Genomic DNA, 46,515 nt, shown 5'->3' with positions numbered 1-46,515 from the left:
CGTGCACCGACCAGGGTGAGATGGCGCTGGGCAAGAACCTGCTCGTGGCGTTCATGCCGTGGGAGGGTCACAACTACGAAGACGCGATCATCCTGTCCCAGCGGCTGGTCCAGGACGACGTCCTTTCCTCGATCCACATCGAGGAGCACGAGGTCGACGCCCGTGACACCAAGCTGGGCCCGGAGGAGATCACCCGCGACATCCCCAACGTCTCCGAAGAGGTCCTGGCCGACCTCGACGAGCGGGGCATCATCCGGATCGGCGCCGAGGTGGTTCCCGGCGACATCCTGGTCGGCAAGGTCACGCCCAAGGGCGAGACCGAGCTGACCCCGGAGGAGCGGCTGCTGCGCGCGATCTTCGGTGAGAAGGCCCGTGAGGTGCGTGACACCTCGTTGAAGGTGCCGCACGGCGAGCAGGGCAAGGTCATCGGGGTCCGCGTGTTCTCCCGTGAGGAGGGCGACGAGCTTCCGCCGGGTGTCAACGAGCTGGTCCGTGTCTACGTGGCCCAGAAGCGTAAGATCACCGACGGTGACAAGCTCGCCGGCCGCCACGGCAACAAGGGCGTCATCTCCAAGATCCTGCCGGTCGAGGACATGCCGTTCCTGGACGACGGCACCCCCGTCGACATCATCCTCAACCCGCTGGGCGTGCCCGGCCGGATGAACGTCGGCCAGGTGCTGGAGACCCACCTAGGGTGGATCGCCGCCAGAGGGTGGGACATCTCCGGCATCCAGGAGGCGTGGGCCGAGCGGCTGCGCGACAAGGGCTTCGAACAGGTCGCCCCGCGTACCAACATGGCCACGCCGGTCTTCGACGGTGCTCACGAGGAAGAGATCGTCGGCCTGCTCGACGCCACCATCCCCAACCGTGACGGTGACCGGATGGTGCAGCAGAGCGGCAAGGCCCAGCTGTTCGACGGCCGCTCCGGCGAGCCGTTCCCGTATCCGATCTCGGTCGGTTACATCTACATCCTCAAGCTGCTCCACCTGGTCGACGACAAGATCCACGCGCGTTCGACCGGCCCGTACTCCATGATCACCCAGCAGCCGCTCGGCGGCAAGGCCCAGTTCGGTGGGCAGCGCTTCGGTGAGATGGAGGTGTGGGCGCTGGAGGCGTATGGCGCCGCCTACGCCCTGCAGGAGCTGCTGACCATCAAGTCCGACGACGTTCTCGGCCGGGTGAAGGTCTACGAGGCCATCGTCAAGGGCGAGAACATTCCCGAGCCGGGCATCCCGGAGTCCTTCAAGGTCCTCATCAAGGAAATGCAGTCGCTGTGCCTGAACGTCGAGGTGCTCTCCAGCGACGGCATGTCCATCGAGATGCGTGACACCGACGAGGACGTCTTCCGCGCCGCGGAGGAGCTCGGTATCGATCTGTCCCGGCGTGAGCCGAGCAGCGTGGAAGAAGTCTGAGGGGGAGATCGCACAAATGTTGGACGTCAACTTCTTCGACGAGCTCAGGATCGGTCTTGCGACCGCCGACGACATCCGTCAGTGGTCGCACGGCGAGGTCAAGAAGCCCGAGACCATCAACTACCGAACCCTCAAGCCGGAAAAGGACGGGCTCTTCTGCGAGAAGATCTTCGGTCCGACCCGCGACTGGGAGTGCTACTGCGGTAAGTACAAGCGCGTCCGGTTCAAGGGCATCATCTGTGAGCGCTGTGGCGTCGAGGTGACTCGCGCCAAGGTGCGTCGTGAGCGGATGGGCCACATCGAGCTGGCCGCGCCCGTCACGCACATCTGGTACTTCAAGGGCGTCCCGTCGCGCCTCGGCTACCTGCTCGACCTGGCCCCGAAGGACCTGGAGAAGGTCATCTACTTCGCGGCCTACATGATCACGCATGTCGACACCGAGATGCGTGAGCGTGACCTGCCGTCGCTGGAGGCGAAGATCTCCGTCGAGCGGCAGCACATCGAGCAGCGCCGCGACGCCGACGTCGAGGCCAGGCAGAAGAAGCTCGAGAGCGACCTGGGCGAGCTCGAGGCCGCCGGCGCCAAGGGCGACCAGCGCCGCAAGGTCCGCGAGGGCGCCGAGCGCGAGATGCGCCAGCTCCGCGACCGGGCCCAGCGTGAGCTGGACCGGCTCGACGAGGTCTGGAGCCGCTTCAAGAACCTCAAGGTCCAGGACCTCGAGGGCGACGAGCTGCTCTACCGCGAGATGCGTGACCGCTTCGGCCGCTACTTCAAGGGCGGCATGGGCGCGCAGGCCATCCAGGACCGTCTGATCAACTTCGATCTCGACGTCGAGTCCGAGAACCTGCGCGAGACCATCCGCAGCGGCAAGGGCCAGAAGAAGGCCCGTGCGCTCAAGCGGCTCAAGGTCGTGTCGGCGTTCCTCAACACGACCAACTCGCCGCGCGGCATGGTGCTCGACTGCATCCCGGTCATCCCGCCGGACCTGCGCCCGATGGTGCAGCTCGACGGTGGCCGGTTCGCGACCTCCGACCTCAACGACCTGTACCGCCGGGTCATCAACCGGAACAACCGCCTCAAGCGTCTGCTCGACCTCGGCGCGCCCGAGATCATCGTGAACAACGAGAAGCGGATGCTCCAGGAGGCCGTCGACGCGCTGTTCGACAACGGCCGTCGCGGTCGCCCGGTCACCGGTCCCGGCAACCGGCCGCTGAAGTCCCTCAGCGACATGCTGAAGGGTAAGCAGGGTCGTTTCCGCCAGAACCTGCTGGGCAAGCGAGTCGACTACTCCGGCCGTTCGGTCATCGTCGTCGGTCCGCAGCTCAAGCTGCACCAGTGCGGTCTGCCCAAGCAGATGGCGCTGGAGCTGTTCAAGCCGTTCGTGATGAAGAGGCTCGTGGACCTCAACCACGCGCAGAACATCAAGTCGGCCAAGCGGATGGTCGAGCGCGCCCGCCCCGTGGTGTGGGACGTGCTCGAAGAGGTCATCACCGAGCACCCCGTGCTGCTCAACCGTGCTCCGACGCTCCACCGCCTGGGCATCCAGGCGTTCGAGCCGCAGCTGGTCGAGGGCAAGGCCATCCAGATCCACCCGCTCGTCTGCACCGCGTTCAACGCGGACTTCGACGGCGACCAGATGGCCGTGCACCTGCCGCTGTCGGCTGAGGCCCAGGCCGAGGCACGCATCCTGATGCTCTCGACCAACAACATCCTCAAGCCGGCCGACGGCAAGCCCGTGACGATGCCCACCCAGGACATGGTCATCGGCCTCTACTGGCTGACCACCCAGAAGGAAGGCGCGCTGGGCGAGGGCCGCGTGTTCGGCTCCATCGCCGAGGCGCAGATGGCCTTCGACCGCCGCGAGCTGGAGATTCAGGCGAAGATCCAGATCCGGCTCAAGGACGTCCTGCCGCCGCGCGAGTGGGTCGCTCCCGAGGGCTGGGAGCAGGGCGACCCGCTCCGGCTCGAGACGACGTTCGGGCGGTGCCTGTTCAACCAGACGCTGCCGGCCAGCTACCCCTTCGTCGACTTCCAGGTCGGCAAGAAGCAGCTGTCGACCATCGTGAACGAGCTGGCGGAGACCTACCCCAAGATCGAGGTCGCCAACTCGCTCGACGCGCTCAAGGACGCCGGCTTCCGCTGGGCGACCCGTTCCGGTGTCACCATCTCGATCGAGGACGTCGTCGCGCCCCCGAACAAGACCGACATCATGGAGAACTACGAGCGCCGGGCCGACAAGGTCCAGCGCGAGTACGAGCGCGGTCTGATCACCGACGAAGAGCGCCGTCAGGAGCTCATCGAGATCTGGACGCACGCGACGGCCGACGTCGAGACCGACATGGTCAACGCCTTCCCGGCGACCAACCCGGTCTGGATGATGGTCAACTCCGGCGCCCGTGGTAACAAGATGCAGGTCCGGCAGATCGCCGGCATCCGTGGCCTGGTGTCCAACACCAAGGGTGAGACGATCCCGCGGCCGATCAAGGCCTCGTTCCGCGAGGGCCTGTCGGTGCTGGAATACTTCATCTCCACCCACGGACAGCGGAAGGGTCTGGCCGACACCGCCCTGCGTACCGCCGACTCGGGTTACCTGACCCGTCGTCTGGTGGACGTCGCGCAGGACGTCATCGTGCGTGAGATCGACTGCGGCACCGACCGCGCGGTCCCGCTGCACGTCGGCGAGCGCGACTCCACGGGCACCCTGGTCAAGGCGGAGAACGCCGAGTCCAACGTGCACGGTCGCATCCTGGCCGAGGACGTCGAGGTGGACGGCAAGATCATCGCTCCGGCGGGTGTCGACATCAACGACAACCACGTCAACGCGCTGGTCGAGGCCGGCATCGAGACCGTCCGGACGCGCAGCGCGCTCGTCTGCGAGGCGAAGATCGGTGTCTGCGCGACCTGCTACGGCCGCTCGCTGGCCACCGGCAAGCTCGTGGACGTCGGCGAGGCGGTCGGCATCATCGCCGCCCAGTCGATCGGTGAGCCCGGCACGCAGCTGACCATGCGTACGTTCCACACCGGTGGTGTGGCCGGCGCCGACATCACCCACGGTCTGCCCCGTGTCACGGAGCTGTTCGAGGCGCGCATCCCCAAGGGTGTCGCCCCGATCTCCGAGGCCGAGGGCCGGGTCCGGATCGACGAGACCGACAAGACCAGGAAGATCGTCATCACCCCCGACGACGGGTCGGAGGAGATCGCCTACCCGGTCTCGATGCGTTCGCGCCTGCTCATCCAGGAAGGCCAGCGCGTCACGGTCGGCCAGCAGCTCGTCGCCGGTGCGGTCAACCCCAACGAGGTGCTGCGCATCCTCGGCCCGCGGGCCGTGCAGCTGCACCTGGTGGCGGAGGTCCAGCAGGTCTACCGCTCGCAGGGTGTGTCGATCCACGACAAGCACATCGAGATCATCGTGCGGCAGATGCTCAAGCGCGTGAACGTGCTCGAGTCCGGTGACACCGACCTGCTGCCCGGCGAGCTCGTGGAGCGGCCGCGCTTCGAGCAGATGAACCGCGAGACCGTGGCGGAGAGCGGCTCCCCGGCCGCCGGCCGTCCGGTGCTCATGGGCATCACGAAGGCGTCGCTGGCCACCGAGTCGTGGCTGTCGGCGGCCTCCTTCCAGGAGACGACCAGGGTCCTGACGGACGCGGCGATCCACGCCAAGTCCGACTCGCTCCTGGGCCTGAAGGAGAACGTCATCATCGGTAAGCTCATCCCGGCCGGCACGGGCATGCCGCAATACCGCAACATCCGGGTGGAGCCCACCGAGGAGGCCAAGGCCGCCATGTACACCGTGGGTGGCTACGACGGCTCCGCCGCCGACTACACCTTCGGCACCGGCAGCGGTGAGGCCGTCCCGCTGGAGGAGTACGACTTCGGCCAGTACAACCGGTGATTTCTTAGTCGCCGCCAGGTGACGCGCCCGGGTCTCTCGCAGGAGGGGCCCGGGCGCGCTGCTTTTGTGCCGTACGACAACCCCACCCATCTCGTACGCGCTGCCGTGGCCGCCCCAGACGCCGTCCGTGGCTGAGGGCCTTCCAGGGGAGACGGTGGCTGAGCCCTTCAGTGGCAGAGCGCCGTTACGGCGCTCTGTGGGCCCACTTCGGGGTCTTGGAGACGGCACACCCGAGGGGGCTATATCATTAGCGGTGGAGCTGTAGATGGGCTGGATGAAATAGGCCCCGGCGATCCGGAGTGGCAAGGCTTGTCCGCTTTGCCGCGCCGTTTTGACGTGTCGCACGGGCCTGGGTAGTCTTGAGCATCGTGCCCGTCTTCTTGCGGGCTCTCGACCGTGCGCTCATTGCGACACGGGACGGCTTCCTGGCTCGTAATCCTCGCGGATGTGTCTGTGTGAATAGCGCGACACGCCCGAGCGCGGGGGCGCCGAGACAAGATAAACCAGCAGGTCATGACACCGGCAGAACCTGCGAATCGCTTCACCCAACAACGTAAACCGGCCAAGCACGAACGGAGTGGCAGTGCCCACTATTCAGCAGTTGGTCCGTAAGGGCCGGCAGGACAAGGTCTCAAAGACCAAGACTCCTGCCCTCAAGGGGAGTCCGCAGCGGCGCGGCGTGTGCCAGCGCGTTTACACGACGACTCCGAAGAAGCCCAACTCGGCACTGCGCAAGGTGGCCCGCGTTCGGCTCACGAACGGCATCGAGGTCACGGCCTACATCCCCGGTGTTGGTCACAACCTGCAGGAGCACTCCATCGTGCTCGTGCGTGGCGGTCGTGTGAAGGACCTGCCTGGTGTTCGCTACAAGATCATCCGCGGCTCGCTGGACACCCAGGGTGTCCGCAACCGCAAGCAGGCCCGCAGCCGCTACGGCGCGAAGAGGGAGAAGAGCTAACAATGCCTCGTAAGGGTTCTCCTGGCCGTCGTCAGCTCATGGCTGACCCGGTCTACAGCTCGCCGCTGGTGACCGCACTGATCAACAAGGTGCTCCTGGACGGCAAGCGCTCCATCGCGCAGTCGATCGTCTACGGCGCCCTCGAGGGCTGCAGGGACAAGACGGGCAACGACCCGGTCGTCACCCTGAAGCGCGCGCTTGACAACGTCAAGCCGACCCTCGAGGTCCGCAGCCGCCGCGTCGGTGGCGCGACGTACCAGGTGCCGGTCGAGGTGCGCGCCGCGCGCAGCACCACCCTGGCCCTGCGCTGGCTGGTGCAGTACTCCCGCGCCCGCCGCGAGAAGACCATGACCGAGCGCCTCATGAACGAGCTCCTCGACGCCAGCAACGGCCTCGGGGCGAGCGTGAAGAAGCGCGAGGACACCCACAAGATGGCCGAGTCCAACAAGGCCTTCGCCCACTACCGCTGGTAACAGCGGGTTCGACGAGACGACGAGGACGCGAGAGAAGTGGCCACCCAGACCGCTCTTGACCTGGCCAAGGTCCGAAACATCGGGATCATGGCCCATATCGACGCGGGCAAGACCACCACGACCGAACGCATCCTGTTCTACACCGGTATCAACTACAAGATCGGTGAAGTCCACGAGGGCGCTGCCACGATGGACTGGATGGAGCAGGAGCAGGAGCGCGGCATCACGATCACGTCGGCCGCGACCACCTGTGAGTGGACCGGTCACACGATCAACATCATCGACACCCCGGGTCACGTCGACTTCACCATCGAGGTGGAGCGTTCGCTCCGCGTCCTCGACGGTGCCGTCGCCGTGTTCGACGGCGTCGCCGGTGTCGAGCCGCAGTCGGAGACGGTGTGGCGGCAGGCTGACCGGTATGACGTCCCCCGGATCTGCTTCGTCAACAAGATGGACCGGGTCGGCGCGGAGTTCCACCGCTGCGTCGACATGATGATCAGCCGCCTTGGGGCGACCCCGGCTGTCATCCAGCTTCCGTGGGGCGTTGAGGCCGACTTCAAGGGCGTCATCGACCTCATCAAGATGCAGGGCCTCATCTGGAGCGCCGAGGCGGCCAAGGGCGAGATGTACGACGTCGTCGACATCCCGGCCGACCACGCCGAGGCCGCTCGTGAGTGGCGTGACCGCCTCATCGAGACGGTCGCCGAGAACGACGACGAGCTGATGGAGCTCTACCTCGAGGGCACCGAGCCCACCGAGGAGCAGCTGGTCGCGGCCCTGCGCCGCGCCACGCTGGCCAGCGCCATCAACCCGGTGCTCTGCGGCACCGCGTTCAAGAACAAGGGCGTTCAGCCCCTGCTCGACGCGATCGTCGCCTACCTCCCCGCGCCGACCGACATCCCGGCCTTCAAGGGCCACGCGGTCGGCAACGAGGAGAAGGAGATCGAGCGTCACGCGGACCCGACCGAGCCGTTCTCCGCTCTGGCCTTCAAGATCGCCAGCGACCCGCACCTGGGCAAGCTGACCTACATCCGCATCTACTCGGGCACGCTCGAGACCGGTTCACAGGTCGTCAACTCTGTGAAGGGGAAGAAGGAGCGGATCGGCAAGATCTACCAGATGCACGCCAACAAGCGCGAAGAGCGCCCCACGGCGATCGCTGGTCAGATCGTGGCGGTCATGGGCCTGAAGGACACCACCACTGGTGACACCCTCTCCGACCCGTCCAACCCGGTCGTGCTCGAGTCGATGACGTTCCCGGCTCCGGTCATCAACGTCGCCATCGAGCCCAAGACCAAGGGTGACCAGGAGAAGCTGTCGACCGCCATCCAGCGGCTGGCCGAGGAGGACCCGTCCTTCCAGGTCCGCCGTGACGAGGAGACCGGTCAGACGGTCATCTGGGGCATGGGCGAGCTTCACCTGGAGATCCTCGTCGACCGTATGCGTCGCGAGTTCAAGGTCGAGGCCAACGTCGGCCGTCCGCAGGTGGCCTACCGCGAGACGATCCGCCGCAAGGTGGAGAAGCTCGACTACACCCACAAGAAGCAGACCGGTGGTTCCGGTCAGTTCGCGCGGGTGATCATCAACCTTGAGCCGCTGGGCGAGGGCAACGACGGCTACGAGTTCGAGAACAAGGTCACGGGTGGCCGTGTCCCGAGGGAATACATCCCCTCGGTCGACGCGGGTGCCCAGGAGGCCGCCGAGTTCGGCGTGCTGGCCGGTTACCCGATGGTGGGCGTGAAGGTTACGCTGACCGACGGTGCGGCCCACGACGTCGACTCCTCGGAAATGGCCTTCAAGATCGCCGGCTCGATGGCCTTCAAGGAGGCCGCGCGCAAGGCGGACGCTGTGCTCCTCGAGCCGATGATGGCCGTCGAGGTCACCACGCCCGAGGACTACATGGGTGACGTCATCGGTGACCTCAACGGTCGCCGCGGGCAGATCCAGGCGATGAACGAGCGGGCCGGCGCCCGCGTCGTCGAGGCGCTCGTGCCGCTGTCTGAGATGTTCGGCTACGTGGGTGACCTGCGTAGCAAGACGCAGGGGCGCGCGAGCTACAGCATGCAGTTCGACTCCTACGCGGAGGTGCCCCCGGGCATCGCCAAGGAGATCGTCGCGAAGGCCCGGGGCGAGTAGTAACCAGTCCGATCCCGCGAGGGATCGGGCCGGGACTACTGTCCTGGTCCCTGGTGGGGTGGTGCGAGCCATCCCACCGCCAAGGGGTTCGGGAGTTCCCGGGCCCGAGTGTGTAGACAAAGTCAGTCAGATTCTCAAGGAGAGAACCAGTGGGCAAGGCCAAGTTCGAGCGGACTAAGCCGCACATGAACATCGGCACCATTGGACACATCGACCACGGCAAGACCACGCTGACCGCGGCGATCACCAAGGTGCTTCACGACCGTTTCCCCGAGCTCAACAAGGCGACCCCGTTCGACAAGATCGACAAGGCGCCCGAGGAGAAGGCTCGCGGCATTACGATCTCGATCGCGCACGTCGAGTACCAGACCGAGAAGCGTCACTACGCTCACGTTGACTGCCCCGGTCACGCCGACTACGTGAAGAACATGATCACCGGTGCCGCTCAGATGGACGGCGCCATCCTCGTGGTCGCCGCCACTGACGGCCCGATGCCGCAGACGAAGGAGCACGTCCTCCTGGCCCGCCAGGTCGGCGTCCCCTACATCGTCGTGGCGCTCAACAAGTCCGACATGGTGGACGACGAGGAGATCCTGGAGCTCGTCGAGCTCGAGGTTCGTGAGCTCCTGTCCGCTCAGGAGTTCCCCGGCGACGACCTGCCGGTCATCCGCGTCTCCGCGCTCAAGGCTCTTGAGGGCGACGAGAAGTGGGCCGACAGCATCATCGAGCTGATGAACGCCGTCGACGAGAACGTTCCCGAGCCTCCCCGTGAGACGGAGAAGCCGTTCCTCATGCCGGTCGAGGACGTCTTCTCGATCACCGGTCGTGGCACGGTCGTCACCGGTCGTATCGAGCGCGGCATCGTCAAGGTCAACGAGCAGGTCGACATCATCGGCATCAAGGATGAGAAGACCACCACCACCGTCACCAGCATCGAGATGTTCAACAAGATGCTCGACGAGGGTCAGGCCGGCGACAACGCCGCCCTGCTGCTCCGTGGCATCAAGCGTGACGACGTCGAGCGCGGCCAGTGCATCATCAAGCCGGGCACGACGACCCCGCACACCGAGTTCACGGGCCAGGTCTACATCCTGTCCAAGGACGAGGGCGGCCGCCACACGCCGTTCTTCAACAACTACCGCCCGCAGTTCTACTTCCGTACGACTGACGTGACCGGTGTGGTGAACCTCCCCGAGGGCACCGAGATGGTCATGCCGGGCGACAACACCGAAATGCGCGTTGAGCTGATCCAGCCCATCGCCATGGAGGAAGGCCTCAAGTTCGCGATCCGTGAGGGTGGCCGCACCGTCGGCGCCGGCCGGGTCGTGAAGATCCTCAAGTAGCCAGACCGTCGGGGCGGCGGTCGGCCCCCTCACCGGGACCGACCGCCGCAACGATGAGAGCTCCACGTAAAGCGCCGTGATCCAGCAGTCGCTTCGGCCCAGGTGACCGAAGTCACTGCCGGATCACGGAAGAAAAGGCAGATCGACTACGTCTGTCTCGTGGGGTAACGCAGGCTTCGACCTGCGTGAACATAGCGGCAACAGGCCGCACGATACTTTTTCAGACGACAGCGAAGGACACCGAGGCCACTATGGCGGGACAGAAGATCCGCATTCGGCTCAAGGCCTATGACCACGAGGTCATCGATAGCTCGGCCAAGAAGATCGTCGAGACGGTGACGCGGACTGGCGCGAAGGTCGCGGGCCCGGTGCCGCTGCCGACCGAGAAGAACGTGTACTGCGTCATCCGCTCGCCGCACAAGTACAAGGACAGCCGCGAGCACTTCGAGATGCGCACGCACAAGCGGCTGATTGACATCATCGACCCGACCCCCAAGACGGTTGACTCGCTCATGCGGCTCGACCTCCCCGCGGGTGTCGACATTTCGATCAAGCTCTGAGGGAACGCACTGACATGGCTAAGACGATCAAGGGCGTCCTGGGCAAGAAGCTCGGCATGACCCAGGTCTTCGACGCGGACAACCGGATGGTCCCGGTGACCGTGGTCGAGGCCGGTCCGTGCGTGGTGACCCGCGTCCGCACCGCCGAGAAGGACGGCTACGCCGCCGTTCAGCTCGGTTTCGGGCAGGTCGACCCCAGGAAGGTCAACAAGCCGCTCGGCGACTACCTGCGTAAGCACGACATCACCCCGCGCCGTTACTTCGCGGAGATCCGCACCGACGACGCGAGCGACTACACCCTGGGCCAGGAACTGCTGGCCGACACTTTCGAAGCGGGCCAGTTCGTCGATGTGACGGGCAAGAGCAAGGGCAAGGGCTTCGCCGGTGTCATGAAGCGTCACGGCTTCAAGGGCTTGGGCGCGTCGCACGGTACGCAGCGCAAGCACCGCTCGCCGGGTTCCATCGGTGGCTGCGCCACCCCGGGCCGCGTTTTCAAGGGTCTGCGCATGGCTGGCCGGATGGGTAACGTCCGCACCACCGTGCAGAGCCTGAAGGTTCACTCCGTGGACGCCGAGAACGGTCTCATCCTGATCAAGGGTGCGATTCCCGGCGCCAACGGGAGCCTGGTCCTCGTCCGTACCGCTGCCAAGAAGGGGGCTGCCAAGTGAGCACCACTATTGACGTCCTCGACGCCAGCGGCGCGAAGACGGGCACGGTTGACCTCCCCGAGGACATCTTCGGGGCCAAGGTCAACGTTCCGCTGATCCACCAGGTGGTCGTCGCCCAGCTTGCCGCTCGCCGGCAGGGCACCCACAAGGCCAAGAGCCGTGGTGAGGTCTCCGGCGGTGGCAAGAAGCCGTACCGCCAGAAGGGCACCGGCCGCGCCCGTCAGGGTTCGACCCGTGCGCCGCAGTTCACCGGCGGTGGCGTCGTCCACGGTCCGGTGCCGCGCGACTACTCGCAGCGTACGCCCAAGAAGATGAAGTCCGCCGCTCTGCGCGGCGCGCTCTCCGACAGGGCCGGCGGCGGTCGCGTCCACGTGGTCAGCAAGCTGGTCACGGGCGAGACCCCCAAGACCAAGGCCGCCCTGGAGGCCCTGCGTAAGATCACCCAGTCTCCTCGCGTGCTCGTCGTCGTCGACGAGGCCGACGAGCTGAGCTGGCTGAGCCTGCGCAACGCCCCCGAGGTCCACCTGCTGGACGCCGGGCAGCTCAACACGTACGACGTGCTCGTGCACGACGACGTGGTCTTCACGCAGGAGGCGTACGACCAGGTCGTCGCCCGCCTGAGCAACAGCGGGAAGGAAGAGGCCTGATGGAGAAGATCGCCGACCCGCGCGACGTCATCATCAAGCCGGTCGTCTCTGAGAAGAGCTACGGCCTGATCGATGAGAACAACAAGTACACGTTCCTGGTGAAGAAGAACGCCAACAAGACCCAGATCAAGATCGCTGTAGAGCAGATCTTCGGGGTCAAGGTCACCAGCGTGAACACGATCAACCGGCAGGGCAAGCGCAAGCGCACCCGCACCGGTTTCGGCAAGCGTCCCGACACCAAGCGCGCGATCGTGAGCCTGGTGGGAGACGATCGGATCGACATCTTCGGTCAGATCGGCTAGCAGCCATAGAAGTGAGTGCAGGCCGCATGGCTTGCGCGGGGCTGAGACCGTCGCACTTCGGTGCGGCGGGCTCACCCATGTAACCGACGAAGGATGAACGAAAAAGATGGGCATCCGTAAGTACAAGCCGACGACTCCAGGTCGCCGCGGATCGAGTGTCTCGGACTTCTCCGAGATCACCCGCAGCACCCCCGAGAAGTCGTTGCTTGCGCCCCTTCACAGCAAGGGCGGCCGCAACGTACACGGCCGAGTCACCGCTCGCCACCAGGGCGGCGGTCACAAGCGCGCCTACCGGATCATTGACTTCCGTAGGCATGACAAGGACGGCATTCCGGCCAAGGTCGCTCACATCGAGTACGACCCCAACCGCACCGCCAACATCGCTCTGCTCCACTATGCCGATGGCGAGAAGCGCTACATCATCGCGCCGACGGGCCTCAAGCAGGGTGACCGCATCGAGAACGGCCCCGGTGCCGACATCAAGCCGGGCAACTGCCTGCCGCTGCGCAACATCCCGACCGGTACCTTCATCCACGCGGTGGAGCTCCGTCCGGGCGGTGGCGCCAAGCTCGGCCGTTCCGCCGGTGCCCAGATCCAGCTGCTCGCCAAGGAGGGCACCTACGCCACGCTGCGTATGCCGTCCGGCGAAATGCGCATGGTCGACGTGCGCTGCCGCGCCACGGTGGGTCAGGTCGGCAACGCCGAGCAGGCCAACATCAACTGGGGCAAGGCCGGCCGTATGCGGTGGAAGGGCAAGCGCCCGACCGTCCGTGGTGTCGCGATGAACCCCGTCGACCACCCGCACGGTGGTGGTGAGGGTAAGACCTCCGGTGGTCGTCACCCGGTGAACCCCAAGGGCAAGCCCGAGGGCCGTACCCGTCAGGCGAACAAGGCCAGCGACAGGCTGATCATCCGCCGTCGGTCCAAGAGGAAGAAGCGGTAGGAGCAGCCGAAATGCCACGTAGCCTTAAGAAGGGTCCCTTCGTGGACGGTCACCTTCAGAAGAAGGTCGACGTCCAGAACGAGAAGGGCACCAAGACCGTCATCAAGACGTGGTCGCGGCGCTCCATGATCGTTCCCGACATGCTCGGGCACACGATCGCCGTGCACGACGGCCGCAAGCACGTCCCGGTGTTCGTGACCGAGTCGATGATCGGCCACAAGCTCGGAGAGTTCGCTCCCACGCGGACCTTCCGCAGCCACGTCAAGGACGACCGGCGCAGCCGGCGATAGACGCCTTCAGAAGCAGTTAAGAGGAGTAAGCGATGGAAGCCAGGGCTCAGGCGCGGTTCGTCCGTGTCACGCCCCTCAAGGCCCGCCGCGTGGTGGACCTTATTCGCGGGCTGCCCGCTTCGGAGGCGCAGGCCGTGCTGCAGTTCGCTCCCCAGTCGGCGAGCGAGCCGATCTACAAGGTGCTCAGCAGCGCCATGGCGAATGCCGAGCACAACTTCGATCTCGACCCCAGCACGCTCGTCGTGAGCCGCGCGTGGGTCGACGAGGGCCCGACGCTGAAGCGGTTCCGTCCGCGTGCACAGGGTCGCGCCTATCGGATCAACAAGCGGACGAGCCACATCACCGTGATCGTGGAGTCCCGCGAGCCGAAGGGAAGGACCCGATAGTGGGCCAGAAGGTTAACCCGCACGGGTTCCGCCTCGGCATCACGACCGACTTCAAGAGCCGGTGGTACGCCGACAAGCTGTACAAGTCGTACGTCGCCGAGGACGTGTCGATCCGTCGCATGCTGCAGAAGGGCATGGAGCGGGCCGGCATCTCCAAGGTCGAGATCGAGCGCACGACGGACCGCGTGCAGGTGGACATCCACACCGCGCGTCCCGGCATCGTGATCGGCCGCCGCGGCGCCGAGGCGGACCGTATCCGTGGCGACCTCGAGAAGCTGACCAAGAAGCAGGTCCAGCTCAACATCCTCGAGGTCAAGAACCCGGAGATCGACGCTCAGCTCGTCGCTCAGGGTGTTGCCGAGCAGCTTTCGAGCCGTGTCTCGTTCCGCCGCGCCATGCGCAAGGCGATGCAGTCCGCCATGAAGTCCGGCGCCAAGGGCATCCGTGTCCAGTGCTCCGGTCGTCTCGGCGGCGCTGAGATGTCGCGGTCGGAGTTCTACCGTGAGGGTCGCGTGCCGCTGCACACCCTTCGCGCGGACATCGACTACGGCTTCTACGAGGCCCGTACGACCTTCGGCCGCATCGGCGTGAAGGTCTGGATCTACAAGGGCGAGGCTCCCACCAGCCGCGCCGAGCGCGAGGCGGCTGCCGCCGGTGCTCGCGCCGGCCAGCGTCGTGACCGCGACGACCGTCGTGGTGGCGGCGGCGGCGGTGGCGACCGTCCGCGTCGTGGTGGCGGCGACCGCCCCCGTCGTGGCGGCGGCCGTGGTGACCGCGCCCCCCGCACTGAGTCCAACACTGGGGCGGCCTCTGGTGCCGCCCCCGAGACCGGCCCGGCTGCGCAGCCGGGTGCTGAAGGGAGCTGACCATGCTGATCCCGCGCAGGGTCAAGCACCGCAAGCAGCACCGGCCTGACCGCAGCGGAGCCGCCAAGGGCGGCACCAGGGTCGTGTTCGGCGAGTTCGGCATTCAGGCGATTGAGCACTCCTACGTGACCAACCGCCAGATCGAGTCCGCTCGTATCGCCATGACCCGTCACATCCGCCGTGGCGGCAAGGTGTGGATCAACATCTACCCCGACCGTCCCCTCACGAAGAAGCCCGCCGAGACCCGCATGGGTTCCGGTAAGGGTTCACCGGAGTGGTGGATCGCCAACGTCAAGCCCGGACGCGTGATGTTCGAGCTGTCCGGCGTTGCGGAGCCGATCGCTCGCGAAGCGCTTCAGCGCGCGATCCACAAGCTGCCGATGAAGTGCAAGATCGTTAAGCGTGAAGTGGGTGAGGCGTGATGGCTAAGGGCCTGACCGCCGGCGAGCTGCGAGTCGAGGACCAGGACACCCTGGTCCAGAAGCTCAAGGAGGCCAAGGAGGAGCTGTTCAACCTCCGCTTCCAGGCGGCGACCGGTCAGTTGGAGAGCCACGGGCGGCTGCGTGCCGTCCGCCGCGAGATCGCCCGTATCTACACCGTGATGCGCGAGCGCGAGCTGGGCATCGTCACGGTCGAGAAGGAGACGAGCGATGGCTGAGACCGAGACCAACGAGACGACCGAGACCACTGAGTCCCGGCACTTCCGCAAGGTCCGCGAGGGCCTCGTCGTCAGCGACAAGATGGACAAGACCGTCGTCGTCGCCGTCGAGGACCGCGTGAAGCACCGTCTGTACGGCAAGGTCATCCGCCGTACGACCAAGTACAAGGCACACGACGAGGCCAACGCCTGTGGCGTCGGCGACCGCGTGCTGCTCATGGAGACCCGCCCCCTCTCCGCCACCAAGCGGTGGAGGGTCGTGGAGATCCTCGAGAAGGCCAAGTAACACTCCTTCTCGGATATACCGCGCCTCGTGGGAGCTCCCAGAGCTCCCATGACGGCGTCCAAGGACGCGGGGCCCACCGGCCTCGCGTCGCCTGCGGTGCGGCGCCCCCAGGGGCGCTGTGGCCGGAGGAACAAGACAATGACAGTTCCGCCAGGCTCAAGCAGAAGTTCTGTTCTGTGACCTCGTCGAACAGTGGCGTGCGAAGCACATCGCAAAGCGAGCTTTGCGATGAGTAAGAAAGTGCGAAGCACGCTGCAGTCTCGGGGGTCCGCGGGGGCAGAGCCCCCGCGTGAGGACCAGCGCGACTAACCCAGGAGCTCAACGTGATCCAGCAGGAGTCGCGGCTCAAGATCGCCGACAACACGGGCGCGAAGGAAATCCTTTGCATCCGTGTTCTCGGCGGCTCGGGCCGACGCTACGCCGGTATCGGCGACATCATCGTCGCCACTGTCAAGGACGCGCTGCCGGGCAGCACGGGCGTCAAAAAGGGCGACGTGGTCAAGGCCGTCATCGTCCGCACGGTCAAGGAGCGCCGCCGGCCCGACGGCTCCTACATCCGCTTCGACGAGAACGCCGCCGTCATCATCAAGGACAGCGGTGACCCTCGTGGCACTCGTATCTTCGGCCCGGTGGGCCGCGAGCTGCGCGACAAGAAGTTCATGCGCATCATCTCGCTCGCCCCGGAGGTGTTGTAAATGCCGAAGCTGCATGTGAAGAAGGGTGACCTGGTCCAGGTCATCGCCGGCAAGGACAAGGGTGCCAAGGGTCACGTCATCGCGACGTACCCGAGCGAGGACCGCGTGGTCGTCGAGGGCATCAACATGATCAAGAAGCACACCAAGGAGACCCACCAGGGTCCGCGCGGCGCCAAGACCGGCGGCGTGCAGTCCATGGAGGCTCCCATCCACGTCTCGAACGTGAAGAAGCTCAAGGACGACAAGCCCGCCGAGAAGAAGGCCGACGAGAAGAAGGCCGACGAGACGACGGGTGAGGACAGCTGATGACCGCCACCACCACTGAGACCGAGCGTCCGACGCCGCGACTCAAGACGAAGTACCGCGAGGAGATCGCGGCCCAGCTTCGCGAGCAGTTCGGCATCGAGAACGTCATGCAGATCCCCGGCCTGACCAAGATCAAGGTCAACATGGGCGTCGGCGAGGCGGCTCGCGACTCGAAGCTGATCGAGGGCGCCGTGCGCGACCTCACCGTGATCACCGGTCAGAAGCCGGCCGTCGTCCGGGCCCGTAAGTCCATCGCGCAGTTCAAGCTGCGTGAGGGCATGCCGATCGGCGCGCACGTCACGCTGCGCGGTGACCGCATGTGGGAGTTCCTCGACCGCCTGCTGGCGCTGGCCCTGCCCCGTATCCGGGACTTCCGCGGCCTGTCGCCGAAGCAGTTCGACGGCAACGGCAACTACACCTTCGGTCTGACCGAGCAGGTCATGTTCCACGAGGTCGACCAGGACAAGGTCGACCGGCCGCGGGGCATGGACATCACGATCGTGACCACCGCGAAGAACGACGACCAGGGCCGGGCGCTGCTGAAGCTCCTCGGCTTCCCGTTCAAGGAGGCCTGATCCAATGGCGAAGAAGTCGCTGATCGCCAAGGCGGGGCGCAAGCAGAAGTTCGAGGTCCGGGCGTACACCCGTTGCACGCGCTGTGGGCGTCCGCGCGCCGTCTACAGGAAGTTCGGGCTCTGCCGCGTGTGCTTCCGCGAGATGGCGCACCGGGGCGAGCTGCCCGGCATCACCAAGTCGAGCTGGTAGGTAACCTGAGGGGTCGGCTCTGCGCCGTCCCGCAGGTATGTACCCTGAGGGGCGGCCTGGTGCCGCCCCCCAGGCCCATATATCCAGTATCAAACAGGACGCATCCGCGTCCGTGACCGCGCCGAAGGTCCACCGGCAGAGCATTGCTTGGCCGACTGGAAACCGCGGCGAGGAAGGCCACTGGCCATGACGATGACCGACCCGATCGCAGACATGCTCACACGTCTGCGTAACGCGAATTCGGCGTACCACGACAGCGTGTCGATGCCGTACTCGAAGATCAAGGCGCACATCGCCGAGATCCTCCAGCAGGAGGGTTACATCCAGGCTTGGACCGTCGAGGACGCCAAGGTTGGAAAGAACCTCGTGGTGGAGCTCAAGTTCGGGCCTACCCGTGAGCGTTCGCTCGCGGGCCTGCGCCGGGTTTCCAAGCCCGGTCTGCGGGTTTATGCGAAGAAGGACAACCTGCCTCGAGTCCTGGGCGGACTGGGCGTCGCGATCATCTCGACGTCCCACGGCCTCATGACCGACAAGCAGGCCGGCAAGCGTGGCGTGGGCGGGGAAGTCCTCGCCTACGTCTGGTAGAGGGGAGGTACACAGCATGTCGAGAATCGGACGGCTGCCCATCCCTGTGCCGAGCGGCGTAGACATCACGATCGACGGCCGGGATGTCCAGGTAAAGGGCCCGAAGGGCACGCTTTCTCACAAGGTCGCCGAGCCCATCGCGGTGGCTCGGGACGATGACGGCGCCATCGCCGTCAGCCGGCCCAACGACGAGAACAAGGTCCGTGCGCTGCACGGCCTGTCCCGGACGCTCATCGCCAACATGGTGCAGGGCGTCACCCAGGGTTACTCGAAGACCCTGGAGATCGTCGGCGTCGGTTACCGCGTCCAGGCCAAGGGCCCGACGCAGCTGGAGTTCGCACTGGGCTTCAGTCACCCGGTCATCGTCGACGCCCCCGAGGGCGTCACCTTCCGTGTCGAGAAGCCGACCCTGTTCCACGTGGACGGCATCGACAAGCAGAAGGTCGGCGAGGTCGCGGCCAACATCCGCAAGTTGCGCAAGCCTGACCCGTATAAGGGCAAGGGCGTGCGTTACCAGGGCGAACAGATCCGCCGCAAGGTCGGAAAGGCTGGTAAGTAGGCATGGCTCCGAAGACTGCGTTCAGCAAGCACACGGCTGCCCGCACCGTCTCGCGGGCCCGCCGTCACCGCCGCGTCCGCAAGAACGTCGTCGGCACGACCGCGCGCCCGCGCCTGGTCGTCAACCGTTCGACCCGTCACATGTTCGTCCAGATCGTGGACGACACCGTCGGCCACACGCTGGTGAGCGCGTCCACCATGGACCCCTCGCTGCGCACGCTGGAGGCGGACAAGACGGAGAAGGCCAAGAAGGTCGGCGAGCTCCTCGCTCAGCGGGCCAAGGAAGCCGGGATCACGGCGGTCGTCTTCGACCGCGGTGGCAACCGGTATGCAGGTCGGATCGCGGCGCTGGCTGACAGCGCTCGCGAGGGCGGGCTCGAGTTCTGATGCCAGCCCGAGGATCGCAAATGATGGCAACTGAGAAGAGGAACCACTGATGGCTGCAGCTCCGCGTCGCGGTGGCGGCACCGGTGGCGAGCGGCGGGACCGTCGTGACGATCGCCGCGGTGGCGCCGCCGACAAGGGCGTCTCGTACATCGAGCGCGTAGTGAAGATCAACCGAGTGGCCAAGGTCGTGAAGGGTGGTCGTCGCTTCAGCTTCACCGCCCTCGTCGTCGTCGGTGACGGCAACGGCTTGGTCGGCGTCGGCTATGGCAAGGCCAAGGAAGTCCCCGCGGCCATCGCCAAGGGTGTCGAAGAGGCGAAGAAGCACTTCTTCAAGGTGCCTCGGATCCAGGGCACGATTCCGCACACCGTGCAGGGCGAGGAGGCGGCCGGTGTCGTCTTCCTGCGTCCGGCCTCGGCCGGTACCGGCGTCATCGCCGGTGGCCCCGTGCGCGCGGTCCTGGAGTGCGCCGGCATCCACGACGTGCTGTCCAAGTCGCTCGGCTCGGACAACCCGATCAACATCGTGCACGCCACCGTGGCGGCTCTGAAGGGCCTTTCCCGGCCCGAGGAGATCGCCGCCCGCCGTGGCCTGCCGATCGAGGACGTTGCCCCGGCCGCCATGCTGAAGGCTCAGCGTGAGGGTCTCGCCGAGGCGGCGGCCGCGAAGGCGGTGAGCTAGTCATGGCACGCCTGAAGATCACTCAGGTTCGCTCGAAGATCGGTGGCAAGCAGAACCAGCGTGACTCGCTGCGTTCGCTTGGCCTGAAGCGAATCGGCGATGTCGTCGTCAAGGAGGACCGGCCCGAGATTCGCGGGATGGTCTCCGTGGTGACGCACCTCGTCGAGGTGGAAGAGGTCGACTAGTCATGACTGACAAGGCTCCGCTGAAGATTCACGACCTGCGTCCGGCCCCTGGCGCCAACAAGGCCAAGATCCGTAAGGGTCGTGGCGAGGCGTCCAAGGGTAAGACGTCGGGTCGCGGCACCAAGGGCAGCCACGCCCGCACCACGGTTCCCCTCGGCTTCGAGGGTGGCCAGGTGCCGCTGCAGAGGCGTCTGCCGAAGCTCAAGGGCTTCTCCAACGCCCTGTTCAAGACGACCTACCAGGTCGTCAACCTCGACAGGCTGGGCGAGCTGTTCCCCGAGGGTGGCGAGGTCACCGTCGAGGCCCTGGTCGCCAAGGGTGCTGTTCGCAAGAACCAGCTGGTGAAGGTGCTCGGCACGGGTGAGATCTCGGTCGCGGTGAACGTGCAGGCTCACGCCTTCTCGTCCTCCGCGAAGGAGAAGATCGCCGCCGCCGGTGGTTCCGTTACCGAGCTGTAGTAACGCTATGACGAGGCGTGGGGGCTTTGACAATGGGCCCCCACGCCCGTAGTGCGTTAGAGTTCGCGAGACGGCAGGATTCTGTCGGGCTCGTTTGACAATGAGACTTCAGATGGCAGATCCCCGCACCATCGCATACTCACAACGCCGTAAAGGCGCGCAGGAGGGACCGTGCTGACCGCGTTTACCCGGGCGTTCCGGACACCGGACCTGCGCAAGAAGTTGCTCTTCACCCTGGGCATCATCGCGCTTTTCCGTCTCGGCTCGGTTCTGCCGACCCCGGGAGTCCACGTCCAGAACCTCGCCGCGTGTTTCGACCAGGCCCGTGAAGGCGCAGCCGGCAACATCTACGGGATGGTTCAGCTGTTCAGCGGCGGCGCGCTGCTGAAGCTGTCGGTGTTCGCGCTGGGCATCATGCCGTACATCACCGCGAGCATCATTCTGCAATTGCTCGTCGTGGTCATTCCACGCCTCGAGGCGCTCAAGAAGGAAGGCCAGGCCGGCCAGACGAAGATCACGCAGTATACGCGTTATCTCACTATCGGTCTCGCCGTTCTCCAGTCGACCGCCTTCATCGCGCTGGCCCGTACCGGTCAGCTTTTCCCGAACTGCCAGCAGGACGTTCTGCAGAACCCCGACGACATCTTCGGCATCGTCACGATGGTGGTCATCATGACGGCCGGCACGTCGGTGATCATGTGGCTCGGTGAGCTCATCACCGACCGCGGCGTCGGCAACGGCATGTCGATTCTGATCTTCACCCAGGTCGTCGCGGTCTTCCCGTCCGAGCTGGCCAACATCTTCCAGGCGAACAAGTTCACCTTCGCGGTCGTCATGGTCGTCGGTATCTTCATGATCGCCGCGGTGGTCTTCGTCGAGCAGGCGCAGCGCCGCATTCCGGTCCAGTACGCCAAGCGCATGGTGGGCCGCAGGATGTACGGCGGCACGTCCACCTACATCCCGCTGAAGGTCAACCAGGCCGGCATCATCCCGGTGATCTTCGCGTCCTCGCTGCTCTACCTGCCGCAGCTCATCACCTCGCTCTTCCAGACGAGCGACAACGTGGTGATCCGCTGGATCTCGCAGAACCTGGCCACGGGCGACACGCCCATCTACATGGCCACGTTCTTCCTGCTGATCATTTTCTTCACGTACTTCTACGTGTCCATCACGTTCAACCCCGCTGAAGTCGCCGACAACATGAAGAAGTACGGTGGTTTCATTCCGGGCATCCGTCCCGGCCGTCCGACGGCTGAATACCTGAACTTCGTGCTCACCCGTCTGACCGCGCCTGGCGCGCTCTATCTGGGTCTGATCTCCATGGTCCCGATCGTCGCCCTCGCGGTGGCCGGTGCGAGCCAGAACTTCCCGTTCGGAGGGACGAGCATTCTGATCATGGTAGGCGTCGGCCTGGACACGGTGAAGCAGATCGAGAGCCAGCTGCAGCAGCGCAACTACGAAGGTTTCCTGCGGTAGTGCGTCTCGTTCTGGTCGGGCCCCCCGGAGCGGGTAAGGGGACACAGGCCCAGTACATCGCATCGAACCTGTCCATCCCGAAGATCTCGACAGGTGACATCTTCCGTGCCAACGTCTCCGGCGGCACGGACCTTGGCAAGCTGGCCAAGACGTTCATGGACCGTGGCGACCTGGTGCCCGACGAGGTCACCATCGCCATGGTCCGCGACCGTCTGTCCGAAGACGACGCGCAGGACGGGTTCCTGCTCGACGGCTTCCCGAGGAACGTCGCGCAGGCGGAGATCCTGCGCGACATGCTCAAGGACTGGGGCCAGGCGCTCGACCTCGTTCTCGAACTCGTCGTCGATGACGACGAGGTGGTCAGGCGGCTGGCCGGCCGGCGCACCTGCAGCCAGTGCGGCCGCATCTGGCACGTCGAGTTCGATGACAAGAAGGACGACAAGTGCGACGCGTGCGGGGGCGCGCTCTTCCAGCGTGACGACGACAAGGAGCAGACCGTCAGGCACCGCCTGGAGGTCTACCAGGAGCAGACGGCGCCGCTGGTCTCCTACTACGCCGACGAGGGCATCCTGGTGGGTGTTGACGCGACGGGCCCGGTCGAAGAGGTCACCCAGCGGGCCATGGACGCTATCCGGCCGTTCATGGGCTAGCGGCTCTCCAGCACGACCGATTGCGGAGGTGGCACGGTGTTCCGTGCCACCTCGCGGTTATTGTGGGGGGAATTGGGCCCCCACAGTGGCCCGTTGAGACCCAGGGGGGCAGAAGATGTTCAAACGCAACAGGCACGGCATCCAGATCAAGTCGCCGGAGCAGCTCGAGAAGATGCGCGCGGCGGGCCTGGTGGTCGGGCGCACGCTCGACCTGCTGAAGCGCTCGGTGCGGCCCGGCATGACGCCGCTCGACCTCGACGTCATCGCCGAGAAGGCGATCAGGGACGAGGGCGCGATCCCGTCGTTCAAGGGCTACCAGGGCTTCCCCGCGACCATCTGTGCGTCGGTGAACGACGAGGTGGTGCACGGCATCCCGAGCGACGCCCGCAAGCTGCGCGAGGGCGACATCATCTCCATCGACTGCGGCGCGATCCTGGAGGGCTGGCACGGCGACTCGGCCGTCACGGTCCCGGTCGGTGAGGTGGATCCCAAGCTGACCGAGCTGATGCGGATCACGGAGGAGTCGATGTGGCGCGGCATCGCCGCGCTGACGCCCGGCCGCCACCTGTCCGACATCGGCTACGAGGTGGAGCGGTACGTCAAGTCGCAGGGCCGCTTCGGCATCCCGCCCGAGTACGGTGGCCACGGCATCGGCACCGAGATGCACATGGACCCGTGGATCGCCAACCACGGCAAGCCCGGCAGGGGCCCGGTGCTCGAAGAGGGCATGTGCCTGGCCATCGAGCCCATGGTGAACCTCGGCACGGAGCGCACCCGCGTGCTGCCCGACGAGTGGACCGTGGTAACGATCGACGGCAAGCAGTCCGCACACTTCGAACACAGCGTCGCCGTGACACATAATGGTCCTTGGGTGCTCACCGCCCTCGATGGGGGCAAAGAGCGCCTGGCCCAACTGCAGAACTAGCCGGGAGTTGGTGGGATGGCGAACAGCCCCGAGATGCGTGCCTCCGACGCCGACCGCGATCGTGTCGCCGCCATCCTCCGCGAGCACACCGCGCAGGGCCGCATCACGATGGACGAGTTCAACGAGCGGCTGGAGCAGCTCTACAAGAGCAAGACCTACGGCGAGCTGGCCAAGTTAACGACCGACCTGCCCGACGTCGACCTGCGCAACCTGCCGGTCAAGGCGTCGGCCGCGGCTCCCGCCCAGCGGGGCATGCACTCCGGGATGAAGGCGGCCTGGAGCGCCTGGGCCGTGGCCAGCGGCATCAACTGGGTGATCTGGCTGATCGTGAGCCTCACCTCGGGCGACCTGATCTATCCCTGGCCGCTGTGGGTCATGGGCCCGTGGGGTGTGATTCTGCTGCTCAGCAGCATCTTCGGGAACGATCACTCTAAGCGATCGTAGATGTGTGTGCAGTAGTGCACTGTGTGCATTCGTGCGCAGAACGGATACGCCCGGATTCCTAACGTGAGTCGTGTCGGGAACACGAATCACGGAGGAAACCACATGCGCAAGGTCCTTGCAGCCGCCGCCCTCGCCGGCTCGTTCGCCCTCACCGGTCTCGCCGTGGCCCCGGCCGCGCAGGCGGCCACCAGCGCCACCAGCGCGACGCAGGCCACGAGCTCCATGGGGAACTGGGGCAAGTACTACTCGAGCAACAAGAAGGCCTACACCTACGGCAAGACCTGGAGCAAGGGCGGCAAGGTCTACACCCACTGGTACGGCAAGGAGTTCACGCCGAAGAAGGGCTACGTCTGGTTCCGCTACACGTTCAAGAACGGCGGCTCCGGCAAGCACTTCTACGCCTGGAACGGCTCGTACCACCACCAGTGGAGCCTCAAGGGGATCAAGAAGCTCTACACGTACACCTGCTGGGGCGGCAAGTTCAAGTACTGCGGTGGGCAGCACCGCATCTACTAGGAGCCCTCTCCACAGGAAGACCCGCCGGGACTCTCTCCCTTGGCGGGTCTTCCGCTGTGTGTCAGAGGATTGGTGGTGGGGGTGTAGACTCTTACGTGGTTGTGTCAGGACACCTGGCACGCGTTTCGCGTTTTTGGCTCAGGTGTCGTACACTCCTTAGTCGGCTCACTATGACTTGTCACGCGTCGGCGATCCTTATTGATCGTCGCTCTCTTCGAAGCGTGATGGTCGCGGCTGCGTAGTGAACCGGAGCCTCAGACGATCGATCAGTGAAACGCGAGGAATTTTGGCCAAAAAAGACGGCGCCATCGAGATCGAGGGCACTGTGGTCGAATCGCTCCCGAACGCCATGTTCCGGGTGCAGCTCGACAACGGCCATAAGGTCCTGGCCCACATCAGCGGACGGATGCGGATGCACTACATCCGAATTCTTCCTGACGACCGGGTAGTCGTTGAACTGAGCCCCTACGACCTCAGTCGTGGGCGGATCGTCTACCGATACAAGTAACGGCGAAATCCGCAGCGTAGCGAGGACATCGCGCCGTTAGGCAAGAGCTTCGCCCGCAAGGAAGCACGTCTGAGGAACACGAAGGACAATGAAGGTTAAGCCGAGCGTCAAGAAGATCTGCGACAAGTGCAAGGTGATCCGCCGGCACGGTCGCGTCATGGTGATCTGCGACAACCTGCGCCACAAGCAGCGCCAGGGCTAGTCGCCGCAAGGCCCTCCGAGTCCGCCCCGATCAGGGAGCGGGCTCGACGTATGAGGAGCCTGCACAAGTAGTCGCGTCTCACACTTGAGAAGGCGGGCCTCCGGGCCCGAACCACTTGGGAGACCCCCGGTCGGAGGCCGGGGCCCTCACCCCGGGCATTGGGGAGGGGTAGTGAGTCGCAAGACCTCCGCCACAACGAAGGAGAATGCCCGACCATGGCTCGCCTGGTTGGCGTCGACCTCCCCCGCGACAAGCGGCTGGAGATCGCTCTCACCTACATTTTCGGAATCGGCCGCACCCGCGCCCAGGAGGTCCTCGAGGCCACCGGCGTGAGCGGCGACCTCCGCGTGCACCAGCTCTCCGACACCGAGCTCGTCCCGATGCGTGACTACATCGAGGCGAACTTCAAGATCGAGGGTGACCTGCGCCGCGAGGTCCAGGCCGACATCCGTCGCAAGATCGAAATCGGTTGCTACCAGGGCATCAGGCACCGCAAGGGCCTGCCGGTCCACGGTCAGCGCACGCAGACCAACGCGCGCACCCGTAAGGGCAAGAAGAAGACCGTCGCCGGCAAGAAGAAGCCCGGTAAGAAGTAGTCCACGCAGCCGCGGGACCGAAGACCTCAGGAGTGAAGGCAAAGGATGCCTCCTAAGAGCCGCCAGGGCGCGCCCAAGAAGGTGCGCCGCAAGGAAAAGAAGAACGTCGCTCACGGGCACGCCCACATCAAGAGCACGTTCAACAACACGATCGTTTCGATCACCGACCCCAACGGGAACGTGATCTCCTGGGCCAGCGCCGGCCACGTGGGTTTCAAGGGCTCCCGTAAGTCCACCCCGTTCGCCGCTCAGATGGCCGCCGAGAATGCCGCGCGTCGCGCCATGGAGCACGGCATGCGCAAGGTCGACGTCTTCGTCAAGGGTCCCGGCTCCGGCCGTGAGACCGCGATCCGCTCGCTGCAGGCCACCGGCCTCGAAGTGGGTTCGATCCAGGACGTCACCCCGGTGCCGCACAACGGCTGCCGTCCGCCCAAGCGCCGCCGCGTCTGACCAGGAGATATTGAGAAATGGCTCGTTACACGGGCGCGGACTGCAAGCTCTGCCGTCGTGAGAAGACCAAGCTCTTCCTCAAGGGCAGCAAGTGCGAGTCCGCCAAGTGCCCCATCGAGATCCGTCCTTACCCCCCGGGTGAGCACGGCCGCGGACGTCCCAAGGAGTCCGAGTACCAGCTTCAGCTTCGTGAGAAGCAGAAGACCCGTCGCATCTACGGTGTCCTCGAGAAGCAGTTCCGCAACTACTACGAGGAGGCCGCGGGCAAGAGCGGCAAGTCGGGCGAGGTGCTGCTCCAGATCCTGGAGACCCGTCTCGACAACGTCGTCTTCCGCGCCGGTCTCGCTCAGTCGCGTGACGCCGCTCGCCAGCAGGTCCGCCACGGTCACATCACCGTGAACGGCCGCAAGGTCGACATCCCGTCGTACCGCGTTCGCGAGCACGACATCATCGAGGTCCGCGAGTCCAAGCGGAACCTCCTGCCCTACGAGGTGGCTCGCGCCACCGCCGGCGACCGCACCGTGCCCGCGTGGCTCGGCGTCGTGCCGGAGAAGCTCCGCGTCCTGGTTCACCAGCTGCCGGTTCGCCAGCAGATTGACACCCAGGTCCAGGAGCAGCTCATCGTCGAGTACTACTCGAAGTAAGTAGTAGCTCGTCCGGTCCGGGTGCGGAATGCCGTACCCGGACTAGGCTGTTTATCGGAGTGGCGTCATATAGCGGGCGTCACACGACAAGGGGAGACCCACACATGCTGATCGCTCAGCGTCCGACTCTTCTCGAAGAGTCGATCGACGACACCCGGTCCCGATTCGTCATCGAGCCGCTGGAGCCGGGCTTCGGCTACACCATCGGCAACTCGCTGCGCCGCACGCTGCTGTCGTCCATTCCGGGCGCGGCCGTGACGAGCATTCGCATCGAGGGCGTGCTGCACGAGTTCTCGACCGTTCCCGGGGTCAAGGAAGACGTCACCGACATCATCCTCAACCTCAAGGAACTGGTCGTCTCCTCCGAGCACGACGAGCCGGTCGTGATGTACCTGCGCAAGCAGGGCCCGGGTGAGGTCACCGCCGCCGACATCGCGCCGCCGGCCGGTGTCGAGGTGCACAACCCCGAGCTGCGCATCGCCACGCTCAACGGCAAGGCGAAGCTGGAGATGGAGCTGACCGTCGAGCGCGGTCGCGGTTACGTCTCCGCCGCGCAGAACAAGCAGCCCGGCCAGGAGATCGGTCGCATTCCGATCGACTCGATCTACTCCCCGGTGCTCAAGGTCACCTACAAGGTCGAGGCGACCCGAGTCGAGCAGCGCACCGACTTCGACCGTCTCATCCTCGATGTCGAGACCAAGCCGGCGATGAAGCCCCGCGACGCGGTGGCCTCCGCCGGTAAGACCCTCGTCGAGCTCTTCGGCCTGGCCCGCGAGCTCAACGTCGAGGCCGAGGGCATCGACATCGGCCCGTCGCCGACCGACGCCGCCCTGGCCGCCGATCTGGCGCTGCCGATCGAGGAGCTGAACCTGACCGTTCGCTCCTACAACTGCCTCAAGCGCGAGGGCATCCACACCGTGGGTGAGCTCGTGGCCCGCAGCGAGCAGGACCTTCTCGATATAAGGAATTTCGGCGCCAAGTCGATCGAAGAGGTCAAGCAGAAGCTGCACGAGATGTCGCTGGCGCTCAAGGACTCCCCGCCCGGGTTCGACCCGAGCGCGGTGGCCGGCGGCGGCTACGACGACGACGACAGCGCGTACGTCGAGACCGAGCAGTACTAATCCAGATAGCGCGGGCCCCCTTCCCGGGGGCCTGGCGGCCCGACCCCGGTACCTGGTACGGCCGGGGCGGGTGAACCTCCAAGGAGAGATGAAATGCCCAAGCCCACCAAGGGTGCACGTCTTGGCGGCAGCCCGGCGCACGAGCGGCTGATCCTGGCGAACCTCGCCACCGATCTGTTCCGCCACGGCAAGATCCGCACGACGGTCACGAAGGCCAAGCGCCTCCGTCCGCTGGCGGAGCGCCTGATCACCAAGGCGAAGAAGGGCGACATCCACAACCGTCGCCAGGTCCTGACCGTCGTTCGGGACAAGGGCGTCGTTCACCACCTCTTCACCGAGATCGCGGTGACGTTCGCCGAGCGTCCGGGTGGCTACACCCGCATCACCAAGATCGGCGCGCGTAAGGGTGACAACGCCCCCATGGCCGTCATCGAGCTGGTGACCGAGCCGCTGAACGCCGTCACGACCCGCCGCACCGAGGCTCCCGCCGCTGCCGCCGCTCCGGCGCCGGCCGCCGCTGAGGAGACCGAGGCGCCCGCGGCTTCCGCGGCTGAGGAGACCGAGGTGGAGGCCCCCGAGGCCGCCGCCGAGGAGACCCCCGCCGCTGAGGCGAAGAAGGACGAGGCCTGATCTTTCAGGCCGGCTGACGGGCCCGGATCCCCTGACGGGGGTCCGGGCCCGTTTCCATATCCAGGGAGGATCATCGTGGTACGGCTCCGCCTCGACCTCGGGTACGACGGCACCGACTTCTCCGGCTGGGCCAGGCAGCCTGGGCTGCGTACGGTCCAGGGCGAGATCGAGCAGGCGCTCGGGCGGATTCTGCGGCTCGGGGAGCCGGTCATGCTGACCGTGGCCGGGCGTACCGATGCCGGGGTGCACGCGCGGGGGCAGGTGGCTCACGTGGACGTGCCGGAGGAGTCGCTGGGGGAGCTCGACGGGAACCGGGGGCCTCTGGGCGTCGATGAGCGGCTCGCTGCGCTCGTGCGGCGGCTTGGGGGTGTCCTGCCCCTCGACGTACGGATTTATCGGGTTACGGTGGCTCCTGAGGGCTTTGACGCGCGATTCTCGGCGATGTTCCGGCGGTACGCGTACCGGGTGGGCGACGCGGCGGGAGGCGTCGACCCGCTGCGGCGGCGTGACGTGGTCTGGCACAACCGGCCCCTCGATCTGGGCGCGCTCAACGCGGCCGCCGCGCGGCTGCTCGGGGAGCACGACTTCGCGGCCTTCTGCAAGAAGCGCGAAGGGGCCACGACGATCAGGGAGTTGCAGCGGCTGGAGTGGGTACGTTCGCCGGACGGGGTGCTGGTGGCCACCGTTGTGGCGGACGCGTTCTGCCACTCGATGGTGCGCGCGCTGGTCGGCTCGCTGCTGGCCGCCGGTGATGGGCGGCGGCCGGTGGAGTGGCCCGGGGAGGTGCTGGCCAGGGCCGTACGCGACTCCGGTGTGCACGTGGCGCCCGCGCACGGGCTGTGCCTGGAAGAGGTGGGTTACCCGCCGGAGGCGGAACTCGCCGCGCGGGCCGTGGCCACGCGGCGAGTGCGTACCGCTGCGTCAGCCCTTGGTGATGCGGCGTTCGAGAACGAGTGAGGTCTGGTCCCGGAACGCGCCGCTGACCTTGGGCAACGTCTTGTCCTCCGCCTTCGGGGTGTGGCCGTCGGTGTGGGTGGCGTAGCTGAAGACGATGTAGCGGCCCCACACCAGGCCGGCCGCGTACCCGCCCGCAATGTGCACCCGCTCGCCACCCGAGCCGGCGGCGCCGGGGAGCGGGCGGAACCACACGTTGCGCGCCAGGTCCTTGGCCTGGTCGGCGGTGGCGGCGGCGTCCTTGTCGGGAAGCACGGCGATGCCCGTGGTGACGGCGTAGCGGCGCTTGGCGTCCACGTAGGTGGCGCGCAGGACACGGCTGCACTTCTGCGCCTTCAGCGCGTCGGCGAACGCGCCCATGGCGGCCTTGTCGCAGGTCGTCTCCATGTGGGCCTTGACCCGGGTGAACGTCGTGCCCTCCGCCGTCACCTTCTTCTTCGGGAACGCCTCCGACAGCGACAACTTCTGCGGGTCGGTCTGCTCGGAGTTGAGCATCGACGTTCCCGCCCCGTCTGTGGACGGAAGGGTGCTCGGCGCCTCCGTTCGCGCGGGGGCGGACGGGCGGGCGGCGGCCGTGGTGGGCTTGTTCACGGCCTGGTAGGCGAAGAAGCCACCGGTCGCCACGCCGGCCAGGGCCAGCGCGCCCAGCGTCACGAACAGAGCCCGTTTGCTCTTGCCCGGGGGGGCTGGGGGCGGGGGTGGGGTCTGGAACGGGGGTTGTTTGAACGCTCCAGGTGGGAAGGCCGGGCTACCTCCGGGGGGTGTGGGCAGGTTGAGCGAGGTCGTTGGCTTCTGGCCCCAAGTCTCTCTGGGGAACGGCAGCTCGGGCAGTTTGTCACCGGTCGGGGGGATGGGGGGCCAGACGGGTACGTCGCCTGGCTCCGGGGGGTGGGCGGATGGGTTGTGGTGCGGGTTCGCCGTGGCGTCCTGCTTGGCGTCGTGCTTGGCGGCGTCGGGGTCGAAGTAGTGGGCCGGTTGGGTGGCGTCTGGGGACTTCGCCGCTGGGCGGGTGATGTCCTCGTGGGTGAACGACTGGGGGTCGGCCTGATCGGGTACGGCGTGATCGGCCGCCACGGGGGCTGACAGGTGAGGGCCCTTGTGGTGCTCTGGGGCCTTCGGGGTTGGGGCGCCGCCAGTATCCCTTGGCTGGGTGTCTTTTGGCCGGATATCTCCCGGCAGGGTGTCTCCGGATTGGGCGTCACCGGGGTGGAAATCGCTGGGATGGGCGTTTCCTGGCTGGGGCGGACTTGACGCTGGGCCGCCGGACGCAGGGGCGCCGGACGGGAGGGCGTTGGGCTGGGACGGGTCCGACTGGGACCGGCCAGACAGGGCGGCGGCTATCGACGACGTGGTGCCTGACTGGGACGGAGCAGATGGGGCGGCGCTTGACGGCGTGGCGCCCGACTGCGGCGGACCTGACGTGGGCGCTCCGGGTGGGGGAGTGCCGGGAGCGGGTGAGCCCGGGGAGTCGCCGGCCGGGGTGGTGCCGGGTGCGGGCGGGCCTGAGAAGGCGCCGGCCGCATGAACTCCGGACGCGGGTGCGTTCGAGGAGATGGCGCCGGGAGGGAGTGTCCCGGGCGCGGCCTGCTGGGGGGCGCCGGCGTGGGGAGGGAGCGCGCCGGGTATGGCCTGCTGGGGGGCGTCGGCGTCGGGTGTGCCGGGTTGCGGCGCTTCGGGGCGGGTCAGTGCCCGGTTGGTGGCGTCGGCGTCGAAATGGTTGGTGGCGTCGGGGTTGAAGAAGGGCGCCGGGAGGGTGAAGCCCTCCGGGTTGGTGGCGTTCGGATCGAAGGGCGGGGGGAGGCTCGGCTCGTCGCTGTCCGGCTCGGCCTCCAGCTCACCCGTGGCGGCGGGCCAGGGCGGCATGGCATGCGGATCGGTGAGGGGCGCCGGCCACACGGGCATGCCTGCGGCGGCGGCAGTGAACGCCGGCGGCGGCTCCCACGACGGCGCACCAGGCACCACAGGCTCAACCGGCCACCGCCCCGGCTCCTCAGCCCCAGCCGACCAGCGACCGGGCTGGGACTCAGCCGACTGCTCGGACTCGGCTGACCAGGGGCCCGGCTCCTGGGGTGCAGCCGACCGCTCGGACTCAACCGGCCAACGACCTGGCTCCCCTTGTTCGGCCGGCCAGTGGGCTGGCTTCCCGGGCTCGATCGGCAAGCGGCTCGGCTCCCCTTGTTCGGCCGGCCAGTGGCCCGGCTCCCCGGGCTCGATCGGCAAGCGGCTCGGCTCCTCGCGTTCGGCCGACCAGCGGCTCGGCTCCCCGGGCTCGGCCGGCCAGCGGCCCGGCTCCTCGGAGTTGGCCGACCAGCGGTCCTGCTCCTGGGGGCCGGTCGGCCAGTGGCTTGGCTCGTCGGTCCCGGCGGACCAGTGACTCGGCTGTTCGGGGCCGACCGGCCAGCGGCCTGAGGACTGTTCGGGGTCGGTTGGCCGACGGCCGGGGGTCTCGGGCTGGTCCCAGGGGCTTGGGCCGTGAGTTCGTCCGGGCAGCGGACCGGGCTCGAACGGCCCCGGTTGCTCGTTCTGGGCGCGCCCCGACTGCGGTGGCAGGGCGTCGTGGAGGCGGCCGGGGCGGGTCTGGTCGGGCTGTGACGGGTCGGCGTCGCCGGGAGCGCCGGGCCGGGTTCGGTCGGGGTGCCAGGGGTTGGCCTCGTGGAGGTGACCGGGCCGGGTTTGGTCGGCGTGCGATGGCCCGGTGTCGTGGAGACCTGGTCGTGGTAGCTCGGGCCGCGATGGGTCGGTGAGGCCGGGACCGTCGGCCTGAGTTCGGTCGCGGAGCCATGGGCTGGCGTCGTGGAGGTGGCCCGGCCGGGTTGCGTCCGGTTCGGGGGAGCCGGCGCCGTGGAGGTCGGCCGGTCGGGGGGAGTCGACGGCGTGGAGGTCGGCGGCGTGGAGGTGGGCCGGGCGGGTTTGGTCGGGCTGTGACAGGCCCGGGGTGTTGCGGATGGGGTGGGGGTTGTTGCTGTGGGGGTGGGTTGAGGGGGTGTGGGGTGGGTTGGTGCTGGGGGAATGGCCGGGGTCCGTGTGGGCGTCGTCGGCGAACCAGTCGTAGGGGGCGGCCTCGTCGGCCGGGACCTCCCATGGCTGGGCGCCGGGCGGCTCCGTCGGGTCGGGGAGATCGGGTGGCGATCCCTGGAAAATGGGAATGGCAGGGCGCGGCTCGGCGTCCGCTGCCTCATCGGAAAGGGGGTACGCCGGTGGAACGTCTCGCCCGCTGGTCTGGCCGAAGCTCGGCGGTGGCGTCGCGGGAGTAGCCGAGCGGTCGGCTTCCCTGCGATCGTGCTCAGACCCGGGTTCCTGGCCACGCATAGCTGGAGCCTAGCGAGAGTAGCGAGATCGTTATGTCGGTATGGGCGTTCCCAGAGGCAACAGCCGAGCTCTTTGGCCCCATAAGCCACACAAAGCCGTTTTAGCTCGCGGGGTTTCCGGTGAGCGAACGGTTGTCCAGAGCCGTGAACACGGTCGCCTTGGTGATGTCGTTGATGGCTTCGGCGATCCGCTTCGAGCCCTTCGAGTCGGGTTTCGTGCCGTCCTTGTTCTGGAACCAGACCAAGATGGCGAAGTGGCCATACGTGGACACCCTGGCGCCACCACTGCCCGAGCCGAGGAACTTGGTGACGGTGTCCTTGCCCGCCAGCGGCTTGACGTAGTTCTTGGTGTTGCCCGCCTTGGCCACCTTGCTGGCGTTCTTGCCGGTGCTGAGGTTGGCCACGCCGACCGTACCGATGACCTTGCCGGCCTTGTCACGGAAGCTGGCGCGCAGGAACTGGTTGCACTTGGCGGACTTGAGCGCCTTCTGCAGGGTGTCCCCGAGGGCGCCGTCGTTGCACTTCTTGTCCTTGCTGGTGATCGTCATCTCGTACGAGCGGCCCGACACCGTGAACTTCTTCTTCTTGCCGAAGACCTCCTTGACCGTGATCGGTTCGGGGTCGGTGCTGCGGTTGGTGGCGAAGCCGAACTTGCCGGGCGGGACCGACGGCAGCGGGGCCGAGGTCTGGCGCGGGGTCTCGGTCTCGGCGGTGACGGGCGGGTCGGCGTTCCACATCAGGGCCAGACCGCCGCCGAGCAGGCCGAGCACCAGGACACCGCCGAGCGCGAACCACAGCGGGGCGCGCGAGCGGGAATCCTCGTCGTAGGGGCTCCAGCCGACTCTGCTCTGGGGGGCGGCCGTCTTCTGTGACTCCGCCTTTTCCGCCTTCTTGGCCTTCCGGCCTCCGGACTTCTCGCCGCCCGGCTGGTCGGCATCCGACTTGTCGGCGCCCGCCTTCTTGCCGTCCGGCTTCAGGGGGTCGTCGTCGGCGTCCCGGTCCTTGCGGCCACGGCGGCCCTTACGGCCCGAGGGAGGCTCGTCACCGGACGGTCCACCACCGGGTCCTCCGGGTCCGCCGGGTGGCGGTCCGCTGCCGGGCGCGTTGCCGAAAGATCCACCTGCGAAGGGGTCACCCCTGAAGGGATCGCCGCCGGAGGGACCTGGGCCACCGGAAGGACCTCGGCCGCCCGAGGGGCCTCCGCCGGCTCGGCCTCCGCCGGACGGGCCGCCAAAGGGGTCGTCACCGCCGGACCGCCTTCTGCCAGGTCGCCCTCCATCGGACGGGCCACCGCCGAAGAAGCCGCCGCCATCGGAGGGACCTCCCCCGGATGGGCCGCCGCTGGAGGGGCCACCGGGGCCACCACCGGAAGGGCCTCCGCCGGAGGGGCCGCCGGGGCCGCCGCCTGGTCGGCCTCTGCCGGGTGGGCCGCCAAAGGGGTCGTCTCCGCCAGGTCGCCCTCCGCCGGACGGGCCGCCGAAGAAGTTGCCGCCACCGGAGTTGTCACCGGAAGGGCCTTCACCGGACCGACGTCCGCCGGATGGACCGCTGAAGGGGTCGCCCCCGTCGGACGGGCCACCGCCTGGTCGTCCTCTGCCAGCCGGGCCGCCGCCGTTGGGTGGGCCACCGAAAGAGTCGCCCCGGGGCGCGCCGCCGCCGAAGAAGTCGCCGCCGTTGGGCGGCCCGTCGAAGGGGTCGCGTCCGCCAGGTCGGCCGTCGCCGATCGGAGCGCCTAGGGGGATGCTTCCGCCAGGCCGGTTTCTGCCGGCCGGGCTGCCGAGGGGGTCGTTGAGCGGGTCGCCGCCGGAGGGGCTGCCGCCGTTGGATGGGCCGCTCAGGGGGTCGCCTCCGCCGCGTCGGTTTCCGCCGGTGGGGCCGCCGAGTGGGTCGCTGCCGAAGGAGCCGCCGTCGTTGGGCGGGTCGTTGAAGGGGTCGCTCCCGCCAGGTCGGTTTCCGCCGATCGGGGCGCCGCCGCTGGGCGTGCCGCCAAAGGGATCGCTCCCACCGCGTCGGTTTCCGCGGGTCGGGCTGCCGAGGGGGTCGTTGAGCGGGTCGCCGCCGGAGGGGCTGCCGAAGGAGCCGCCGTCGTTGGATGGGCCGCTCAGGGGGTCGCTTCCGCCGCGTCGGCCTCTGCCGGTTGGGCCGCCGAGTGGGTCGGTGAGCGGGTCGCTACCGAAGGAGCCGCCGTTGTTGGGCGAGTCATCGAAGGGGTTGCTCCCGCCGCGTCGGCTTCCGCCGGTCGGGCCGCCGAGGGGGTCGGTGAGCGGGTCGCCGCCGGAGAGACCTCTGCCGGAGGGGCCGTCGAAGGGGTCGCCGCCAGACGGGTCGCCAGATGGGCCGTCAGACGGGTCGCCGAACGGGCCGCTGGGCGGGTCGTCGGCAGGGGTGTTGAAGGAGTCGCCGCTGAAGAAGCCGCCCCCGTTAGGAGTGCCTCCCGCGGCAGGTGAGGGCCCTGCGGGCCGGAAAGCGCTGCCTGGCTCCCGCGGGCCGCCGCCCATCCCATAGGGAGCGCCGCCCGTACCTGGTGGGGCGCCGCCCTTGCCGTTCTCGCGTTCGTCATGGCCGTTGGAAACCATGCGGCGACATTACCGTGATGTTCGTCATTGGGTTCCGAAGTCCTGTGTCCACCATGGTCCGCCGGGGCCGGACGCGACGCCCACGCCGATGGCCTTCAGGCGGCAGTTCAGGATGTTCTTGCGGTGGTCGCGGCTGTCCATCCAGCCGCGTACGGCCTCTTCAGGCGTGTTGTACCCGGCACCGATGTTCTCGGCGGCGCCGAAGAGGTAGCCGGCCCGTTCCATGCGATCCCAAGGAGAAGAGCCGTCTGGGGAGTTGTGGGCGAGTTGCCCGGTACGGGCCATCTCCAGCGAATGTGTACGAGCCGACCGCGTAAGCCCATCGTTCACCCTCAGCGGCCCGCACCCGTACCTGGCCCGCGCGGCGTTGGTCAGCGAGACGACCCGGGACCCCAGCCCCGCGAGCACCTGCACCCCGGAGTCGACGCCCTGCTCGTCGCCGAGCACCACCGAAGGGTCGTCCTGCGTGTTGAAGCCGGGAATCTGGTCCCGCGGCGTCTTGGACGGCGTGGGCGCGGCCGAGCCGTGCGGCACCTTCCTGGTGGTGATCCCCCGCGGAATCCGCTCGGCCTGCGGCTGCACCCGCTGCTTGGTGGTCGGCGCGGGGTTGGCCGTGGCGGCCGCCGGTGGGGCCGTTTCGTTGAGGTAGACGTGGCGGGCGGGTTCGGCGTCGCCGGCGAGCCGGCCGATCAGTACGCCGGTGAACAGCACCGCCATGAGGCAGGTCAGCACACCCAGGCGACTCCGGCGCCGAGGGCCACGCTGGTTTTGCCGGGTGTGAGAGTTCTGCCACATACCGACACCAACGATAGGGATGTCTGGTCCTGAGAAAGAAGGGGTCCCAGGGAAACGAAACCGAACCGTTCTGAGGTCAGGTAGACTCCTGGTTGGTTACCGGTCTTTTGACCAGCACGCCTCCGGGCGGGTAGCTTAGGTTCGTTGTGTGCACGGGTCCAACGTGACCATTGCGCGGCGCGTCCGGCGTCATCTCCCATGCTGAGGAGACGGAAGGTCCGGGCCGTCGTGTGCCCGCACCGACCGACCAATGTAGCTGTCGCATCCGACAGCGCCGAAGACGCGAGCATAAAGAAGGCTACGACCGTGCGCACGTACTCACCGAAGCCCGCCGACGTCCAGCGTCAGTGGTACGTCATCGACGCGACCGATGTCGTGCTGGGCCGGCTGGCCAGCCACGTCGCGATCCTGCTCCGCGGCAAGCACAAGCCGATCTTTGCCAACCACGTCGACACTGGTGACTTCGTCATCGTCATCAACGCCGGCAAGATCGCGCTGAGTGGCAACAAGCGTGAGCAGAAGAAGGCGTACCGCCACTCCGGTTACCCGGGCGGTCTGCGTTCCGTCAGCTATGGCGAGCTCATGGACAAGCGTCCCGACAAGGCAGTCGAGAAGGCCGTCAAGGGCATGCTGCCGAAGAACTCCCTCGGCCGGCAGATGGCCAAGAAGCTGAAGGTCTACGCGGGTTCTGATCACCCGCACCAGGCCCAGCAGCCGGTGCCGTTCGAGATCACCCAGATCGCCCAGTAGTAGTTCGAAAGATTTAGAGGAGAACCGTGGCTGAGCCCACTGGTGTCGAGACGGTCGTCGAGACGGCCGAGGTGGAGGACTTCTCCGGCGAGGAGTTCCCGTCCGAATACACCACCGAGTCCACCGCCAGCGCTGACGCTCCCGTGCGTAAGCCCGTCACCACGGGCAACTCGTACGGCACCGGCCGCCGCAAGGAGGCGATCGCCCGCGTGCGCATCGTCCCCGGCACCGGTAAGTGGACGATCAACGGTCGTTCGCTGGACGCCTACTTCCCGAACAAGGTCCACCAGCAGATCGTCAACGAGCCCTTCGTGGTGCTCGGTGCCGAAGAGGCGTTCGACATCATCGCGCGCATCGACGGCGGCGGCGTGACCGGTCAGGCCGGCGCGCTGCGCATGGGCCTGTCCCGCGCCCTGGCGATCCTGGACGTCGAGGTCAACCGCCCGCCGCTGAAGAAGGCCGGCTTCCTCACCCGTGACGCTCGCGCCACGGAGCGGAAGAAGTACGGTCTCAAGAAGGCCCGTAAGGCTCCGCAGTACAGCAAGCGCTAAATTGGCGCGCCTTTTCGGCACCGACGGGGTACGTGGGGTCGCTGGTCGCGACCTCACGGCGCAGCTCGCCATGGACCTGTCCGTGGCGGCGGCGCACATCCTCGGCGATGCGGGCGCGTTCGCCGCTACCGGACGCCGTCCGGTAGCGGTCGTAGGCCGGGACCCGCGTGCCTCGGGAGAATTTCTCGAGGCCGCAGTGGTCGCCGGCCTCGCGGCGTCTGGAGTGGACGTGCTGCGCCTCGGCGTGCTGCCCACCCCGGCCGTCGCCCACCTCACCGCCGCGCTCGGCGCCGACCTCGGCGTCATGTTGTCGGCCTCGCACAACGCGGCGCCCGACAACGGCATCAAGTTCCTGGCCCGCGGCGGCTTCAAGCTGTCCGACGTGGTCGAGGACGAGATCGAGCGACGGCTGGGCGAGAAGTGGAGCTTCCCCGTCGGCTCCGGCGTGGGCCGGGTGCGCGACGCGTACGGGGAGGCCGACCGCTACATCTCCCACGTGCTGACCACGCTCAACGGGGCCCTCGACGGTCTCAACATCGTGGTCGACTGTGCCCACGGGGCCGCCCACATGGTGGCGCCCGAGGCGCTGGTCCGGGCGGGAGCGCGGGTCGAGGCCATCGGTGCCAGGCCGGACGGCCTGAACATCAACGCCGGCCACGGCTCCACCCACATGGACAAGCTCCGGCAGGTGGTCGTGTCGCGCGGGGCCGACCTGGGCGTGGCCTACGACGGCGACGCCGACCGCTGCCTGGCCGTCGACCACACGGGCGCGATCATCGACGGTGACCACATCATGGCCATCCTGGCCGCCGCCATGCACGGCGAGGGCCTGCTGTCCAAGGACACCGTGGTCGCGACCGTGATGTCCAACCTGGGCTTCAAGCTGGCCATGCGCGAGGCGGGCATCACCGTGGTGGAGACCGCGGTGGGCGACCGCTACGTGCTGGAGCGGATGAAGTCCGACGGCTTCAACCTGGGCGGCGAGCAGTCGGGGCACGTCATCATGCTCGACCACGCCACCACGGGCGACGGCCTGCTCACCTCGCTCCATCTGCTGGGCGTGGTGGCCAAGTCGGGCGTGCCGCTGAAGGAGCTGGCCGCGGTGATGACGCCGCTGCCGCAGATCCTGATCAACGTCAAGGACGTGGACCGGGGCAAGTCGTCCGTGCCCGAGCTCGTGGCCGCCGTCGCGCAGGCGGAGGCGGAGCTGGGGGAGACGGGCCGGGTCCTGATCAGGCCGAGCGGGACCGAGCCGATGATCCGGGTCATGGTCGAGGCCGCGTCGGAGGAGCACGCCACGCAGGTCGCGGGGCGGCTGGCCGACGTGGTGCGTACAGCCTGCGTCTGAACACGAACACGAACGGCGGCCCGCGGGTGATCCCGCGGGCCGCCGTTTTGGTTTATTCGTCGCCCGTGAGGGAGAACGAGCGCAGCCGCTGACCGGCCAGGAAGACCGCGCCCACAGTGACGATGATCAGCGCCGGTACGGCGAAGCTCAGCGTGACGTCCGACTGGAAGAACGGCGAGCCGGAGATCTGGTCGGCGATCGACTGCCCCCATCGCTGGATCGAGAACTTGCGGGCACCGACGAGCAGGTTGCCCACCAGGCTCTCCCAGACCAGCGCGTAGATGACGCCGATCGTGACCGCGTGCCGGGTGACGACGCCGAGCAGCAGGAAGACGGCGGCGTACGCGATGCCGGCCACCAGCGAGCCCACGGCGAACCCGGTGGCGATGCCGTCCTCGTTGCCGAGCAGGATCCAGGCCGCCACGTAGGTCGGGACGGCCGCGAAGATCGCCAGCAGCGAGGCCGCCACCAGGAACTTCGTCTGGGCGATGACCGGGCGCGAGATCGGCTTGGACATCAGGTGCAGGATCGTCCCGTCGTCGATCTCCGGGGCGATGACGCCCGTGCCCGCGATCAGGCCCAGCAACGGGAGCATGGTGCCGATGGCGAAGCTCGTCATCAGCTCCACGGCCGTGCGCTGGTCGGTGGCGCCGAACACGCGCAGCAGCACGGCCAGGCCGATCAGGGCGAGCGGGAGCAGCAGGAGCAGGACGATGCGCCGGCGGCCCAGCAGGGCACGGTAGGTGATGCCCGCTACCACGGTGTTCATCAGGTGCTCCTGTTGATCAGGTAGGAGAAGACGCTCTCCAGGTCTTCGTCCGCCGGGGAGACCTGGTGCAGGCGTACGCCCTCGGCCTTGGCGACCCGGGGGAGCAGCTTGGCGAACCGGCGGAACTCGGTGGCCTGGACCTCCAGCCCGTCGGGGCGCAGCGTGATGCCGCCGGTCGACTCGTCGCGGACGAGCGCGGCGGCCAGCCGCCGGTCGTCACTGGATCGGATCATGAACAGGTGCGGCCGGTCGGTCATCAGCCGGCGGATCTCGCGGAAGTTGCCGGACGCCGCGTGCCGCCCCGCCACGAGCACCTCGATGTGCTGGGCGACCCGTTCGACCTCCTCCAGGATGTGGGAGCTGAACAGGATGGTCCTGCCGTCCGCGCCCATGCGCTGGATCAGGTCCATGAGGTGCAGGCGCTGGCGGGGGTCCATGCCGTTGAACGGCTCGTCGAGCAGCAGCACGGCCGGGTCGTGGACGAGCGCCGCCGCCACCTTGACGCGCTGGCGCATGCCCTTCGAGTACGTCTCCACCCGGCGGTCCTTCGGCTCCTCCATCTCCACCGTGGCCAGGGCCTTGCGGGCGGCCTGTTCGGGGTCGGAGAGGTTGTGGAGGCGGGCGGCGGAGAGCACGAACTGCCAGCCGGTCAGGAAGCCGTACACGCCCTCCCGTTCCGGAACTAAGCCGATATTTCGGTAAATCTGGTGGTTCTTCCACACCGTCGTGCCGTCCAGCGTGACCGAGCCGCCCGACGGGGCCAGGAAGCCGGCCATCATGTGCAGGAGCGTCGACTTGCCCGCGCCGTTGGGGCCGAGCAGGCCGGTGACGCCCGGGCCGATCGTCATCGTCACGTCGTTGACGGCGACCACGTTGCCGTACCAGCGGGACACCTGCGAGAGCTCGATCTTCACCGCGCGGCCGCCTTCCTGTAGCGCAGCGCCAGGGCGGCGAGACCGGCGCCGATCAGCAGCACCAGGACCAGCGCGGAGGCCGGGCCGCTGGGATAGGCGCCGCCCTCGATGGAGTGTGGCGGGGTGTTGAACAACCACACCTGTACGGAGTCCGTCAGCCAGAACGGGTTGATCAGCCACGCCCAGGCGGCGGCGCTCTCGTTGCCCGTCGAGGACAGCGTGGCGTAGATCAGCGGCACCGAGGCGGACGCCAGCAGGTAGACGGTGATCACCGACGCCACGCCGAGCCCGCGCCGCGGCGTGAGCGAGGCCAGCGCCAGCCCGAACGACGACAGCAGCACCGCCAGCAGCGCGGCCGTGAGCATGGCACCGGCGTATTCGCCGGTGGCCGGCGGGCCGGGCATGTCCACGACCAGCTCACCCACGTAGGTGAGTGTGAGCGGCACCGCGATCAGCGCGAACACCGCCACGGCCATCGCCGTCACCTTGGCGCCCACGTACTCGGTGATCGAGACGGGCCGTGACAGGTAGAGGGGCAGGGTGCGGTAGCGCAGGTCGGGGGCGACCACCGTGGGCGCCTGCGCGGCCAGGAAGATCGCCACCACGGCCTGCATGACGACGGCGAACCCGCTGTAGGGGATGCCGATCTGCTTGATCAGGGCCATCATGGCGATGCTCACGACGGCGGGCAGGATCATGATGCCGACCAGGGCGAACGGGATGATCTTGCTGCGCGCCGGGCGGCCCAGGCCGAAGATGCCGCGCAGGGTGTGCACGAGCAGCGCCCTGGTGGAGTGGCCGCGGCCGAGCCGGGGGCCGTCGTAGTGGCGATAGCCGATGTCGTAGATCTCAGACATGGGCCACCTCGTCCCTGAAGACGTCCTCGATGCGGTGGCGTCCCTCTTCGAGGCGGATCAGGCAGAGGTCGAGGTCGACGGCGGCGTCGCGGATCGCGTCGAACGTCTCAGGGCCGAGCACCTTGACCACCAGCATGCGTCCCTGCTGGGAGACGGTCTGGCCGTCGGCGGCCAGCCGGGCGGACAGGCCGTCGAGGCCCTCGTCGACCTCCACCGTCACGGTCTGCGTGCCCTGGGTGAACTCGCCGATCGCCGACGAGCGCAGCAGCCGCCCGGCGTCGATGACGATCACGTGGTCGCAGATGCGCTCCAGCTCACCCAGCAGGTGGGAGGTGACGAGCACGCTGATGCCGAACTCGGTGCCGATGCGCCTGATCAGCGTCAGCATCTCGTCGCGGCCGCGGGGGTCGAGCCCGTTGGTGGGCTCGTCGAGGAAGATCAGTTTGGGGTCGTGCACGAGGGCCTGGGCCAGCTTGACGCGCTGCTTCATGCCGGTGGAGTAGCCGCCGATCGCGCGGTAGCGCTCTTCGGCCAGGCCGACATGGCGCAGGACGTCGGCGGCGCGCTCACGCGCGGCGGTTCGGGGCAGCCCGGACATGCGCGCGAAGTGGACGACCAACTCGGTGGCGGAGACGTCGGGGGGAAGGCATTCGTGCTCGGGCATGTAGCCGACGAGCCTGCGGATCTCGGCGCCCTGGCCGGCGATGTCCAGGTCGAGGACCCGGGCGGTGCCGCCGCTCGGCGGCAACAGGCCGAGCAGGATCTTGATCAGCGTCGACTTTCCCGCGCCGTTCGCTCCGACCAGACCGGTCACGCCGGGCCCCACGGTGACCGTGAGCTCATCGATCGCGGTGACGGTGGGGAAGCGCTTGGTCAGGCCCTCGGTGGCGAGGATGTGCATGTGCCGGACCCTACCGGGCGGGTCAGGCCCGTGGCCTCGTTCAGATGGATGAACGGTGTCCTACTTGAGGCCAGAATTTCTTCTGGACCAGCAAGGTGAGGGTGCCCGCGATGATCATTCCCACGATGTTGAGCCCGAGCTGGGAGACCGACGCCGTGACCTCGTCCCAGGCGCCGAGCGCGAGCGCCACGGCCGCGTAGCCGGCCGCGGGCACCGTGGTGACCGAGATGAAGACGCCGATCAGCGCCGACGACTTGCCCGCCGTCACCGAGAGCACCCCGGCCGCGCCCGCCAGCAGCGCCACGATGAACGACCAGCGGTCGGGTTTGACGATGAACTGCACCTCCTGGTTGGTGTCCAGGTTGTGGATGTCGATCCAGCCGAGCCAGGTGGAGACGAGCGCGCAGGCGAACGTGATCGCGATCGCCACCGTGAATCCGACGACCAGCGTCCTGAACGCGGCCACGATCAGCCGCCACCTGCGCCGCAGCAGGCCGAAGCAGATGGCCGCGACCGCGCCGAACTCCGGCCCGAGCACCATCGCGCCGACCATCAGGATGATCGAGTTCTGGAGCACGCCGATGCCGGACAACTGTGTGGCGATGGCGAAGAAGGCCAGGTACGCCCACGTGATCCGGGACTCGGCGGAGACCCGGTGCTCCAGCTCCTCCCAGATCACCGCGTCGTCGGGCTCGCCCGGCGCCTCCTCGACGGCCTCGGCCGCGGCCGCGGACAGCGACAGGTCCACCTGCTCGACGGCGATGGAGCCCTCCGTCTCCAGCCATTTGAGCTTGCCGAACACCTCGTTCGCCGACTCGCGCGCCGCGTCGCAGAAGATCACGTCGCCTTTCGGCGAGCGGGCGGCCCCCGGCAGGACGACGATGTTGGTGACGCCCGGGCACTCCTCCAGCACCGCCGTCGCCTCGGGGGTTCGTGCGGCCGGGCAGATCAGTCGCAGATGTAGCACGGGTGTCATTGTCGTCGATCGGACGTTGACGATGCGTTGACCGCGCTACGCGAGGCTTTCTCACATGATCCGGTTCATGTGCCACGACGACGGTGCGGAGTGCTGGTTCGCCGGTATCGACGACCAGGAGTGCGGGGGCAGGTTCGGGCGCTATCTGTTCGAGGAGGCGTTCAGTTCTGGCGCAGCCGTACGCGCCGTACCGAGTGGTCCGCGCCCTTCTTGAGCACCAGGTCGGCCCGGCCCCTGGTGGGCGCGATGTTCTCGACCAGGTTACGTTCGTTGATGTCGCGCCAGACGTTGACGGCGAAGTCGGTGGCCTCGTCGTAGGACAGTTCGGCGATGTGCCGGAAGTACGACTTCGGGTCCTCGAAGGCGGTGCGGCGGAGTTTGTGGAAGCGCTCGACGTACCAGGTGCGGATGTCCTCGATCTTGGCGTCCACGTAGATGGAGAAGTCGAAGTAGTCGTTGACCGCGAGGGACGTGGGCGGGGCCGGCTGGAGGACGTTGAGGCCCTCGATGATCAAGATGTCAGGATTTTTCACCACCTGGGTGGCGTCGGGGACGATGTCGTACTCCAAGTGGCTGTAGATCGGGGCGTGCACCTCCGCCGCCCCCGCCTTCACCTCGGCCACGAACCTGACCAGCGCCCGCCGGTCGTAGCTCTCGGGGAAGCCCTTGCGGTGCATGATCCCCTTGGCCTCCAGCACCGCGTTGGGGTAGAGGAAGCTGTCGGTGGTGATCAGCTCCACGTGCGGATGCTCGGGCCAGCGGGCCAGGAGGGTGTGCAGGAGCCGGGCCGTCGTCGACTTGCCGACGGCGACGCTGCCCGCGATGCCCAGGATGTAGGGGACGCGCCGGTCGGAGTGCCCGAGGAACGCGCTCAGCACGCTGCTGCGCTGCTTGGACCCGGTGAAGTGCAGGTTGAGCAGCCTGGTCAGAGGGAGGTAGATGTCCGTGACCTCGGTGAGGTCGATGGGGTCGTCGACGCCGCGTAGCTCTTCCAGCTCGTCTGCGGTGAGAGTCAAGGGCGTGTTCTTGCGGAGCTCGCTCCACCGCTCCCTGCTCAGTTCCACGTAGCCGTTATTCACCTAGGCAGCGTAGCGATGCGCGGCAAACCGGATCTTGGCGGGGGCGCTCTGTGGATCCACAGCCTGTGGATAAAGACGTGGGATTACCGAGACTCAGTTCGGGGAAGGAACATGGGTCTTGGCGAATCAGGTATGTGAGGGTTTGTCGGCGGCTACTGTTCGGACCGGGAGGTTCCGTGGACCGTCGTCGCTTCATCACCAGTGTGGTCGCCGCCGCCGGGGTCGCCGGGCCCTTCGCCGGGGTCGCGTGTGCCGCGGCGCAGGGCGGCGTCAAGCCGGTGCGAGGCTATGGCCCGCTGCGGCCCGTACGCGATCTGCGTGACGGGAAGGTGCGGCTGCACCTGCCCGACGGGTTCAAATATCGCTCGTTCAGCGTGGCCGGCGACAAGTTCACCGACGGATCCATCGTGCCGGGCCGCCACGACGGCATGGCCGCCTTCGCAGGCCCCAAGGGCAGCGCCGTCCTGATCCGCAACCACGAGGTCAACGGGCCCGTGGGCGCGTTCGGCGACAAGGACCGCGCCTACGACCCCATGGCCGGCGGCGGCACCTCGACGCTGCGGGTCACCCGCTACGGCGAGGTGATCAACAGCGCCCCCTCGCTGAACGGCACCATGATGAACTGCTCGGGCGGCCCGATGGTCTGGCGGGCCTGGGTGAGCTGCGAGGAGACGGTCAACGGGCCCGATGTGGCCGACGACTTCTCCGGCGGCGACAACTCCAAGCTGACCGAGAAGCACGGCTACATCTTCGAGGTGCCCGTCGGCCGGGCCGCCACCGCCAGGCCGATCAGGTCGGCCGGCCGCTTCCCGCACGAGTCGGCGGCCTTCGACCCCTCGTCCGGGGCGATCTACCTCACCGAGGACAACTTCGCCTTCCCGTCCGGCTTCTACCGCTACCTGCCGCCCAAGCACCCGGTGCTGGCCGGGCGGCTGCTCGACGGCGGCAGGCTGCAGATGCTCGCCGTCAAGGGCGCCAAGCGCAAGGACCTGTCCCTGGGGCAGCGCCCCGGCGCCGCGTACGCGACCACCTGGGTGGACATCGACGACCCCGACCCCGCCTTCAGGGGCAGGCCCACCAACGACGAGGTCGTCCAGGCCGTGGGCCGGCAGGGCAGGGAAGAGGGCGCGGCCATCTTCGCCAGGCTGGAAGGGGCGGTGCACCACCAGGGCACGATCTACTTCGTCTCCACCCAGGGCGGCGCCACCGCGACGGGTGACACGGCGCCCGACGGGTTCGGCGACGGACGGGGGCAGGTGTGGGCGTACGAGACGTGGAGCGGCCGGCTCAAGCTCGTCTACGAGTCGCCCCGCTCGTCCGTCCTCGACCTGCCCGACAACGTGACGGCCAGCAAGCGCGGCACGCTGGTGCTGTGTGAAGACGGCGACGGCGACAACTACCTGCGCGGCGTCACCAAGGCCGGTGAGATCTTCGACTTCAGCCGCCTGGAGCCCATCTCGGGCGACCCGGGCGCCGAGTTCGCCGGGTCCACGTTCGGTCCCGGCGGGCACACGCTCTACGTCAACATCCAGGCCAGGCAGGGCATGTCCATCGCCATCTGGGGTCCTTGGCAGCGCGGCCCGTTCTAATACGCTGGGACGATGATCCTGGGTATCGGCGTCGACGTCGTGGACATCGCCCGCTTCGAGGCGGCCCTGGAGCGCACCCCGCCGCTGAGGGAGCGGCTGTTCACCGAGATCGAGCGGCCGCTGCCGGTGCACTCGCTGGCCGCCAGGTTCGCCGCCAAGGAGGCCGTGGCCAAGGCGCTCGGCGCGCCCAAGGGCCTGGGCCACCTGGAGGCCGAGGTGCGCTGCGACGAGCTCGGCAAGCCCGAGATCCACGTCTCCGGCAAGGTCGCCGAGGTCGCCTACGGGCTCGGCGTCAAGCGCTGGCACGTTTCGCTCAGCCATGACGCGGGCGTGGCCGTGGCCTATGTGATCGCGGAGGGATAGCTTCGGATCATGCGCGACGGCACATACGGAGTGAGGCCATGAACACCGCCTACACCGCCGACCAGATCCGGGGCGCCGAGCACGCGCTGATGGCGCGGCTGCCCGAGGGCACCCTCATGCAGCGGGCCGCCGCCGGGCTCGCCGCCCACTGCGCCGGGCTGCTGGGCCGGGTCTACGGCAAACGC

55 protein-coding genes (1 of these 55 only partly in view) are annotated in these 46,515 nt (G+C 67.5%); 46 read left to right on the top strand and 9 right to left on the bottom strand.

Annotated elements, in window-relative coordinates; all coding sequences use genetic code 11:
• The 40 genes from C4V41_RS38375 to truA all read left to right on the top strand — a co-directional run.
• The coding region (locus tag C4V41_RS38375) for a DNA-directed RNA polymerase subunit beta (protein ID WP_456093862.1) at nucleotides 1-1,412 on the top strand (1,412 nt) is incomplete at its 5' end.
• 16 nt (nucleotides 1,413-1,428) lie between these two features.
• On the top strand, nucleotides 1,429-5,304 hold the full coding sequence (locus C4V41_RS38370) for a DNA-directed RNA polymerase subunit beta' (protein WP_103960891.1): 3,876 nt from the start codon (nucleotides 1,429-1,431) through the stop codon (nucleotides 5,302-5,304).
• Between the two features lie 583 nt (nucleotides 5,305-5,887).
• Entirely contained in the window at nucleotides 5,888-6,262 is a 375-nt protein-coding gene (rpsL, locus tag C4V41_RS38365) for a 30S ribosomal protein S12 (protein ID WP_049572713.1), read from the top strand.
• A 2-nt stretch (nucleotides 6,263-6,264) separates the two neighbouring features.
• The gene (gene rpsG / locus C4V41_RS38360) at nucleotides 6,265-6,735 is read left to right on the top strand and encodes a 30S ribosomal protein S7 (protein ID WP_055505082.1); all 471 of its coding nucleotides are present in this window, start codon (nucleotides 6,265-6,267) and stop codon (nucleotides 6,733-6,735) included.
• Between the two features lie 87 nt (nucleotides 6,736-6,822).
• The gene (gene fusA, locus C4V41_RS38355; RefSeq protein WP_407670128.1) at nucleotides 6,823-8,871 is read left to right on the top strand and encodes an elongation factor G; all 2,049 of its coding nucleotides are present in this window, start codon (nucleotides 6,823-6,825) and stop codon (nucleotides 8,869-8,871) included.
• A gap of 149 nt (nucleotides 8,872-9,020) precedes the next feature.
• Nucleotides 9,021-10,214, top strand: coding sequence for an elongation factor Tu (gene tuf, locus C4V41_RS38350; RefSeq protein ID WP_103960889.1), 1,194 nt, complete (start codon nucleotides 9,021-9,023; stop codon nucleotides 10,212-10,214).
• Between the two features lie 251 nt (nucleotides 10,215-10,465).
• The gene (gene rpsJ / locus C4V41_RS38345) at nucleotides 10,466-10,774 is read left to right on the top strand and encodes a 30S ribosomal protein S10 (protein ID WP_012887830.1); all 309 of its coding nucleotides are present in this window, start codon (nucleotides 10,466-10,468) and stop codon (nucleotides 10,772-10,774) included.
• A gap of 14 nt (nucleotides 10,775-10,788) precedes the next feature.
• A complete protein-coding gene (gene rplC / locus C4V41_RS38340; protein WP_103960888.1) occupies nucleotides 10,789-11,442 on the top strand; it encodes a 50S ribosomal protein L3 in 654 nt (217 codons plus the stop codon).
• On the top strand, nucleotides 11,439-12,089 hold the full coding sequence (rplD, locus tag C4V41_RS38335; protein ID WP_103960887.1) for a 50S ribosomal protein L4: 651 nt from the start codon (nucleotides 11,439-11,441) through the stop codon (nucleotides 12,087-12,089). Before rplC ends, rplD begins: the two co-directional genes overlap by 4 nt.
• A complete protein-coding gene (rplW, locus tag C4V41_RS38330) occupies nucleotides 12,089-12,391 on the top strand; it encodes a 50S ribosomal protein L23 (RefSeq protein ID WP_103960886.1) in 303 nt (100 codons plus the stop codon). Before rplD ends, rplW begins: the two co-directional genes overlap by 1 nt.
• A gap of 106 nt (nucleotides 12,392-12,497) precedes the next feature.
• Entirely contained in the window at nucleotides 12,498-13,334 is an 837-nt protein-coding gene (rplB, locus tag C4V41_RS38325; protein ID WP_103960885.1) for a 50S ribosomal protein L2, read from the top strand.
• 11 nt (nucleotides 13,335-13,345) lie between these two features.
• Nucleotides 13,346-13,624, top strand: a complete 279-nt coding sequence (rpsS, locus tag C4V41_RS38320) for a 30S ribosomal protein S19 (protein ID WP_103960884.1) — start codon at nucleotides 13,346-13,348, stop codon at nucleotides 13,622-13,624.
• Between the two features lie 32 nt (nucleotides 13,625-13,656).
• Nucleotides 13,657-14,010: a 50S ribosomal protein L22 gene (rplV, locus tag C4V41_RS38315; protein ID WP_103960883.1), complete on the top strand. Its 354-nt coding sequence runs from the start codon at nucleotides 13,657-13,659 to the stop codon at nucleotides 14,008-14,010.
• Complete coding sequence (rpsC, locus tag C4V41_RS38310) at nucleotides 14,010-14,876, top strand: 30S ribosomal protein S3 (protein ID WP_103960882.1); 867 nt, start codon at nucleotides 14,010-14,012, stop codon at nucleotides 14,874-14,876. Before rplV ends, rpsC begins: the two co-directional genes overlap by 1 nt.
• Nucleotides 14,877-14,878: 2 nt before the next feature.
• Complete coding sequence (gene rplP, locus C4V41_RS38305; RefSeq protein WP_055506387.1) at nucleotides 14,879-15,298, top strand: 50S ribosomal protein L16; 420 nt, start codon at nucleotides 14,879-14,881, stop codon at nucleotides 15,296-15,298.
• Nucleotides 15,298-15,534: a 50S ribosomal protein L29 gene (gene rpmC, locus C4V41_RS38300; RefSeq protein ID WP_080047279.1), complete on the top strand. Its 237-nt coding sequence runs from the start codon at nucleotides 15,298-15,300 to the stop codon at nucleotides 15,532-15,534. The genes rplP and rpmC overlap by 1 nt, the downstream gene beginning before the upstream one ends.
• Nucleotides 15,527-15,820, top strand: coding sequence for a 30S ribosomal protein S17 (gene rpsQ, locus C4V41_RS38295; protein WP_103960881.1), 294 nt, complete (start codon nucleotides 15,527-15,529; stop codon nucleotides 15,818-15,820). The genes rpmC and rpsQ overlap by 8 nt, the downstream gene beginning before the upstream one ends.
• A 323-nt stretch (nucleotides 15,821-16,143) precedes the next feature.
• On the top strand, nucleotides 16,144-16,515 hold the full coding sequence (gene rplN, locus C4V41_RS38290) for a 50S ribosomal protein L14 (RefSeq protein ID WP_103960880.1): 372 nt from the start codon (nucleotides 16,144-16,146) through the stop codon (nucleotides 16,513-16,515).
• Nucleotides 16,516-16,821, top strand: coding sequence for a 50S ribosomal protein L24 (gene rplX / locus C4V41_RS38285; protein WP_103960879.1), 306 nt, complete (start codon nucleotides 16,516-16,518; stop codon nucleotides 16,819-16,821).
• Nucleotides 16,821-17,396, top strand: coding sequence for a 50S ribosomal protein L5 (gene rplE, locus C4V41_RS38280; RefSeq protein WP_103960878.1), 576 nt, complete (start codon nucleotides 16,821-16,823; stop codon nucleotides 17,394-17,396). Before rplX ends, rplE begins: the two co-directional genes overlap by 1 nt.
• Before the next feature lie 4 nt (nucleotides 17,397-17,400).
• Nucleotides 17,401-17,586 (top strand): type Z 30S ribosomal protein S14, encoded by a 186-nt coding sequence (locus C4V41_RS38275; protein WP_090769707.1) that lies wholly within the window; start codon nucleotides 17,401-17,403, stop codon nucleotides 17,584-17,586.
• Nucleotides 17,587-17,772: 186 nt separating this feature from the next.
• Complete coding sequence (gene rpsH, locus C4V41_RS38270; protein WP_020542297.1) at nucleotides 17,773-18,171, top strand: 30S ribosomal protein S8; 399 nt, start codon at nucleotides 17,773-17,775, stop codon at nucleotides 18,169-18,171.
• Nucleotides 18,172-18,187: 16 nt separating this feature from the next.
• Complete coding sequence (gene rplF / locus C4V41_RS38265; protein WP_103960877.1) at nucleotides 18,188-18,730, top strand: 50S ribosomal protein L6; 543 nt, start codon at nucleotides 18,188-18,190, stop codon at nucleotides 18,728-18,730.
• Nucleotides 18,731-18,732: 2 nt separating this feature from the next.
• The gene (gene rplR, locus C4V41_RS38260) at nucleotides 18,733-19,116 is read left to right on the top strand and encodes a 50S ribosomal protein L18 (RefSeq protein WP_103960876.1); all 384 of its coding nucleotides are present in this window, start codon (nucleotides 18,733-18,735) and stop codon (nucleotides 19,114-19,116) included.
• A 49-nt stretch (nucleotides 19,117-19,165) separates the two neighbouring features.
• Nucleotides 19,166-19,795 (top strand): 30S ribosomal protein S5, encoded by a 630-nt coding sequence (rpsE, locus tag C4V41_RS38255; RefSeq protein WP_103960875.1) that lies wholly within the window; start codon nucleotides 19,166-19,168, stop codon nucleotides 19,793-19,795.
• 2 nt (nucleotides 19,796-19,797) lie between these two features.
• A complete protein-coding gene (gene rpmD / locus C4V41_RS38250; protein ID WP_080043226.1) occupies nucleotides 19,798-19,980 on the top strand; it encodes a 50S ribosomal protein L30 in 183 nt (60 codons plus the stop codon).
• A 2-nt stretch (nucleotides 19,981-19,982) separates the two neighbouring features.
• Complete coding sequence (rplO, locus tag C4V41_RS38245; protein WP_103960874.1) at nucleotides 19,983-20,438, top strand: 50S ribosomal protein L15; 456 nt, start codon at nucleotides 19,983-19,985, stop codon at nucleotides 20,436-20,438.
• 171 nt (nucleotides 20,439-20,609) lie between these two features.
• Entirely contained in the window at nucleotides 20,610-21,914 is a 1,305-nt protein-coding gene (gene secY, locus C4V41_RS38240) for a preprotein translocase subunit SecY (RefSeq protein ID WP_103960873.1), read from the top strand.
• The gene (locus tag C4V41_RS38235; RefSeq protein WP_103960872.1) at nucleotides 21,914-22,564 is read left to right on the top strand and encodes an adenylate kinase; all 651 of its coding nucleotides are present in this window, start codon (nucleotides 21,914-21,916) and stop codon (nucleotides 22,562-22,564) included. Before secY ends, C4V41_RS38235 begins: the two co-directional genes overlap by 1 nt.
• 115 nt (nucleotides 22,565-22,679) lie before the next feature.
• On the top strand, nucleotides 22,680-23,489 hold the full coding sequence (gene map / locus C4V41_RS38230) for a type I methionyl aminopeptidase (RefSeq protein WP_103960871.1): 810 nt from the start codon (nucleotides 22,680-22,682) through the stop codon (nucleotides 23,487-23,489).
• Between the two features lie 15 nt (nucleotides 23,490-23,504).
• The gene (locus tag C4V41_RS38225; RefSeq protein ID WP_103960870.1) at nucleotides 23,505-23,933 is read left to right on the top strand and encodes a DUF1707 SHOCT-like domain-containing protein; all 429 of its coding nucleotides are present in this window, start codon (nucleotides 23,505-23,507) and stop codon (nucleotides 23,931-23,933) included.
• A 102-nt stretch (nucleotides 23,934-24,035) separates the two neighbouring features.
• Complete coding sequence (locus C4V41_RS38220) at nucleotides 24,036-24,449, top strand: hypothetical protein (protein ID WP_103960869.1); 414 nt, start codon at nucleotides 24,036-24,038, stop codon at nucleotides 24,447-24,449.
• A 286-nt stretch (nucleotides 24,450-24,735) separates the two neighbouring features.
• On the top strand, nucleotides 24,736-24,957 hold the full coding sequence (gene infA, locus C4V41_RS38215) for a translation initiation factor IF-1 (protein WP_012887858.1): 222 nt from the start codon (nucleotides 24,736-24,738) through the stop codon (nucleotides 24,955-24,957).
• 88 nt (nucleotides 24,958-25,045) lie between these two features.
• Nucleotides 25,046-25,159, top strand: a complete 114-nt coding sequence (gene rpmJ / locus C4V41_RS38210) for a 50S ribosomal protein L36 (protein WP_003956441.1) — start codon at nucleotides 25,046-25,048, stop codon at nucleotides 25,157-25,159.
• Nucleotides 25,160-25,374: 215 nt separating this feature from the next.
• Nucleotides 25,375-25,755 carry a 30S ribosomal protein S13 gene (gene rpsM, locus C4V41_RS38205; RefSeq protein WP_103960868.1) on the top strand — a complete coding sequence of 127 codons (381 nt, stop codon included), beginning with the start codon at nucleotides 25,375-25,377 and terminating at the stop codon, nucleotides 25,753-25,755.
• A 45-nt stretch (nucleotides 25,756-25,800) separates the two neighbouring features.
• Nucleotides 25,801-26,205, top strand: a complete 405-nt coding sequence (rpsK, locus tag C4V41_RS38200) for a 30S ribosomal protein S11 (protein WP_020542285.1) — start codon at nucleotides 25,801-25,803, stop codon at nucleotides 26,203-26,205.
• 17 nt (nucleotides 26,206-26,222) lie between these two features.
• Nucleotides 26,223-26,849, top strand: coding sequence for a 30S ribosomal protein S4 (rpsD, locus tag C4V41_RS38195; protein ID WP_103960867.1), 627 nt, complete (start codon nucleotides 26,223-26,225; stop codon nucleotides 26,847-26,849).
• A gap of 104 nt (nucleotides 26,850-26,953) precedes the next feature.
• Nucleotides 26,954-27,970, top strand: coding sequence for a DNA-directed RNA polymerase subunit alpha (locus C4V41_RS38190; protein WP_103960866.1), 1,017 nt, complete (start codon nucleotides 26,954-26,956; stop codon nucleotides 27,968-27,970).
• A 93-nt stretch (nucleotides 27,971-28,063) separates the two neighbouring features.
• Complete coding sequence (gene rplQ, locus C4V41_RS38185) at nucleotides 28,064-28,600, top strand: 50S ribosomal protein L17 (protein WP_103960865.1); 537 nt, start codon at nucleotides 28,064-28,066, stop codon at nucleotides 28,598-28,600.
• A 75-nt stretch (nucleotides 28,601-28,675) separates the two neighbouring features.
• The gene (truA, locus tag C4V41_RS38180) at nucleotides 28,676-29,557 is read left to right on the top strand and encodes a tRNA pseudouridine(38-40) synthase TruA (protein ID WP_103960864.1); all 882 of its coding nucleotides are present in this window, start codon (nucleotides 28,676-28,678) and stop codon (nucleotides 29,555-29,557) included.
• On the opposite strand, the gene C4V41_RS61040 is transcribed toward truA, so the two are convergent.
• The 3 genes from C4V41_RS61040 to C4V41_RS38165 form a co-directional block, all read right to left on the bottom strand.
• The gene (locus C4V41_RS61040) at nucleotides 29,522-30,628 is read right to left on the bottom strand and encodes a hypothetical protein (protein WP_146103943.1); all 1,107 of its coding nucleotides are present in this window, start codon (nucleotides 30,626-30,628) and stop codon (nucleotides 29,522-29,524) included. The genes truA and C4V41_RS61040 overlap by 36 nt on opposite strands.
• A 2,335-nt stretch (nucleotides 30,629-32,963) precedes the next feature.
• Nucleotides 32,964-33,632: a hypothetical protein gene (locus C4V41_RS38170; RefSeq protein ID WP_103960862.1), complete on the bottom strand. Its 669-nt coding sequence runs from the start codon at nucleotides 33,630-33,632 to the stop codon at nucleotides 32,964-32,966.
• Nucleotides 33,633-35,462: 1,830 nt separating this feature from the next.
• Entirely contained in the window at nucleotides 35,463-36,170 is a 708-nt protein-coding gene (locus C4V41_RS38165) for a CAP domain-containing protein (RefSeq protein WP_160150525.1), read from the bottom strand.
• Nucleotides 36,171-36,539: 369 nt separating this feature from the next.
• Between C4V41_RS38165 and rplM the strand changes: the two genes are divergently transcribed.
• From rplM to glmM, 3 genes are read left to right on the top strand one after another with little or no spacing between them, the layout of a single operon-like run.
• Nucleotides 36,540-36,983 carry a 50S ribosomal protein L13 gene (gene rplM / locus C4V41_RS38160; protein WP_103960860.1) on the top strand — a complete coding sequence of 148 codons (444 nt, stop codon included), beginning with the start codon at nucleotides 36,540-36,542 and terminating at the stop codon, nucleotides 36,981-36,983.
• Nucleotides 36,984-37,009: 26 nt separating this feature from the next.
• On the top strand, nucleotides 37,010-37,534 hold the full coding sequence (gene rpsI, locus C4V41_RS38155; RefSeq protein ID WP_103960859.1) for a 30S ribosomal protein S9: 525 nt from the start codon (nucleotides 37,010-37,012) through the stop codon (nucleotides 37,532-37,534).
• A gap of 1 nt (nucleotide 37,535) precedes the next feature.
• The gene (gene glmM, locus C4V41_RS38150) at nucleotides 37,536-38,882 is read left to right on the top strand and encodes a phosphoglucosamine mutase (protein WP_103960858.1); all 1,347 of its coding nucleotides are present in this window, start codon (nucleotides 37,536-37,538) and stop codon (nucleotides 38,880-38,882) included.
• Nucleotides 38,883-38,934: 52 nt separating this feature from the next.
• Here the strand turns inward: glmM and C4V41_RS38145 are convergent, their stop codons facing one another.
• From C4V41_RS38145 to coaA, 6 genes are all read right to left on the bottom strand, one after another.
• Entirely contained in the window at nucleotides 38,935-39,651 is a 717-nt protein-coding gene (locus tag C4V41_RS38145; RefSeq protein ID WP_200824490.1) for an ABC transporter permease subunit, read from the bottom strand.
• A complete protein-coding gene (locus C4V41_RS38140) occupies nucleotides 39,651-40,565 on the bottom strand; it encodes an ABC transporter ATP-binding protein (RefSeq protein ID WP_103960856.1) in 915 nt (304 codons plus the stop codon). Before C4V41_RS38140 ends, C4V41_RS38145 begins: the two co-directional genes overlap by 1 nt.
• Nucleotides 40,562-41,422: an ABC transporter permease gene (locus tag C4V41_RS38135; protein WP_103960855.1), complete on the bottom strand. Its 861-nt coding sequence runs from the start codon at nucleotides 41,420-41,422 to the stop codon at nucleotides 40,562-40,564. Before C4V41_RS38135 ends, C4V41_RS38140 begins: the two co-directional genes overlap by 4 nt.
• Nucleotides 41,415-42,323: an ABC transporter ATP-binding protein gene (locus tag C4V41_RS38130; RefSeq protein ID WP_103960854.1), complete on the bottom strand. Its 909-nt coding sequence runs from the start codon at nucleotides 42,321-42,323 to the stop codon at nucleotides 41,415-41,417. The genes C4V41_RS38135 and C4V41_RS38130 overlap by 8 nt, the downstream gene beginning before the upstream one ends.
• Nucleotides 42,324-42,363: 40 nt before the next feature.
• A complete protein-coding gene (locus C4V41_RS38125) occupies nucleotides 42,364-43,299 on the bottom strand; it encodes a DUF389 domain-containing protein (protein WP_235030641.1) in 936 nt (311 codons plus the stop codon).
• 161 nt (nucleotides 43,300-43,460) lie between these two features.
• A complete protein-coding gene (coaA, locus tag C4V41_RS38120) occupies nucleotides 43,461-44,363 on the bottom strand; it encodes a type I pantothenate kinase (protein WP_103960852.1) in 903 nt (300 codons plus the stop codon).
• 191 nt (nucleotides 44,364-44,554) lie between these two features.
• Here coaA and C4V41_RS38115 point away from each other — a divergent pair, with 191 nt between their 5' ends.
• The 3 genes in view from C4V41_RS38115 to C4V41_RS38105 are tightly spaced (at most 38 nt apart) and all read left to right on the top strand, a layout consistent with a single transcriptional unit that may run on beyond the window.
• Nucleotides 44,555-45,967 (top strand): PhoX family protein, encoded by a 1,413-nt coding sequence (locus tag C4V41_RS38115; RefSeq protein WP_103960851.1) that lies wholly within the window; start codon nucleotides 44,555-44,557, stop codon nucleotides 45,965-45,967.
• Between the two features lie 12 nt (nucleotides 45,968-45,979).
• Nucleotides 45,980-46,330 (top strand): holo-ACP synthase, encoded by a 351-nt coding sequence (locus tag C4V41_RS38110; protein WP_103960850.1) that lies wholly within the window; start codon nucleotides 45,980-45,982, stop codon nucleotides 46,328-46,330.
• 38 nt (nucleotides 46,331-46,368) lie between these two features.
• A protein-coding gene (locus C4V41_RS38105; protein WP_103960849.1) for an NAD(P)H-hydrate dehydratase crosses the window boundary here: on the top strand, nucleotides 46,369-46,515 show its start. It continues 1,305 nt past the right edge of the window; only the first 147 of its 1,452 coding nucleotides appear in the window; it begins with the start codon at nucleotides 46,369-46,371; the stop codon falls past the right edge of the window.

Source organism: Nonomuraea solani (genome assembly GCF_900108335.1).
GTDB classification, from domain to species: domain Bacteria; phylum Actinomycetota; class Actinomycetes; order Streptosporangiales; family Streptosporangiaceae; genus Nonomuraea; species Nonomuraea solani.
This window is presented reverse-complemented; position numbering and strand designations above follow the sequence as displayed.

Excerpts from the sequence above, each read along its gene's own strand:
- rplR (WP_103960876.1), top strand. The coding sequence starts at position 18,733 with ATGGCTCCGAAGACTGCGTTCAGCAAGCACACGGCTGCCCGCACCGTC.
- rplF (WP_103960877.1), top strand. The coding sequence starts at position 18,188 with ATGTCGAGAATCGGACGGCTGCCCATCCCTGTGCCGAGCGGCGTAGAC.
- rpsE (WP_103960875.1), top strand. The coding sequence starts at position 19,166 with ATGGCTGCAGCTCCGCGTCGCGGTGGCGGCACCGGTGGCGAGCGGCGG.
- rplP (WP_055506387.1), top strand. The coding sequence starts at position 14,879 with ATGCTGATCCCGCGCAGGGTCAAGCACCGCAAGCAGCACCGGCCTGAC.
- rpsD (WP_103960867.1), top strand. The coding sequence starts at position 26,223 with ATGGCTCGTTACACGGGCGCGGACTGCAAGCTCTGCCGTCGTGAGAAG.
- rpmJ (WP_003956441.1), top strand. The coding sequence starts at position 25,046 with ATGAAGGTTAAGCCGAGCGTCAAGAAGATCTGCGACAAGTGCAAGGTG.
- C4V41_RS38110 (WP_103960850.1), top strand. The coding sequence starts at position 45,980 with ATGATCCTGGGTATCGGCGTCGACGTCGTGGACATCGCCCGCTTCGAG.
- rplO (WP_103960874.1), top strand. The coding sequence starts at position 19,983 with ATGACTGACAAGGCTCCGCTGAAGATTCACGACCTGCGTCCGGCCCCT.
- C4V41_RS38135 (WP_103960855.1), bottom strand. The coding sequence starts at position 41,422 with ATGTCTGAGATCTACGACATCGGCTATCGCCACTACGACGGCCCCCGG.
- C4V41_RS38130 (WP_103960854.1), bottom strand. The coding sequence starts at position 42,323 with ATGCACATCCTCGCCACCGAGGGCCTGACCAAGCGCTTCCCCACCGTC.
- rplE (WP_103960878.1), top strand. The coding sequence starts at position 16,821 with ATGACCGCCACCACCACTGAGACCGAGCGTCCGACGCCGCGACTCAAG.
- fusA (WP_407670128.1), top strand. The coding sequence starts at position 6,823 with ATGGCCCATATCGACGCGGGCAAGACCACCACGACCGAACGCATCCTG.
- C4V41_RS38370 (WP_103960891.1), top strand. The coding sequence starts at position 1,429 with ATGTTGGACGTCAACTTCTTCGACGAGCTCAGGATCGGTCTTGCGACC.
- rpsM (WP_103960868.1), top strand. The coding sequence starts at position 25,375 with ATGGCTCGCCTGGTTGGCGTCGACCTCCCCCGCGACAAGCGGCTGGAG.
- C4V41_RS38125 (WP_235030641.1), bottom strand. The coding sequence starts at position 43,299 with ATGACACCCGTGCTACATCTGCGACTGATCTGCCCGGCCGCACGAACC.
- map (WP_103960871.1), top strand. The coding sequence starts at position 22,680 with ATGTTCAAACGCAACAGGCACGGCATCCAGATCAAGTCGCCGGAGCAG.
- rpmD (WP_080043226.1), top strand. The coding sequence starts at position 19,798 with ATGGCACGCCTGAAGATCACTCAGGTTCGCTCGAAGATCGGTGGCAAG.
- C4V41_RS38220 (WP_103960869.1), top strand. The coding sequence starts at position 24,036 with ATGCGCAAGGTCCTTGCAGCCGCCGCCCTCGCCGGCTCGTTCGCCCTC.
- rpsK (WP_020542285.1), top strand. The coding sequence starts at position 25,801 with ATGCCTCCTAAGAGCCGCCAGGGCGCGCCCAAGAAGGTGCGCCGCAAG.
- rplV (WP_103960883.1), top strand. The coding sequence starts at position 13,657 with ATGGAAGCCAGGGCTCAGGCGCGGTTCGTCCGTGTCACGCCCCTCAAG.
- rpsG (WP_055505082.1), top strand. The coding sequence starts at position 6,265 with ATGCCTCGTAAGGGTTCTCCTGGCCGTCGTCAGCTCATGGCTGACCCG.
- C4V41_RS38275 (WP_090769707.1), top strand. The coding sequence starts at position 17,401 with ATGGCGAAGAAGTCGCTGATCGCCAAGGCGGGGCGCAAGCAGAAGTTC.
- rpsS (WP_103960884.1), top strand. The coding sequence starts at position 13,346 with ATGCCACGTAGCCTTAAGAAGGGTCCCTTCGTGGACGGTCACCTTCAG.
- C4V41_RS38225 (WP_103960870.1), top strand. The coding sequence starts at position 23,505 with ATGGCGAACAGCCCCGAGATGCGTGCCTCCGACGCCGACCGCGATCGT.
- rplC (WP_103960888.1), top strand. The coding sequence starts at position 10,789 with ATGGCTAAGACGATCAAGGGCGTCCTGGGCAAGAAGCTCGGCATGACC.
- rplW (WP_103960886.1), top strand. The coding sequence starts at position 12,089 with ATGGAGAAGATCGCCGACCCGCGCGACGTCATCATCAAGCCGGTCGTC.
- rpsJ (WP_012887830.1), top strand. The coding sequence starts at position 10,466 with ATGGCGGGACAGAAGATCCGCATTCGGCTCAAGGCCTATGACCACGAG.
- rpmC (WP_080047279.1), top strand. The coding sequence starts at position 15,298 with ATGGCTAAGGGCCTGACCGCCGGCGAGCTGCGAGTCGAGGACCAGGAC.
- C4V41_RS38145 (WP_200824490.1), bottom strand. The coding sequence starts at position 39,651 with ATGAACACCGTGGTAGCGGGCATCACCTACCGTGCCCTGCTGGGCCGC.
- C4V41_RS38190 (WP_103960866.1), top strand. The coding sequence starts at position 26,954 with ATGCTGATCGCTCAGCGTCCGACTCTTCTCGAAGAGTCGATCGACGAC.
- rplX (WP_103960879.1), top strand. The coding sequence starts at position 16,516 with ATGCCGAAGCTGCATGTGAAGAAGGGTGACCTGGTCCAGGTCATCGCC.
- rpsQ (WP_103960881.1), top strand. The coding sequence starts at position 15,527 with ATGGCTGAGACCGAGACCAACGAGACGACCGAGACCACTGAGTCCCGG.
- rplB (WP_103960885.1), top strand. The coding sequence starts at position 12,498 with ATGGGCATCCGTAAGTACAAGCCGACGACTCCAGGTCGCCGCGGATCG.
- rplQ (WP_103960865.1), top strand. The coding sequence starts at position 28,064 with ATGCCCAAGCCCACCAAGGGTGCACGTCTTGGCGGCAGCCCGGCGCAC.
- rpsH (WP_020542297.1), top strand. The coding sequence starts at position 17,773 with ATGACGATGACCGACCCGATCGCAGACATGCTCACACGTCTGCGTAAC.